Annotated in this window: 58 protein-coding genes and 1 pseudogene (2 of these 59 cut by a window edge); 40 read left to right on the top strand and 19 right to left on the bottom strand. The window is 63.7% G+C overall.

The genetic code is table 11. The features are described 5' to 3' along the window. The 6 genes from AC4CS3_RS07000 to AC4CS3_RS07025 form a co-directional block, all read left to right on the top strand. On the top strand, positions 1–421 hold the 3' portion of the coding sequence (locus AC4CS3_RS07000; RefSeq protein WP_441412881.1) for an Asp23/Gls24 family envelope stress response protein. 53 nt of this gene lie to the left of the window's left edge; only the last 421 of its 474 coding nucleotides appear in the window; its start codon lies beyond the left edge, outside the window; it ends in the stop codon at positions 419–421. After that, the gene (locus AC4CS3_RS07005) at positions 418–609 is read left to right on the top strand and encodes a DUF2273 domain-containing protein (RefSeq protein WP_059388473.1); all 192 of its coding nucleotides are present in this window, start codon (positions 418–420) and stop codon (positions 607–609) included. Before AC4CS3_RS07000 ends, AC4CS3_RS07005 begins: the two co-directional genes overlap by 4 nt. Continuing rightward, positions 606–989, top strand: a complete 384-nt coding sequence (locus AC4CS3_RS07010) for a hypothetical protein (RefSeq protein ID WP_490782800.1) — start codon at positions 606–608, stop codon at positions 987–989. The genes AC4CS3_RS07005 and AC4CS3_RS07010 overlap by 4 nt, the downstream gene beginning before the upstream one ends. Continuing rightward, complete coding sequence (locus AC4CS3_RS07015) at positions 986–1,681, top strand: hypothetical protein (protein ID WP_490782801.1); 696 nt, start codon at positions 986–988, stop codon at positions 1,679–1,681. The genes AC4CS3_RS07010 and AC4CS3_RS07015 overlap by 4 nt, the downstream gene beginning before the upstream one ends. Then, positions 1,678–2,289: a hypothetical protein gene (locus tag AC4CS3_RS07020; RefSeq protein ID WP_490782802.1), complete on the top strand. Its 612-nt coding sequence runs from the start codon at positions 1,678–1,680 to the stop codon at positions 2,287–2,289. The genes AC4CS3_RS07015 and AC4CS3_RS07020 overlap by 4 nt, the downstream gene beginning before the upstream one ends. Before the next feature lie 198 nt (positions 2,290–2,487). After that, on the top strand, positions 2,488–2,793 hold the full coding sequence (locus AC4CS3_RS07025) for a hypothetical protein (RefSeq protein ID WP_490782803.1): 306 nt from the start codon (positions 2,488–2,490) through the stop codon (positions 2,791–2,793). A gap of 28 nt (positions 2,794–2,821) precedes the next feature. On the opposite strand, the gene AC4CS3_RS07030 is transcribed toward AC4CS3_RS07025, so the two are convergent. Further along, complete coding sequence (locus AC4CS3_RS07030; protein ID WP_490782804.1) at positions 2,822–4,675, bottom strand: glycoside hydrolase family 13 protein; 1,854 nt, start codon at positions 4,673–4,675, stop codon at positions 2,822–2,824. A gap of 128 nt (positions 4,676–4,803) precedes the next feature. On the opposite strand from AC4CS3_RS07030, the gene AC4CS3_RS07035 reads away from it, so the two are divergent. The 5 genes from AC4CS3_RS07035 (at position 4,804) to AC4CS3_RS07055 (ending at position 9,510) form a co-directional block, all read left to right on the top strand. Then, positions 4,804–6,084 (top strand): ABC transporter substrate-binding protein, encoded by a 1,281-nt coding sequence (locus AC4CS3_RS07035; protein ID WP_490782805.1) that lies wholly within the window; start codon positions 4,804–4,806, stop codon positions 6,082–6,084. Between the two features lie 87 nt (positions 6,085–6,171). Next, positions 6,172–7,191 carry a carbohydrate ABC transporter permease gene (locus AC4CS3_RS07040; RefSeq protein WP_345449584.1) on the top strand — a complete coding sequence of 340 codons (1,020 nt, stop codon included), beginning with the start codon at positions 6,172–6,174 and terminating at the stop codon, positions 7,189–7,191. Continuing rightward, positions 7,188–8,063 (top strand): carbohydrate ABC transporter permease, encoded by an 876-nt coding sequence (locus AC4CS3_RS07045; protein WP_490782806.1) that lies wholly within the window; start codon positions 7,188–7,190, stop codon positions 8,061–8,063. Before AC4CS3_RS07040 ends, AC4CS3_RS07045 begins: the two co-directional genes overlap by 4 nt. Then, positions 8,060–8,332: a hypothetical protein gene (locus AC4CS3_RS07050; protein ID WP_490782807.1), complete on the top strand. Its 273-nt coding sequence runs from the start codon at positions 8,060–8,062 to the stop codon at positions 8,330–8,332. Before AC4CS3_RS07045 ends, AC4CS3_RS07050 begins: the two co-directional genes overlap by 4 nt. A gap of 119 nt (positions 8,333–8,451) precedes the next feature. After that, entirely contained in the window at positions 8,452–9,510 is a 1,059-nt protein-coding gene (locus AC4CS3_RS07055; protein ID WP_441412873.1) for a LacI family DNA-binding transcriptional regulator, read from the top strand. Positions 9,511–9,523: 13 nt separating this feature from the next. On the opposite strand, the gene AC4CS3_RS07060 is transcribed toward AC4CS3_RS07055, so the two are convergent. The 8 genes and pseudogenes from AC4CS3_RS07060 to AC4CS3_RS07095 form a co-directional block, all read right to left on the bottom strand. Continuing rightward, a complete protein-coding gene (locus AC4CS3_RS07060; RefSeq protein ID WP_490782808.1) occupies positions 9,524–10,393 on the bottom strand; it encodes a DUF8083 family protein in 870 nt (289 codons plus the stop codon). A 33-nt stretch (positions 10,394–10,426) separates the two neighbouring features. Further along, the gene (locus tag AC4CS3_RS07065; protein WP_490782809.1) at positions 10,427–11,233 is read right to left on the bottom strand and encodes an exodeoxyribonuclease III; all 807 of its coding nucleotides are present in this window, start codon (positions 11,231–11,233) and stop codon (positions 10,427–10,429) included. A gap of 63 nt (positions 11,234–11,296) precedes the next feature. Beyond that, positions 11,297–11,863 carry an HdeD family acid-resistance protein gene (locus AC4CS3_RS07070; RefSeq protein WP_490782810.1) on the bottom strand — a complete coding sequence of 189 codons (567 nt, stop codon included), beginning with the start codon at positions 11,861–11,863 and terminating at the stop codon, positions 11,297–11,299. A gap of 181 nt (positions 11,864–12,044) precedes the next feature. Continuing rightward, entirely contained in the window at positions 12,045–12,629 is a 585-nt protein-coding gene (locus AC4CS3_RS07075) for a dihydrofolate reductase family protein (protein ID WP_490782811.1), read from the bottom strand. 206 nt (positions 12,630–12,835) lie between these two features. Next, positions 12,836–13,248: pseudogene (locus AC4CS3_RS07080) on the bottom strand (response regulator); the annotation flags it as partial. A gap of 80 nt (positions 13,249–13,328) precedes the next feature. Further along, entirely contained in the window at positions 13,329–14,546 is a 1,218-nt protein-coding gene (locus AC4CS3_RS07085; RefSeq protein WP_490782812.1) for an acetyl-CoA acetyltransferase, read from the bottom strand. Further along, positions 14,543–15,229, bottom strand: a complete 687-nt coding sequence (locus AC4CS3_RS07090) for a CoA transferase subunit B (RefSeq protein ID WP_490782813.1) — start codon at positions 15,227–15,229, stop codon at positions 14,543–14,545. Before AC4CS3_RS07090 ends, AC4CS3_RS07085 begins: the two co-directional genes overlap by 4 nt. Positions 15,230–15,255: 26 nt before the next feature. After that, positions 15,256–15,972: a CoA transferase subunit A gene (locus AC4CS3_RS07095; protein ID WP_490783045.1), complete on the bottom strand. Its 717-nt coding sequence runs from the start codon at positions 15,970–15,972 to the stop codon at positions 15,256–15,258. Between the two features lie 208 nt (positions 15,973–16,180). Between AC4CS3_RS07095 and AC4CS3_RS07100 the strand changes: the two genes are divergently transcribed. The 7 genes from AC4CS3_RS07100 to AC4CS3_RS07130 all read left to right on the top strand — a co-directional run bounded on the left by AC4CS3_RS07100 (position 16,181) and on the right by AC4CS3_RS07130 (position 23,763). After that, a complete protein-coding gene (locus AC4CS3_RS07100) occupies positions 16,181–16,972 on the top strand; it encodes an IclR family transcriptional regulator (protein WP_490782814.1) in 792 nt (263 codons plus the stop codon). Between the two features lie 215 nt (positions 16,973–17,187). Then, positions 17,188–17,859, top strand: a complete 672-nt coding sequence (locus AC4CS3_RS07105) for a fasciclin domain-containing protein (protein ID WP_490782815.1) — start codon at positions 17,188–17,190, stop codon at positions 17,857–17,859. Positions 17,860–17,933: 74 nt separating this feature from the next. Further along, entirely contained in the window at positions 17,934–19,328 is a 1,395-nt protein-coding gene (locus AC4CS3_RS07110; RefSeq protein ID WP_490782816.1) for a cryptochrome/photolyase family protein, read from the top strand. Positions 19,329–19,474: 146 nt separating this feature from the next. Beyond that, the gene (locus AC4CS3_RS07115; RefSeq protein ID WP_234752725.1) at positions 19,475–20,974 is read left to right on the top strand and encodes a CoA-acylating methylmalonate-semialdehyde dehydrogenase; all 1,500 of its coding nucleotides are present in this window, start codon (positions 19,475–19,477) and stop codon (positions 20,972–20,974) included. After that, positions 20,974–22,020, top strand: a complete 1,047-nt coding sequence (locus AC4CS3_RS07120; protein ID WP_490782817.1) for an enoyl-CoA hydratase/isomerase family protein — start codon at positions 20,974–20,976, stop codon at positions 22,018–22,020. The genes AC4CS3_RS07115 and AC4CS3_RS07120 overlap by 1 nt, the downstream gene beginning before the upstream one ends. Further along, a complete protein-coding gene (gene mmsB / locus AC4CS3_RS07125) occupies positions 22,013–22,933 on the top strand; it encodes a 3-hydroxyisobutyrate dehydrogenase (protein WP_490782818.1) in 921 nt (306 codons plus the stop codon). Before AC4CS3_RS07120 ends, mmsB begins: the two co-directional genes overlap by 8 nt. A gap of 50 nt (positions 22,934–22,983) precedes the next feature. Beyond that, entirely contained in the window at positions 22,984–23,763 is a 780-nt protein-coding gene (locus AC4CS3_RS07130; protein ID WP_490782819.1) for an enoyl-CoA hydratase, read from the top strand. Positions 23,764–23,776: 13 nt separating this feature from the next. Here the strand turns inward: AC4CS3_RS07130 and AC4CS3_RS07135 are convergent, their stop codons facing one another. Continuing rightward, a complete protein-coding gene (locus AC4CS3_RS07135) occupies positions 23,777–24,604 on the bottom strand; it encodes a sulfurtransferase (RefSeq protein WP_490782820.1) in 828 nt (275 codons plus the stop codon). 134 nt (positions 24,605–24,738) lie between these two features. On the opposite strand from AC4CS3_RS07135, the gene AC4CS3_RS07140 reads away from it, so the two are divergent. Beyond that, complete coding sequence (locus AC4CS3_RS07140) at positions 24,739–25,314, top strand: dihydrofolate reductase family protein (protein ID WP_490782821.1); 576 nt, start codon at positions 24,739–24,741, stop codon at positions 25,312–25,314. Here AC4CS3_RS07140 and AC4CS3_RS07145 read toward each other — a convergent pair whose 3' ends face one another. From AC4CS3_RS07145 to AC4CS3_RS07160, 4 genes are all read right to left on the bottom strand, one after another. Beyond that, positions 25,315–25,821, bottom strand: coding sequence for a MarR family winged helix-turn-helix transcriptional regulator (locus tag AC4CS3_RS07145; protein WP_078106894.1), 507 nt, complete (start codon positions 25,819–25,821; stop codon positions 25,315–25,317). A gap of 26 nt (positions 25,822–25,847) precedes the next feature. Continuing rightward, on the bottom strand, positions 25,848–27,584 hold the full coding sequence (locus AC4CS3_RS07150) for an AMP-binding protein (RefSeq protein WP_490782822.1): 1,737 nt from the start codon (positions 27,582–27,584) through the stop codon (positions 25,848–25,850). A 244-nt stretch (positions 27,585–27,828) separates the two neighbouring features. After that, the gene (nadE, locus tag AC4CS3_RS07155; RefSeq protein WP_490782823.1) at positions 27,829–28,650 is read right to left on the bottom strand and encodes an NAD(+) synthase; all 822 of its coding nucleotides are present in this window, start codon (positions 28,648–28,650) and stop codon (positions 27,829–27,831) included. 161 nt (positions 28,651–28,811) lie between these two features. Further along, complete coding sequence (locus AC4CS3_RS07160) at positions 28,812–29,834, bottom strand: LacI family DNA-binding transcriptional regulator (RefSeq protein ID WP_439180888.1); 1,023 nt, start codon at positions 29,832–29,834, stop codon at positions 28,812–28,814. Between the two features lie 184 nt (positions 29,835–30,018). Here AC4CS3_RS07160 and AC4CS3_RS07165 point away from each other — a divergent pair, with 184 nt between their 5' ends. From AC4CS3_RS07165 to AC4CS3_RS07190, 6 genes are all read left to right on the top strand, one after another. Further along, complete coding sequence (locus AC4CS3_RS07165) at positions 30,019–31,374, top strand: ABC transporter substrate-binding protein (RefSeq protein WP_490782824.1); 1,356 nt, start codon at positions 30,019–30,021, stop codon at positions 31,372–31,374. 12 nt (positions 31,375–31,386) lie between these two features. Then, positions 31,387–32,382: a carbohydrate ABC transporter permease gene (locus AC4CS3_RS07170; RefSeq protein ID WP_490782825.1), complete on the top strand. Its 996-nt coding sequence runs from the start codon at positions 31,387–31,389 to the stop codon at positions 32,380–32,382. 83 nt (positions 32,383–32,465) lie between these two features. Beyond that, positions 32,466–33,299, top strand: a complete 834-nt coding sequence (locus AC4CS3_RS07175) for a carbohydrate ABC transporter permease (protein WP_490783046.1) — start codon at positions 32,466–32,468, stop codon at positions 33,297–33,299. Positions 33,300–33,301: 2 nt separating this feature from the next. Then, the gene (locus tag AC4CS3_RS07180) at positions 33,302–34,147 is read left to right on the top strand and encodes a sugar phosphate isomerase/epimerase family protein (RefSeq protein ID WP_490782826.1); all 846 of its coding nucleotides are present in this window, start codon (positions 33,302–33,304) and stop codon (positions 34,145–34,147) included. Continuing rightward, a complete protein-coding gene (locus tag AC4CS3_RS07185; RefSeq protein ID WP_490782827.1) occupies positions 34,144–35,364 on the top strand; it encodes a Gfo/Idh/MocA family protein in 1,221 nt (406 codons plus the stop codon). The genes AC4CS3_RS07180 and AC4CS3_RS07185 overlap by 4 nt, the downstream gene beginning before the upstream one ends. Then, complete coding sequence (locus AC4CS3_RS07190) at positions 35,361–36,275, top strand: sugar phosphate isomerase/epimerase family protein (protein WP_490782828.1); 915 nt, start codon at positions 35,361–35,363, stop codon at positions 36,273–36,275. Before AC4CS3_RS07185 ends, AC4CS3_RS07190 begins: the two co-directional genes overlap by 4 nt. A gap of 74 nt (positions 36,276–36,349) precedes the next feature. Here AC4CS3_RS07190 and AC4CS3_RS07195 read toward each other — a convergent pair whose 3' ends face one another. Next, the gene (locus tag AC4CS3_RS07195; RefSeq protein ID WP_490782829.1) at positions 36,350–36,991 is read right to left on the bottom strand and encodes an NADPH-dependent F420 reductase; all 642 of its coding nucleotides are present in this window, start codon (positions 36,989–36,991) and stop codon (positions 36,350–36,352) included. A gap of 127 nt (positions 36,992–37,118) precedes the next feature. On the opposite strand from AC4CS3_RS07195, the gene pyrE reads away from it, so the two are divergent. Both pyrE and AC4CS3_RS07205 read left to right on the top strand, forming a co-directional pair. Next, complete coding sequence (gene pyrE, locus AC4CS3_RS07200) at positions 37,119–37,703, top strand: orotate phosphoribosyltransferase (protein ID WP_236814503.1); 585 nt, start codon at positions 37,119–37,121, stop codon at positions 37,701–37,703. A gap of 68 nt (positions 37,704–37,771) precedes the next feature. Then, complete coding sequence (locus AC4CS3_RS07205) at positions 37,772–38,821, top strand: thioesterase domain-containing protein (protein ID WP_490782830.1); 1,050 nt, start codon at positions 37,772–37,774, stop codon at positions 38,819–38,821. 71 nt (positions 38,822–38,892) lie between these two features. Here the strand turns inward: AC4CS3_RS07205 and AC4CS3_RS07210 are convergent, their stop codons facing one another. Continuing rightward, positions 38,893–39,570, bottom strand: a complete 678-nt coding sequence (locus tag AC4CS3_RS07210; protein ID WP_490782831.1) for a tyrosine-protein phosphatase — start codon at positions 39,568–39,570, stop codon at positions 38,893–38,895. Positions 39,571–39,588: 18 nt separating this feature from the next. Further along, positions 39,589–40,419 (bottom strand): HAD-IIA family hydrolase, encoded by an 831-nt coding sequence (locus AC4CS3_RS07215; RefSeq protein WP_437772229.1) that lies wholly within the window; start codon positions 40,417–40,419, stop codon positions 39,589–39,591. Between the two features lie 187 nt (positions 40,420–40,606). On the opposite strand from AC4CS3_RS07215, the gene AC4CS3_RS07220 reads away from it, so the two are divergent. The 3 genes from AC4CS3_RS07220 (at position 40,607) to AC4CS3_RS07230 (ending at position 42,882) form a co-directional block, all read left to right on the top strand. Beyond that, the gene (locus AC4CS3_RS07220) at positions 40,607–41,254 is read left to right on the top strand and encodes a TrmH family RNA methyltransferase (protein ID WP_490783047.1); all 648 of its coding nucleotides are present in this window, start codon (positions 40,607–40,609) and stop codon (positions 41,252–41,254) included. 117 nt (positions 41,255–41,371) lie between these two features. Beyond that, on the top strand, positions 41,372–42,463 hold the full coding sequence (gene fbaA, locus AC4CS3_RS07225) for a class II fructose-bisphosphate aldolase (protein WP_441412843.1): 1,092 nt from the start codon (positions 41,372–41,374) through the stop codon (positions 42,461–42,463). Next, complete coding sequence (locus AC4CS3_RS07230) at positions 42,463–42,882, top strand: DUF3151 domain-containing protein (protein WP_345449553.1); 420 nt, start codon at positions 42,463–42,465, stop codon at positions 42,880–42,882. Before fbaA ends, AC4CS3_RS07230 begins: the two co-directional genes overlap by 1 nt. 147 nt (positions 42,883–43,029) lie before the next feature. On the opposite strand, the gene AC4CS3_RS07235 is transcribed toward AC4CS3_RS07230, so the two are convergent. Next, positions 43,030–43,662, bottom strand: a complete 633-nt coding sequence (locus AC4CS3_RS07235) for a uracil-DNA glycosylase family protein (protein ID WP_490782832.1) — start codon at positions 43,660–43,662, stop codon at positions 43,030–43,032. A gap of 254 nt (positions 43,663–43,916) precedes the next feature. Continuing rightward, the gene (locus tag AC4CS3_RS07240) at positions 43,917–45,608 is read right to left on the bottom strand and encodes a phospholipase C (RefSeq protein ID WP_490782833.1); all 1,692 of its coding nucleotides are present in this window, start codon (positions 45,606–45,608) and stop codon (positions 43,917–43,919) included. Between the two features lie 434 nt (positions 45,609–46,042). Between AC4CS3_RS07240 and AC4CS3_RS07245 the strand changes: the two genes are divergently transcribed. The 10 genes from AC4CS3_RS07245 to AC4CS3_RS07290 all read left to right on the top strand — a co-directional run. Next, complete coding sequence (locus tag AC4CS3_RS07245) at positions 46,043–47,332, top strand: adenylosuccinate synthase (protein ID WP_345449549.1); 1,290 nt, start codon at positions 46,043–46,045, stop codon at positions 47,330–47,332. 392 nt (positions 47,333–47,724) lie between these two features. Then, positions 47,725–48,279, top strand: a complete 555-nt coding sequence (locus tag AC4CS3_RS07250) for an RNA polymerase sigma factor (RefSeq protein ID WP_490782834.1) — start codon at positions 47,725–47,727, stop codon at positions 48,277–48,279. After that, positions 48,276–49,112, top strand: a complete 837-nt coding sequence (locus tag AC4CS3_RS07255) for a hypothetical protein (protein ID WP_490782835.1) — start codon at positions 48,276–48,278, stop codon at positions 49,110–49,112. The genes AC4CS3_RS07250 and AC4CS3_RS07255 overlap by 4 nt, the downstream gene beginning before the upstream one ends. A 12-nt stretch (positions 49,113–49,124) precedes the next feature. After that, the gene (locus AC4CS3_RS07260) at positions 49,125–49,550 is read left to right on the top strand and encodes a CoA-binding protein (protein ID WP_236814520.1); all 426 of its coding nucleotides are present in this window, start codon (positions 49,125–49,127) and stop codon (positions 49,548–49,550) included. Between the two features lie 71 nt (positions 49,551–49,621). Further along, positions 49,622–50,464: a polysaccharide deacetylase family protein gene (locus AC4CS3_RS07265; RefSeq protein WP_490782836.1), complete on the top strand. Its 843-nt coding sequence runs from the start codon at positions 49,622–49,624 to the stop codon at positions 50,462–50,464. A 43-nt stretch (positions 50,465–50,507) separates the two neighbouring features. Further along, complete coding sequence (locus AC4CS3_RS07270; RefSeq protein ID WP_490782837.1) at positions 50,508–50,909, top strand: MmcQ/YjbR family DNA-binding protein; 402 nt, start codon at positions 50,508–50,510, stop codon at positions 50,907–50,909. 82 nt (positions 50,910–50,991) lie between these two features. After that, a complete protein-coding gene (locus tag AC4CS3_RS07275) occupies positions 50,992–51,621 on the top strand; it encodes a hypothetical protein (protein WP_490782838.1) in 630 nt (209 codons plus the stop codon). A 209-nt stretch (positions 51,622–51,830) separates the two neighbouring features. After that, entirely contained in the window at positions 51,831–53,240 is a 1,410-nt protein-coding gene (gene ngcE / locus AC4CS3_RS07280) for an N-acetylglucosamine/diacetylchitobiose ABC transporter substrate-binding protein (RefSeq protein ID WP_490782839.1), read from the top strand. Then, complete coding sequence (locus tag AC4CS3_RS07285) at positions 53,237–54,262, top strand: carbohydrate ABC transporter permease (protein ID WP_490782840.1); 1,026 nt, start codon at positions 53,237–53,239, stop codon at positions 54,260–54,262. The genes ngcE and AC4CS3_RS07285 overlap by 4 nt, the downstream gene beginning before the upstream one ends. After that, on the top strand, positions 54,262–55,100 hold the 5' portion of the coding sequence (locus tag AC4CS3_RS07290; RefSeq protein WP_490782841.1) for a carbohydrate ABC transporter permease. It continues 55 nt past the right edge of the window; only the first 839 of its 894 coding nucleotides appear in the window; its start codon is at positions 54,262–54,264; its stop codon lies beyond the right edge, outside the window. The genes AC4CS3_RS07285 and AC4CS3_RS07290 overlap by 1 nt, the downstream gene beginning before the upstream one ends.

Here is a 55,100-nt window from a genome sequence, read left to right on the forward strand (position 1 = left end):
GGTATCCGAGGACCGGCAAACGGTGGCAGGAAGTGGCCGTACAGTGATCTCGGATTCCGCTGTCGCCAAGGTTGCCGGCATTGCCGCCAGGGCTGTTCCGGGCGTCTATTCCCTCGGCTCGGCTCCGTCGCGCGCCCTCGGAGCCATTCGCGATGCCGTCGGCAGCCAGGACCATGCTGCGGGTGTACGCGCCGAGGTCGGAGAAACCCAAGTGGCCGTGGACCTCAATCTGGTGGCCGTCTACGGATACCCTTTGCATGATGTCGCCAACCAGGTCCGCGCGGCCGTCTATCGCGCCGTCGAATCGTTGGTGGGCCTTGAAGTCATTGAGGTCAACGTTGAGATCAACGACGTGTACGTTGCTCCTCCAGCCAAAGCCGGAACAAGAGGCGCATTATCGGAAAGGGAGCCACTCCAGTGAACTTGACCGTTGTCGGAATCGGGATCGGCGCCTTCGTGGCGTTCATGGCCTTCCAATTCGGATTGTGGGGTTTCATCATCGCCCTTCTCTTCATGGGCATCGGTGCACTTCTGGGCCGCGCCGCGGACGGAAAGCTTGACCTGCGCAGCGTGCTGGATGCCCTCACCGGCCGCCGCTCGTCGTCATGAGTTCCACGGCTGAGGCTGTGCAGCCCGCCGTCTTCCTGGCTGGCCACAACCGAATCAGCACCCAGGCCCTCACCACTTTGGCCCAGGCGGCCGCCGCGGAAGCGCTCGGTGTCTCGGCGCAGGATGTTCGCGCCGAATGGTCGGACGACGACGGCCTCCTGGCACTCTCGATTGCCGCCCCGATCCGGGTGCCCTCGCTAACGGAAGTCCTCAGGGATCCTTCGCGGGTGGAAGGGTACGGCGGAACGGTTTGGGAGCGGGCGGTCGCTGCCAAGACCGCCATCCTTGAGCGTGTCACCCAGCTCAGTGGTTCCACCCTGAGCCGCGTGGACATCCGGATCAGCGGCGCACGCATCAGCGAAGGAGCCCGCGTCCAATGAGCCACGCCCAGACCCCGCACGCCCGGCGCAGCCACCCGGACACTGCCCCCGAGCAGTCGATCGACGGCGACACCCCGGGCGTCCAGACGCCAGGCGCCCAAAACGTCGGCGACCGGATCGACGTCGGGCTCCAGCGCATCCTCAAGCGCGAGACCCGTTCTTCGCGTGCGGGAATGGCCGGGCTGGCCGCGGCCCTTGTGATCGCGGCGTGTGTCTACGCTCTCCTCGAATCCGCCTTGCGCGCCATTGGCCAACCACCGTGGCTCATCGATCCGCAAACGGCTGCCGAACGGCTCACGGCGCTGCCCGCAGGTATTTCGCCCTTGCTGCTCGGTTCCCTCGGCGGTGTCGTGGCCATGGTGGGCCTGATTTTCTTCTTGAACGCGGTCCTGCCCGGCCGAAAGTCCCGCCACTTGCTTGAGGATCCCCGGGCCGGAGTAGTGGTGGACGACGAGGTCATCGCTTCGGCACTGGCCAGGGTAGCCCGGACCGCAGCGAACGTCACCCAGGAGCAAGTCATGGTGGTGGTTTCGCAGCGTCTGGTTGTGGTCAACGTCCGGCCCACCTCGGGCGTGCCCCTGCACCAGGAACGGGTCCTTGCCGCGGTCGAGGATGAACTTCGAAAAATGGCCCCTTCGCCCATGCCTTCTGTCCGTGTTAATGTCGCCACGTCCGGGGTGATCGGGGCATGAACGGCACTCCGCACGTCCTCAACCGCATCCTGATCGGCATCCTTGGCCTGAAGCTGCTGGCCATCGGCATTCTCCTGATGCTGCTCGCCACTGTTCCCGCCGTGGGAAGTTGGTGGCAAGGCTGGTCCACCGGGCTCTGGGAACACGCCAAGTACCTCTCAGAGCAGACCCGCATTCCAGGTCGGGAAGAAAGCTGGCTCTGGGTTGCCGCAGCGGCGGTGCTTGTGGTGCTGATCGTGCTCATGGTGGCCTGGGTGTCGCAGCAGGGCAAAGGCCGCGCCAACCCTATCGTATCGGAGTACGACGACGCCCGGACGCCTGGCGACGTCAACATCGGCGGGAACCTTGCCGAGCAGGCGCTCAAGGCGGCCCTCGCAGAACGTACGGATCTCGCGGGCGTGACGGTGGCAACCTACGAGGTCAACGGTCGTCCCGGGCTCCGGGTCAGGGTCCAGCCTCGTCAGGGCGTTTCCCCGCACCTGCTGGCCGCGGACCTCTCCCGGCTGGTGGAGGCGCTGGACGTGGTGGTGGGACGCAGGACTCCCGTTTTGATTCATATCGGGGCAGGCGCGCGGACCCGGTTCAGCAAGGCCGAGCGCGTTCGTTGAACTGATAGCAACCCGTGTTAATCCGATAGCTACGTTACCTCCCAGGCATTTTGCGTTGCAGAGGTGTCCGTGTGGGCCATAGTTTGAAGGGTAGGGGGAACTCTTCCCTTTGGTTGGGCTTGCCCGGCCGGCACCGGACGTAGGGTCCGAGTCAAGCCGATGGACCAAAAAACTTGGGCCAGGAACAAGGAGAAAACCATGAGCGAAGAAGTCAACAACATCAAGCAAACCGCCGAAGCCGCGGCTGAACAGGCCAAGAACGTCGCAGGCGATGCCGCGGAACACGTCAAGGAATTCGCCGGCGAAGCGGTCGGGAACGCGAAGGAATTGGCAGGCGATGCCGCTGAGCACGTCAAGGAGTTCCTCTCGGGTGACGTGGCTGAGAAAGCCAAGGACCTCTCGGGTGACGTGGCTGAGAAAGCCAAGGACCTCGCGGGCGATGTGGCCGAGAACGCCAAGGGCCTCGGCTCCAAGATCGCCGGTTTCTTCAAGGGCGGCAAGTAGGCTCCTCGCCATTACGGCGGGGAAGGCCCTACTCCGCCACGAGGTACGCCCCGCTGTTCGGGACAATCGAAACCCCGCCCGAGCCGCCGTCGCTGGAGAGTTCCACCCGGAACCCGGCCGGCACGGGGAGGTCAGTAGTACCCATGTTGACCACTACCAAAACGTCCCGGTTGTGGAAGGCCAGGATGCCGTTAGCGGGATCGTGCTCTTCAGCCCACTGGAACGTGCCTGAGCCGAGGCGGTGCGAGCGGCGGAATGCCAAGACGGAACGGTACAGCTCCAGGGTGGAGCCCCCGACGCCGGCCTGGACGTCCGCCGCCAGCTCGCCGAACGCTTCGGGCTGGGGCAGCCAGGGCGCTGCGGGTGCTATGCGAGCAGCACCGGCGCCGCCCGGACCAGCCGATGGGTCCGAGAATCCGAAGCCGGGCTCGGCGGATTTCCAGGGCAGCGGCACGCGGCACCCGTCGCGGCCGCGCTCCACGCCCTTGGTACGGAAGAATGATGGGTCTTGACGCGCTTCGGCCGGCAGGGAGGTGTGCTCCGGCAGGCCGAGTTCCTCACCCTGGTAAAGATAGGCCGAGCCGGGCAGGGCGAAGGACACCATGGAGGCGGCCCTTGCCCGCGCCAGTCCTAGAACGGCGTCGGGCTGTTCGTCTTCCGCTGCGATTCCCTTGGGGAAAGTGGTGGGATCTGCCAGCCCGAAGCGGCTGGGGTGCCGGACAGTGTCGTGGTTGCTCAGGACCCAGGTGGAGGGCGCCTCGACGGATCCCGCCGCGTCCAGCGAAGATTCGATTGCCTCCGCCATGCGCTCCGCGTCCCAGCCTGCCAAGAGGAAATCAAAGTTGAAGGCCTGTTGCATTTCATCCTTGCGGACGTACCGGGCCAGCCGCTCCGCAGGCTCCACCCACGCCTCGGCAACCAGCATGCGGTCGCCGTCGTATTCGGCGAGGACTCTGTTCCATTCGCGATAGATCTCGTGGACGCCGTCCTGGTCGAAGAAAGGCGACGGCGGGTCCAGGGGCGGCTTGACCTTGTGCTCGACGGCGGTCGCGACGGCTGCCGAGCTTCCGGCCGGAGGGACAACGTGAAGCCTGGCGGTGTGCGGTTCGACGGCTTCGCTGTGGGCGCCTGGCGCGGACAGACCACCTTCGACCATGGCGGCAGAGCCTTCCCAGTCCGGCAAGCCGGCTTCTTTGACCAGGCCGTGGGCAACATCCACCCGGAAGCCGTCAACGCCGCGGTCAAGCCAGAAGCGCAGCACCGAACGCATCTCTGCGTGGACTTCCGGGTTCTCCCAGTTGAGATCGGGCTGTTTCGTATCGAAAAGGTGCAGGTACCACTCTCCGGGAGTGCCGTCGTCGTTCATTAGCCGCGTCCACGCAGGGCCGCCGAAGATGGATTTCCAATTGTTCGGGGCCAAAGCCCCGTCCCCGGAGTCCGGTTTGGAGTCTTTGCCCGGGTGGAACATGTAGCGCTCTCGTTCGGGGGAGCCGGGGGCGGCTGCGAGGGCTTCGCGGAACCAGGCGTGCTCGTCCGAGGTGTGATTGGGCACGAGGTCGACGATCACCTTGATGCCCAGGCTGTGTGCCTTATCCAACATGGCGTCGAAGTCATCCAAGGTGCCGAAGAGGGTGTCCACGGCACGATAGTCCGCCACGTCGTATCCGGCATCAGCCTGGGGCGACTTGTAGAACGGAGAAAGCCACACGGCATCCACTCCCAACGCTTGCAGATAGGGCAGTTTCGCGGTGACCCCGGCAAGGTCGCCCATCCCGTCGCCGTTGGCATCGGCGAACGAGCGGGGATAGATCTGGTAGACGACGGCGCTTGCCCACCACGCGGAATTGCTGGAACCGGGGGTTGGGATCGGGGAGTGCGGCACTGGATTCCTCTCGATGACATATTTTTGTGTAAACGCTTGCATTACTACCCGGAAGCTTACTAATGTGAGGCTCACCACATCAACCGCACAGCGGAAATACCTGGTCCACTCACTGAGGAGTTCCCAGCATGAACACACGCAAGTACCTTTTGCCGGCCGCTATTGCCGGCGTGCTAGCCATGTCCCTGTCCGCCTGTGGTGGCGGCGGTGGCGGCAGCACAGCCTCAAGCGGCGGAGATGCCGCAGCGAACATCGACGGACGCGGTCCAATCACCTACGTCCAGGGCAAGGACAACAGCAACGTTGTCCGCCCGCTCGTCGATAAGTGGAATGCGGCGCACCCGGACCAGAAGGTCACTTTCAAGGAGCAATCCGACCAGGCGGACCAGCAGCACGATGACCTCGTGCAGCACTTCCAGTCAAAAGATGCCAACTACGACGTGGTTGACGTGGACGTCGTCTGGACAGCGGAGTTTGCCGCGAAGGGTTGGCTGCAACCGCTCTCGGACAAGATGAGCATCGATACCTCCAAGATGCTTCCGGCCACAGTCAAGACGGCAACGTACAACAACACCCTTTTCGCCGCACCGCAGACCTCGGACGGCGGCATTCTTTTCTACCGTAAGGACTTGGTGCCCACCCCGCCCAAGACCTGGGACGAGATGATGAGCATGTGCTCCATCGCGAAACAGAACGGCATCGACTGCTACGCGGGACAGTTCGCCAAGTACGAAGGCCTCACGGTGAACGCGGCTGAAGCCATCAACACGGCAGGCGGCACGATCGTTGGAGACGACGGCAAATCGAGTGTAAACTCCACGGCGGCCAAGACCGGCCTTAACAACCTGGTCACCGCCTACAAGAACGGAAACATCCCCACGCAGGGCGTCACGTACCAGGAAGAACAGGGCAGGCAGTCCTTCGAAGACGGCAAACTCCTCTTCCTGCGCAACTGGCCTTACGTCTACAACCTCGCGAAGACGGACGGCTCATCCAAGGTGAAGGACACCTTCGGCATGGCCCCGCTCCCGGGTAAGAGCGGCCCTGGCGCTTCATCCCTCGGCGGACACAACCTTGCCGTCAGCGTCTACTCGCAGCACAAGGCCACGGCCAAGGACTTCCTGACCTTCATGACCAGCGAAGAAACCGAGAAGTTCTACGCAACGCAGGGATCGCTGGCCCCGGTGCTGAGTTCCTTGTACGACGATCCGACGCTGGTCACGCAGCTGCCGTACCTTCCGGTGCTGAAGACCTCGATTTCGAATGCCGTGCCGCGCCCGGTCACACCGTTCTACCCGGCCGTCACCAAGGCCATCCAGGACAACGCCTACGCTGCCATCAAGGGCGACAAGTCCGTCGATCAGGCATTGAAGGATATGGACACGGCCATCAACTCGGCCAGCCAATAGCGACACCTCCAGTGAACCTCGGGCGGCCGGCGCATAAGGCGGACGGCCGCCCGGGGGGCACACTATCAATTTCCGGAAGGAGGGGAAATGTCCACCCTTGCGCAGCCTAAGCGGGCGCCAGAGACACCAAGCCCCAAAACCAAAAAAGTTCAAAAAGAAGTAGGACAGGACCGGGCAGCCACGTCCCAAGGCCGGTGGGCGTTCTGGTTGATTTCCCCCGCCTTGGTGCTGCTCGCCGTCGTGATCGTATACCCGGTGGTCAACGCCATTATCATGGCGTTCCAGAAGGACCAGGGCCTTGACCCGGCGACCAAGCTATTCGTTCAGGGTGGACCCGCGGGCTTCGATAACTTTGTCCACTGGTTGGCCCAGCAATGTGGCCCCGCTGCCTGTGCTCCCGGCACTCTCGGTTCCCAATTCTGGAGCGCCGTTGGGACGACGTTCTTCTTCACTGTGGTCACGGTAGTCTTGGAGACTGTCCTCGGGTTCTGGATGGCCATCATCATGGCGAGGACGTTCCGCGGCCGCAGCGCCCTTCGCGCTGCTGTCCTGGTTCCGTGGGCCATTCCAACGGCCGTTACCGCGAAGCTGTGGTTCTTCATCTTCGCCTTCGACGGCATCGCCAACAAGCTCTTTGGCACGGCGATCCTGTGGACCGGAAGCGAATGGCCGGCACGCTGGGCGATCATAATTTCCGACGTCTGGAAGACGACGCCGTTCATGGCCCTGCTGATTTTGGCTGGACTCCAGATCATCCCGGCGGAAGTGTACGAAGCCGCGAAGGTCGACGGCGCCTCGGCCTGGCAGCGTTTCACCCAGATCACTTTGCCGTTGGTGAAGCCTGCGCTCATGGTGGCTGTCCTGTTCCGTGTCCTTGACGCATTGCGCATGTATGACCTCCCGGCCATCATGACCCAGGGCTCGAACAACACCACAACGTTGTCCATCCTGGTGGTTGAACAGATCCGTCAGGGATTCAACTCAGCAGCGGCCCTGTCCACCATCACGTTCCTCATCATCTTCCTGGTCGCGTTCATCTTCGTTCGCTTCCTGGGAGCCAACGCGGTCGCCTCAGCCACACCCAAGACCAAGGGGCAGGAAAAATGACAGCCGTGAGCATTGACGCCGCGCCCAAGACAGCCGCCCGACGGCGGGAACGCTTGGCGAGCAGTCGCACGTACATCAGCGCAGCGCTCATCTTCATCTGGTGCCTGATTCCCTTCTACTGGATGATCGTGACCGCGTTCCGCGACGTTGGATATACCTTCGACTCGACTCCGTTCTTCACCCACGTCACCTGGGACAACTTCACGACGGTGTTCTCGGAGAACCTGGGCAACCACTTCGGCCGGAACCTCCTGAACTCGCTGTTGGTAGCAGGGGTAACCACTGTGGTCGCACTGCTTTTCGGGGTATTCGCGGCGTACGCCTTGTCCAGGCTTGAATTCCGCTTCAAGTTCCTGGTCCTCGGCTTTGTTCTCGGAGCATCGATGTTCCCGGGCGTGGCCTTGGTGACGCCGCTGTTCCAGCTGTTCACGAACATCGGCTGGTACGGCACATATCAGGCGCTGATCATTCCGAACATCTCGTTTGTGCTCCCTCTGACGGTTTACACCTTGACCTCCTTCTTCCGGGAAATGCCTTGGGAGCTGGAGGAATCGGCTCGAATTGATGGCTGCACGCAGGGCCAGGCATTCCGCAAGGTGATCATGCCGCTTGCTGCGCCGGCTGTTTTTACCACCGCAATCCTGGCGTTCATCGCTTCGTGGAACGAGTTCCTCATCGCGAGCCAGCTGTCCAATGAGCAAACCAAGACCGTTACGGTGGCCATAGCCTACTTTGCCGGTGCCCAGGCCCACCAGGAGCCGTACACCGCCGTCATGGCGGCCGGAACGGTTGTGACGATTCCGCTGGTGATCCTTGTTCTGATCTTCCAGCGCAAGATCGTTGCGGGCCTGACAGCCGGCGCTGTCAAATGACGCAAACTCCGGATTCGGCCGGGCCGTCCCTCGGCGGCCCGGCCAAGGAGCAGCACACGAGAGTGAAATCGGCGGAAGATTTCGACCTCGTGATTGGTTTCCTGGGCTTTTGGGCCTTGGTCCTGCTGGTCATCACCGTGGCCGCCGAGCTCACGGCCCAGCCCGCACTGGGCTGGGCTTTGGGCCTGCTGGCAGTGCTGCTGGCCCTGTGGGGGATGCTTCGGCTTCGCCGGCGGCTCCCCGCGCGGACATCCAGGCGCATCAGGTGAGCAGCGAGCCGAAATAAGTAGCGCGGAATCGGCGGAGGGCAACCAGGCGGAATACGCTGGTTATCTGCCGTCTGGGAAGGAACCCCCGGCTTCCGCACGGATTCTTTGAGGGGGCTTGAGTGGCAAAAACGAGTGAACGGTCCCAGCGTGGCGGCCACGCAGGCGCCAGCATTGAGGACGTCGCACAGGCCGCGGGCGTTTCCACCGCAACTGTTTCCCGCGCGGTGCGCGGCCTTCCCAGGGTGTCTCCGGCGACCCGGGAAAAGATCCTCCGGGTTGCCGGAGAACTTGGGTATGTGGCGTCGTCGTCCGCTTCGGGACTGGCCACGGGCCGCACCAGGACGATCGGTGTCCTGGCCCCCTACGTGGACCGGTGGTTCTTCTTCAAGGCGATAGAGGGCGTAGACCGCGAGCTCCACGCCCGCGGCTACAACCTGTCCCTGTTCAACCTGGGCGGGCAGCGCGGAGCGCGGGAACGGCTCTTCAGCAAGACGATGGTCTACAAGCAGATCGATGCGCTCCTGGTCCTTTGCATGTCCCTGACGCCCGAGGAAATCGCTGATCTCCAAAGGATCGAAATACCCTTGGTCATTGTCGGCGGTCCGGTGGAGGATTGCCCCAGCATCGGCATCGACGATTACGCCGCCTCGGTGGAAGCCACCATGCATCTGTTGAACCTCGGTCACCGGGAGATAGCCCTGCTGCATGGCCAGGACGATTCGGACCTGAACTTCACCGTCCCGCGATTGCGCGTTGATGGCTTCACGGATGCCATGACAAGCGCGGGCTTCTCCATGCCGCCGGAATGGGACATTTTCGGCAATTTCACGGTGGGCAGCGGCCAGGAAGCCTTCGACGAGCTCTGGAGCAAGCCGGGGCCTAAACCGACGGCGATCTTCTGCGCTTCAGATGAAATGGCTATGGGAGCCATGCTGCAGGCGCGGCGCCGTGGCGTCCGTGTACCAGAGGACTTGTCCATCATCGGCATTGACAACCATGAGTTCGCCGAGGCCATGGGCCTGACAACCGTGGCCCAAGACCCCGTTGAACAAGGCCAACTGGGCACGCGGATGCTGTTGGACGAATTGGCCGGGGCTACAGGTTCCGTGCGGTCCATGAAAGCACCCCACCGGCTGATCGTTCGCGAAACCACCGGTCCGCCTCGCCCCAGGGGCTAACTCGCCCCAGGAGCTAGGAAGCCCGGGCCAGCTGCCTGATGGGGATCCAGCGGGAAGCCAGCCTGCGATAAGCCGCGGCCGCTCCTGTCATGTCCCCCTCGGCCAGGCATTCGATGCCGAGCCTGACATCCATGGGCGACTCGTCCGGGTACACCTTGTCCGCCACGGCGCCATAGTCCAGCTCGACCATTGACTGCACATGGAACAATTCGAGCCACTCGGTGAGCTGGGTGAGGTCGTCCAACATGTCCAGGTCCGGGGCGGCGAGGGCAAGGTTGGCTACGGCGAACCGGGCCCGGTCCAAGGCGTCCGTCAGCGAGGCCCAGACCCTGACCGTCAGGATGCGTCCGCCGGATTCCACGACATCCTTACGGTCCGACTCCTGGAACAGCGAGAACCAGCTGAAGGGGATGCCCCAAGTCGAGGCCCGCGTGTGCACGCGTTTCGCGTCGTGGCTGGCGTTGATGCGGTCGATGCGTGCTTGGTGCCGGTCGCGCTGGTCCACGGGGATGAGCAGGTCCGCGAGGGGTCCGTGGATACCTTCCATGAGGGCATTGGCCGCCAATCCTGCCCGGATGACCAGTTGGCTGGGGCAGTAAAGCAGGCGGCCGGCGTCGGGGTCGTTCGGATCTCCGGAAGGAACCCGCGTAATGCGGACCAAATCGGTGCTGCCGGTGGGGAACGGGTCCCCGCCTTTACGGGTGACCCGTCCGAGGGAAGCGAGCAGCTCGGCAGTTTCGACGGCGGCCCGCGAACCGCTGCGGGTGCCGCTCGCCACGAGCTGCTGCCGCTGGTTCTCGGGGAATGCCTCGAGTGGTTCGTAGACGCGCAACGCTGAAGAGAAGGGCAGCCCTGCCTGGCTCCCGTATAGCTTTCCGCTCATCGCGGGCCCGCCTCCTCCGTCAATTGTTGCTGCTCAGTCCGTGAGCTCCACGATCACGGGAGCGTGGTCCGAGGCGCCCTTGCCCTTGCGTTCCTCGCGGTCGATCGAGGCCCCGGTGACACGGGCGGCCAGCGCGGGGGAGGCCATGACGAAGTCGATGCGCATGCCTTCCTTCTTGGGGAACCGCAGCTGCGTGTAGTCCCAGTAGGTGTAGACGCCGGGGCCCGGGGTGTAAGCTCGCGCGACGTCGGTGAAACCGGCCGCTTCGAACGCCCGGAAGGCCTCGCGCTCAGGTTCGCTGACGTGGGTGAGCGCGTTCGCCCGGAAGTAATCGATGTCCCAGACATCCTCGTCCAGCGGCGCGATGTTCCAGTCGCCCATGAGCGCCACCTGGGTCTCGGGGTTCTCCGTGATCCAGCCTGCGGCGTGGTCCTTCAGGGTGTCCAGCCACTTGAGCTTGTACGGCATGTGTTCGTCGTCCAGGGAACGGCCGTTGGGAACGTACAGGCTCCACACCCGGACCCCGCCACACGTTGCGGCAATCGCACGGGCTTCCTGGACAGGATCCTTGCCGGCTTTTCCGAAGGCGGGCTGGTCAACAAAGGTGCGCTCAACGTCGTCGAGCCCTACACGCGAGGCGATCGCCACGCCGTTCCATTGGCTCAGGCCGAAGTGGGCAACCTCGTAGCCCATGCGTTCGAAGAGCTCCCATGGGAAGTTGTCGTCCTTGCACTTGGTTTCCTGCATGGCGAGGACGTCGCAGTCACTGCGCTGCAGCCAGGCCTCGACGCGGTCAGCACGTGCGCGGAGCGAATTCACATTCCAGGTAGCTATCTTCACAGCCACTAACTTACCGAACTTGGGACCTGGCGCATCCCCTCGCAGCAGATTGCTGCCACAAGGCTAGTGGGCGAGCATCACCGAAGAAGAGGCACGCCTGCGTAGTTTGATGCCGGAGGCGATCAACAAAACGCCACTGACCGCGGCATATGTCGCGAGGAGAGCCACCACGCTCAGGAATCCCGCGCCCGGATTGACCAGCACAAAGAGCCCAAACAAAGTGGTGACCAACGCTGTCAACATCCAGATCCACCAAGCCCTGACCGTCGTCCTGGTGTCCATGGCAAGGATGATCTGCGAAATGCCGAGGACCAGGGCCCATGCTCCTATGATGACGCCCAGTGCCGCGGCGGTGATGCCTGGCCACGAAACGGCCACGATGCCGGTCGCGACGGAGATGAAGCCGCCGATCAGGCTCCAGCGGGAGTGGCGCGCCGGGTCGTAGAAGTAGTGGGCCATATTGGTGAGCCCGTCCGTCATGGCGAAGACGCCGAAGACGTAGACGAGCGCAAACACCGTGGCGACTGGCAGGGAAGCGACAAGGAAGGCCAACAGAAGGGCCAAGGCTCCCCGGAAGATGAGTGCCGTTCCTGAATGCTGGAACAACTTGCGTCCTGCGGTGTCGGACATAGAGTCAGTGTAGACCCGGCGCGGTAGCTGGTGAAGGGGCCGCTGGAACTCCCCACCTTTGGACTTGAAGCCCGTCGGCGGCCCGCGTCACTATGCGGGCCGCCGTCGACGTCGGGCGTTAAAAGCGGGGAGTTTCAGCGAGCTTCCCGCTCCACCGGGCACGCGTGAGGCCACCACTCCATTATCGGCGGGTGTAGTGGGCGATGATCACGCCTTTGGTGGTGGTGACGCAGTCGGTGAGCTCGAACTCGGTCAGCGGGGCTGGGCCTTCGAACAGCCGCGTCCCGGTACCCAGAGTGAGCGGATGGATCAGCAGTGTGAAGTTGTCGATGAGGCCGGCGGCGTGCAGGGAGCGGACCAGCGACGCACTGCCGATGATCGTCAGATCGTTGCCCGGCTCGGCTTTGAGCTTGGCCACCGTCTCGGCGGCCTCGCCCGACAGCAGGATGGAGTTCTGCCAGGCGTCGGCGTTCTCCAGCGTCCTTGACACAACGTACTTCGTCGCTGCGTTCATGTACACGGTGAAAGGGTTGTCGTCGGCGCGGGTGCCCCAGGCGGTGATGAAGTCGGTCCAGGTCCGGTGTCCGAACAGCATGTCCGTGCGTTTCGCCATGCCCTTGCCCATCTCACGACCCATGACCTCGTCGTTGTACCTGCCTCCCCACCCACCGTAGGTGAAGCCACCACGGGTGTCCTCGTCCGGACGGCCCAGGCCCTGGATGACTCCGTCGAGGGTAATGGACAACGTGGCATTGATTTGGCGCATGACATGCTCCCTTGCTTCTGCGGACCGCTCTCTGCGGCCCGGTCACCCCCTATACGAATGGCGACCGGCCAAATCGACACCTGCACCCGAATTTTTTCTTCGCCCGTCATCACGTGGCCGGGCGCCGGATGGAAACGAACCCCACCACGGCGGCCGACCTGTGCCGCTAGCGCATCCCCTCGCGGCGGATGGCCACGGCAATCGCCGAGGAGTTCGGCTTCCCGCGGGGTGAGGACCTCGTCCGGGTTGCGCAATTGCTGGAACAACTTGCTGGCCACGGGGGCGCTCATGACGCTCTTGCCCTGTACCGCGCCCCGGACCGCGGCGAAGATCTCCTCCGGCGCGGCGTCCTTGAGCACGTAACCCATGGCACCTGCGTCCACGGCCCTCACGATGTCGGCATCGGAATCATACGTGGTGAACACCAGTACCGCTGGCTGCTCGCTCACTTGGCGAAGGCGCTTGATCGCCTCGATTCCGTCCATGCCCTGGCCATCGCGAGGTCCATCATGACGACGTCGGCCGGGTGCTGTTGCGCTGCCGAGAGGGCTTCCTCGCCGGATGCCGCCTCGGCGACGACGGTGGTTCGAGGGAGCGCTGAAACTCCCCATCTTTGGACTTAGTGCACGACGGCGGTCCGCGCCACTAAGCGGCGCGGGGCCCGGCGTCGAGTGCCAAAAGCGGGGAGTTTCAGCGGGGCTAGATCGACTCCAAAACTGAGACGTAGTTCGCGATGCCTACGCCGCCCATGTTCTGCACCGCTCCGCGGCGGGCGTTGGGCAGTTGCATGGCTCCCGCGGTGCCCGTGAGCTGCATGGCAGCGATGACGTGCTGCGATACGCCTGTTGCGCCCACGGGGTGGCCCTTGGCCTTGAGGCCGCCGGACACGTTGACGGGCAGCCTGCCGTCCTTGTAGACCCAGCCTTCCTGAACCGCCCGGGAGCCTTCGCCACGCGGCGTCAGGCCCATGGCCTCGTACATGATGAGTTCGGCGATCGTGAAGCAATCGTGAACTTCGGCGAAGTCCAGTCCGTCGATCCCGACGCCGGCCATCCCCAGCGCGCGCTCCCAGGAGACCCGCGTGGCGGCGAACTCGGTGGGGTCGCGGCGCTCCGCCGGGAAGAAGTCGTTCGCGTGCCCGAAGCCCGCCAACCGCACGGGTTCAGTAGCAGCGCCCGACGCCGGGCCGAGGGTAAGCACGACGGCTGCGGCGCCGTCGGACACGGGGGAGCAGTCGGTGCGGCGGAGCGGTTCGGCAACCATGGGATTCTTCTCGGAAACCGTCCGGCAGAACTCTTCGCCGAAGTCCCTATGCATCTGCGCGTAGGGGTTGTCCATGCCGTTGCGGTGGTTCTTGGCGGCGATGGAGCCGAGGATGTCGCCTAGGCCGCCGGCAAATCCACGGCGCTCAAGGCCCGCTCCGTAGCGCTTTTCGTAGTGCTTGGCCACCTCGGCGAACAACCCCGTGAAACCGGTGGTGGAGGCCTTGCCCGCCATTTCGTAGGACGCTCCCAGAAGGGCTGCGCCTACGACGTCGGCTCCGGCGTCGGTCATTTTTTCAGCCCCGATCACCAGGACGTTCCGGGCAGTGCCGGCCAAGACAGACTTCACGCCTTGCTGGAACGCTGCAGAACCGGAAGCGCAGGCGTTCTCCGTCCTCGTAGCCGGCACGTTTGCCAGGTCCTCGGACAGTTGCAGCGCCAGCGAGGACGTGAAGCCAAGGGGCTGCATGCCTGAGTTGAACTGGCCGAGGTAGATTTCGTCGATGTCCCGCGGCTCAAAGCCGGAGTTCCGGATGGCCTCCGCGGACACCTGGACGATCAAGGACTCCAGCGTCTCGTCCGTGAGTTTGCCGAACTTGCTGTGTCCCCATCCGGTGAGGAGGACATCTTTGCCGAACTGCTCTTTCAGGCTCATGCCAGTGTTCCTTCCAATGCAGGAGTGGTTTCCAATGCGACGTCGAACGCTGCCTCGGTCTTTTCACGGAGTTCCTCTACGGTGACCCCTGTGGCGAGGCGGGTCAGCGTGAGCTGCCGCCCGCCGTCGTCGTCGTTCTTGAACAAATCGAACACCGCGAGGTCACTGACAATCCGGTCCACCACCCCCAGTCCGGTCAGCGGCAGGGTGCATTCCCGGACGATCTTGGCGGTCCCGTCCTTGGCATTGTGCTCGGTGAGGACCACGACGCGCGGGGTGCCGGCCACCAGGTCCATGGCGCCGCCCATGCCCTTGACCATCTTTCCGGGAATGGTCCAGTTGGCGAGGTCGCCATTGCCGGAAACCTGCATGGCGCCGAGGATGGCAACCTTGACGTGTCCGCCGCGGATCATCCCGAAAGACGTTGCCGAGTCGAAGATGCTGCCGCCGGGCAGGACCGTGACGGTCTGCTTGCCGGCGTTGATGAGGTCGGCGTCTTCCTCGCCCTCGTAGGGGAAAGGTCCCATGCCGAGGAGGCCATTCTCGCTTTGCAGGACAACCCGCACGCCGTCGGGCAGGTTGTTGGCAACGAGGGTGGGAATGCCGATGCCGAGGTTGACGTAATCGCCGTCGTTGAGCTCCTGGGCCGCAATGGCGGCCATTTCGTCGCGGGTCCATGCCATGGTGGTTCTCCTTGTCGGGTGGGTGCTTAGACGGCCAGGGCTTCAGTGCGGGGCCGGACGGTGCGCTGCTCGATGTCCTTCGTCCGGCCCCTCGCCTGGACCAGCCGCTGGACGTAGACGCCGGGCGTCACGATATGGTTCGGGTCCAATTCGCCGGGCTCCACGATCACTTCGGCCTCCGCGATAGTCACGATTCCCGCCGTCGCCACGACCGGGTTGAAGTTCCGTGCCGTGTAGCGGTAGATCAGGTTGCCGTCCGTGTCCGCGGTGTGCGCGTGGACCAGTGCGACGTCGGCGACGATCCCGCGCTCGCGGACGTAAGTGACGCCGTCGAACTCCCCGAGCGGCTTGCCTTCGGCAACGAGTGTGCCGACGCCGGTCCGCGTGTAGAAGGCGGGGATGCCGGCACCACCGGCGCGGAGCCGCTCGGCCAGGGTGCCCTGGGGAGCGAATTCGACCTCGAGCTGGCCGGAGAGGTACTGCTCGGCGAAGAGCTTGTTCTCGCCCACGTACGAGGCGATGACCTTGCGGACCTGTCCGGCTTCGATGAGGACGCCAAGCCCCTTGCCGTCAATGCCCATGTTATTGGAGACCACGGTCAGGTCCTTGACGCCCGAATCGCGGACGGCGTCGATCAGGTCCGCGGGGATGCCACTGAGCCCGAAACCGCCGACGGCGATCGTCTGGCCGTCGCGCAGGACGTCCCGAAGTGCAACGGCTGGGCTGGGCTGGAGTTTGGCCATGGCTTTGTCCTCGTCTTTGAGTAGGATCACTCAGCGGCTATCCACTTTGTGGACGCCGGGCTGAGTTAGCGGTCTGAGAAGGAGCTTAGGGCGGCTCTGCGCGGAGGGTCAACGGCGTCGCATGGCCAGTAGGGCTGAACTCGCATAGTGTGGACGCTAGTCTTAGAAGTGTCCACATTGTGGAGGAAATCTTTGGAGAGGGGTAGCGTTGCCAACTCAGCAGCCGCAAACCAAGCCGGTCCAGGGCGCCCAGGTCGTGGCTCGGGTCGCCGCGCTCCTCCGGCTCGTGGGGCGCAAGCCGGAGGGCATGTCCATCGCTGGCCTGGTCCGCGAGTCCGGACTAACCCGCCCTACGGTGCACCGCTTGCTCGCGTCCCTCGCCGCCGAAGGCCTGCTGGACCACGACCAGCGGACCGGCAACTGGATCCTGGGACCCGAGATCTTCCTGCTGGGGTCGGTGGCGGCTGCGCGGTTCCCGTTTGAGGACTTGGCCCGGCCCAGTCTGCGCCGCTTGGCCGAAGAGAGCGGGGAAAGCGCCTTCTATTCCATCCGTCGTGGCCACGAAACCGTGTGCGTGCTCCGCGAGGAAGGCAGCTTTCCGGTGCGTTCGTTCGTCTTGCACGAGGGCGTCAGGTTCCCGCTCGGCGTAGCGTCGGCCGGCACGGCAATCATGGCCTTCCTGCCGGACGAAGAACAGGAAATGATGCTGTCCGGCTGGGAACGGCATGCGGGGGACTTCGCCGCTGGCCACACCGAGAGTGTGGTGCGCCGGAACCTTGCGCAGACCCGAATGGCCGGGTACTCGGTGAATCCCGGTTTGGTCCTCGAGGGCAGTTGGGGAATGGCGGCCGCTGTCTTCGACCAGCTGGGCCGGCCAATCGGCGCTTTGTCCCTCACGGGCATTGAGCCACGGTTCCGTCCTGAACGCCAGGAATTCCTCGGCAAGTTGCTCATGGAAGAAGCGCACCGCATGAGCCCCGCAAGAACCGACCACCTTTGAGCCGGAACGTGGGGCACCCACGCCGCGATCCGGCATCGGGGGCTGTCAGAAGTGGTCGGTTCTTGAGGAGTTCCAAATTAAGTTTTGAAGATCTACCCATCCACCCGGCCCGCACCTCCGAATAGCTGGCATAAGGACTTAGCCCGCAAGGGTGAAGTGCTTTCACGCCGGAATCAACCGGCACCGAATGTCAGTCCGTTTGAAGGAGAAATGTCATGCTTGCTACAAAGCGCACGTCTTTTGCGATCGCCGGCCTCGCCGCTTCCGCCCTGCTGGGCCTCACTGCTTGTGGCGGGTCCGCTTCCACGGCCTCACCGTCGTCGGCCGCTCCGAGCTCGTCGTCCACCATGGCGGCGACCCCCTCCGCCTCGGCAAGTGCCGCGATGGACCCGACCAAAGACCTGGTTGGCCCGGGCTGTGCAGGTTACGCCTCCCAGGTTCCCAGTGGTGCAGGTTCGGTTGCCGGAATGGCTCTCGACCCCGTAGCCGTGGCCGCTTCCAACAACCCGTTGCTCAAGACCCTCACGGCCGCGGTGTCCGGCAAGCTGAACCCCAAGGTGAACCTTGTGGACACGCTTAACGGCAGCCAGTTCACCGTCTTCGCTCCTGTGGACAGCGCCTTCGCCAAGATCCCCGCCGCCACCATCGACACCCTCAAGACGGACGATGCTCTCCTAAGCAAGATCCTCACCTACCACGTCATCCCTGGCCAGCTGACCCCGGACCAGATCGTGGGCACCCACAAGACGGTGGAGGGCGACTCGGTGACCGTTACGGGAACCAAGGACGCGCTCAAGGTCGACGGAGGCTCTGCCGTGATCTGCGGTGGCGTCCACACCGCCAACGCCACGGTGTACCTGGTTGACTCCGTCCTGATGCCGAAGTAAATCTCAGTACCGGCCGTGCCCCTTAAGATTCGTCTTAGGGGGCATGACCTTTGCGCGAAATCCTAGGGGGATGAGTGAAGCCGTCGATCGTGTGGTTCCGGGACGACCTGCGGGCCGCGGACAACCCGGCACTGCGGGCGGCGGCCGACGACGGTTCCGCTGTCGCGCTCTACGTCCTCGATGAGGAATCACCTGGTATCAGGCCGCTCGGCGGCGCCTCCCGCTGGTGGCTGCATCATTCCCTGCTTGCCCTTCGCGATGACCTTGCCGCCCTGGGTGTTCCGCTTTTACTGCGCCGCGGACCGGCAACGGAGGTCGTCCGGGAAACCGCGACGGCGGTGGGTTCCCGGTCGCTGTACTGGAACCGCCGCTACGGCGAGCCGGAGCAAATGCTCGACGCCGGCATCAAGACCTGGGCGCGCGAATCCGGGATGCACGCGGAGAGTTTCCAGGCCTCCCTGCTGCACGAGCCGTGGGCCGTGACCACGAAGCAAGGCGGACCCTTCAAGGTCTTCACCCCTTTTTGGCGGACCGTGTCCGGCTTGGATTTCCGTGAACCGCTAGAGGCTCCGGAACCGGGCCGGGGATTCTCCGGCCGGCCCCCTGAGTCCGAGGAATTGGACACGTGGGGATTGCTGCCGCGGAACCCCGACTGGTCGGCCGGATTGTCCGAAAGCTGGCAGCCGGGTTCGGCTCAGGCGCATGAGCTTCTTGATGACTTCGTGGAGCACGGGCTCGCGGACTATTCCGAGAACCGGGACCGTCCTGACCTGCCGGGAAGCAGCCGGTTGTCGCCGTTCTTGCGCTGGGGGCAACTCAGCCCGTTCGAGGTGTGGCATGCCCAGCAGCGCCGGCGCCGGGAACTGGGCGACGGTGCGGCTGTCTTCGCCTCGGAACTCGGTTGGCGCGAATTCTGCTGGCACCAATACTTCCATCACCCGGACTTGGCAACGGCCAATTTGCGGCCCGGCTTCGACCACTATCCGTGGGCTTGTCCGGGTGGTCAGGGTGATGACTCCCATGAACCAGCCGCCCAGGAAGCCGCAAATCTCCTTCGCGCGTGGCAGCAGGGCCGCACCGGGTTCCCCATGGTGGACGCAGGTCAGCGGCAATTGTGGCACACAGGATGGATGCACAACCGGGTCCGCATGGTCTCAGCCAGCCTCTTGGTGAAGAACCTTGGTATCCACTGGCAAGTGGGCGAGCAATGGTTCTGGGACACCTTGGTGGATGCCGATCCTGCGTCCAATCCTGCGAACTGGCAGTGGGTAGCGGGTTCCGGCGCGGACGCCTCGCCCTTCTTCAGGATCTTCAATCCGGAAACCCAGGCCAAGAAATTCGATCCCCACGGCAGCTACGTCGGCCAGTGGATCCCGGAACTGTCCACGGCGGACTATCCGGAGCCGGTGGTGGATCTTAAAGCCTCGCGCCGGGAGGCTCTGGATGGCTACGGCAACCTGCCTCGCTGAGCGGGCTCACCTGAGCGCCAGCTGACGTGCTCTAGAAATTAGTAGGAAGTCCGAGTATATTCGGGATCAAAGACGTCCCGGAGCGCAGTCGGACATGTGCTTTCGAGGCCGATGGCGGGCATTCCCCCTATGCAAAGGAGCATTCCATGGTGCGCGAACTTTCCCACTACATTGACGGCCAAAGAGTCGACGGGACCTCCCCACGATTCAGCGACGTCTACAATCCCTGCACGGGCGAGGTTCAGGCACGGCTTCCCCTGGCCAGTGCTGACGAGGTCAGGAACGCCATTGCGAGCGCGGAGAAAGGCCAGCTCGAATGGGGCGCCATGAACCCGCAGCGCCGCGGCCGGATCCTGCTGAAGTTCGTGGACCTGGTCAACGAACACATGGACGAACTCGCTACGCTCCTTTCCTCCGAGCACGGCAAGACCTTCCCCGATGCCAAAGGTGACATCCAGCGTGGCATCGAGGTGGTGGAGTTCGCCGCCGGTGCCCCGCACCTGCTCAAGGGTGAATTCTCGGACAACGCCGGCACGGGCATCGATGTCCACTCACTGCGCCAGCCCCTTGGGGTGGTCGCGGGCATTACGCCTTTCAACTTCCCGGCCATGATTCCACTCTGGAAGTCCGGCCCCGCCCTGGCTGCCGGCAATGCCTTCATCCTCAAGCCTTCGGAGCGCGACCCGTCAGTGCCGCTGCGTCTGGCAGAACTCTTCACCGAGGCCGGATTGCCGGACGGCGTCTTCAACGTCATCAACGGCGACAAAGAAGCCGTGGATACCCTCCTTGAGGATCCGCGGGTGAAGGCCATCGGCTTCGTTGGAAGCACGCCGATTGCCCAGTACATTTACGCCACGGCCGCGGCCCACGGGAAGCGCGCCCAGTGCTTTGGCGGCGCCAAGAACCACATGGTGATCATGCCCGACGCCGATCTCGACATGGCCGCGGATGCCCTTATCGGTGCCGGCTTCGGCTCCGCCGGGGAGCGTTGCATGGCGATTTCGGTGGCTGTGCCTGTTGGCCAGGAGACAGCGGATCAGCTCGTCTCCAAGCTGCAGGACCGCATCAAGGGCCTGAAGGTGGGTCCCAGCTTGGCCGCGGATTCGGACTTCGGGCCTGTAGTGGCCGCCTCGGCGAAACATCGTATCGAGGGGTACATCCAAGCGGGCGTCGACCAAGGCGCCACGCTCGTCACCGATGGACGCGACCTGAAGGTGGACGGCTACGCCGGAGGCTTCTGGGTTGGCCCGACGCTCTTCGACAACGTCACGAAGGACATGTCCATCTATAAGGAGGAGATCTTCGGCCCGGTCCTGAGCGTCCTCCGTGCCGCCGACTACGAAGAAGCACTGCGGCTCTGTTCCGAGCACGAGTTCGGCAACGGCGTCGCGATCTTCACCCGCGACGGCGACGCCGCCCGCGACTTCGCGAGCCGCGTCGAAGTGGGCATGGTGGGCATCAACGTTCCCATTCCGGTCCCGATTGCCTACTACACCTTCGGCGGCTGGAAGGCCTCGGGCTTTGGCGACCTCAACCAGCACGGCGCGGACGCCTTCCGCTTCTACACCAAGACCAAGACGGTCACCACTCGTTGGCCCTCCGGGATCCGCCAGGGCGCCAGCTTCGTGATGCCGGCCGGCAGCTAATGGTCGAGGTCCTGTTCGAGAAGCGCGGCCACCTCGGTGTCATCACGCTGAACCGACCCAAGGCCGTCAACGCCCTCACCGCCGGGATGGTGCGCGCCATGCTGGATCAGCTCACCGCCTGGGCGGACGACGACGCCGTCAAGACGGTTTTGGTGCACGGCGCCGGGGACCGGGGACTGTGCGCGGGTGGAGACATCGTGGCGATCTACGACGATATCCTGCGCCACGGCGACCAGACCGCGGACTTCTGGGCCGCGGAGTACCGCTTGAACTCGCTCATTGCCCGGTACCCGAAGCCCTATGTGGCCTTCATGGACGGGCTGGTCCTCGGCGGCGGGGTCGGGATCTCAGCCCACGGCTCGGTCCGTGTGGTCACCGAGCGGACCCGTACCGGCATGCCGGAAACCACCATTGGCTTTGTGCCCGACGTCGGCGGGACCCTTCTGCTGTCCCGCTCACCGGGCGAGTCTGGCACCCACGCAGCCCTCACGGGTGCCCACCTGAGCGGGGCCGACGCCATGTTCCTGGGGCTCGCGGACCACTTCGTCCCGTCCGAAAGCCTGCCCGCGCTTGCGGAAGCGCTGGAAAGCTCGACGGCGGAGGCCGCCGTCGGGCGCTTCGTGCAGGAGCCGCCGGCCTCGGCACTGTCCGGCCAGCGCGATTGGATCGATGAGGCCTATGGGTCCGACGACGCCGAGGAAATCGTCGCAAGGCTGCGCGACGCCGGAGGGGAAGCCGCTGCAGCCGCGGACACCATCGAAGCGAAGTCGCCTACGGCCGTGAAAGTCACCCTGGAATCGTTGCGGCGCGTCCGGGAGCTATCCCTCGAGGAGGCGTTGGAGCAGGAATACCGCGTCGGCGTGCGCTGCCTGGCTGGCCCGGATTTCCGCGAGGGGATCCGCGCCCAAGTTGTGGACAAGGACCGCAACCCACAGTGGAAGCCAGCTTCCCTGGCGGAGGTGTCGCGGGCCGCCGTCGAAGGCTTCTTCGCGCCGCTCGGCGACCGTGAACTCAAACTTCATTCAAAGGAGTCCGACCATGTCTGACGCAGTTTCCGGCACCATCGCTTTCCTCGGCCTTGGCCACATGGGCGGCCCCATGGCCGTAAACCTTGTCAAAGCGGGTCATCAAGTAGTCGCGTACGATCCCGTGCCTGCAGCACTCGAGGCAGCCCGTGAACATGGCATTGCCACGGTGGATTCCGCTCCGGAGGCCGTCGCTGGCGCCTCCGTTGTCCTGACCATGCTGCCCAGCGGCAAGCACGTCCTTGACGCCTACCGGGGAGTGGACGGAGCACCGGGCCTGCTCTCGGTGGCTGGGCCGAACACGCTGTTTCTGGATTGCTCCACCATCAATGTCGACGAGGCCCGCGAGGCCGCGGCCATTGCCTTGGAGGCCGGCCACCGCTCCGTGGACGCGCCCGTTTCCGGAGGCGTGGTGGGTGCCGAAGCCGGAACCCTGACCTTCATGGTGGGGGCGCTGCCCGAGGACTTCGAAACGGTGAAGCCGATCCTGGAGCTCATGGGCCGGAGGATCGTGCACTGCGGTGACCACGGAGCCGGCCAGGCCGCCAAGGTCTGCAACAACATGATCCTGGGCGTTTCCATGATTGCCGTCAGCGAGGCATTCGTCCTGGGCGAGAAGCTGGGCCTCACGCACCAAGCGCTGTTCGACGTCGCCTCCAACGCCTCGGGGCAGTGCTGGGCGCTGACCACCAACTGTCCGGTTCCCGGCCCGGTCCCCACGAGCCCGGCCAACCGCGACTACCAACCCGGATTCGCCGGAGCGCTCATGGCGAAGGACCTCCGGCTCGCGGTCAACGCGCTTGAGAGCACCGGAGTCGACGGGCAAATGGGGCACCTGGCATCGCAGATTTACGACGCCTTCGCGGCCGAAGGCGGAGCCGGACGCGACTTCTCCGGCATCATCACGGACATCCGGGACAAGTCCGCCAAGTAGCCTTGGCGGGTACGTTATTCTTCCTGAGCAACAGACAAAAGGGGCACGGCTTGGCGCAGCAGTACGAAAACATCCTGGTGGAACTCCGTGGACGCGTGGGCCTGGTGACCCTGAACCGGCCCAAGGCGCTCAACGCGTTGAACCAGGCCACCATGAATGAGATCGTGGCGGCCGTGTCGGACATGGATGCGGATCCCGCCGTGGGTGCCGTGGTGATCACCGGTTCGGAGAAGGCCTTCGCCGCCGGCGCCGACATCAAGGAGATGGCATCCAAGGGGTACATGGAAATGTATGCCGCCGACTGGTTCCGCGCCTGGGAAAACCTCACGCGCCTGCGCATTCCCGTGATTGCCGCGGTGTCCGGCTTTGCCCTCGGTGGGGGCTGCGAACTTGCCATGATGTGCGATTTCATCATTTCCGGGGACAACGCCAAGTTCGGCCAACCTGAAATCAACCTCGGTGTCATTCCGGGCATGGGCGGCTCGCAACGGCTGACCCGCGCCGTGGGCAAGGCCAAGGCAATGGACATGATCCTCACTGGGCGGTTCATGGACGCCGAAGAAGCCGAGCGGGCGGGACTCGTTTCCCGCGTCGTGCCGGCCGATTCCGTGGTGGAGGAGGCGCTGAAGGCCGCCGAGGTGATCGCGTCCAAGTCGAAGCCGGTTGCCATGGTGGCCAAGGAGGCCGTCAACGCAGCCTTCGAAACCGGCCTGTCCCAGGGTGTTTTGTTCGAGCGTCGGATTTTCCACTCATTGTTCGCCACCGAGGACCAAAAAGAAGGCATGGCAGCGTTCACGGAGAAGCGCCAGCCGGAGTTCAAGCACGTTTGACCACCGGGCCCAGTTACGCGGCTCCCAACTCGACCGGGAGTTCGAGCGCGTGGCCGTATTGGGACCAACCGCCCGTGAAGAGTCTGCCGTGTCCAAGGCCAGCGTGTTCAAGGGCCAAAAGATTGTGGCAAGCCGTTACTCCGGACCCGCAATAGCTGATCACGTTCTCGGCCGATGTGATGCCAGCCGTGGCGAAGATCCGCAGCAACTCGGCCTTGCTGCGCAGCTTTCCGGCGGGGTCCAGGTTCTCCCTGCACGGGACGTTCCTGGCGCCGGGCACATGCCCGGGCCTTGGATCGATGGGGTCCTGCCTGCCCTCGAAGCGGTCGCGGTTGCGAGCGTCTACCGCGAGGTTTGCTTCGTTTGAGAGCTCGTGGATTTCCGCGAGGCGGTTCCTGGGCCACGGTCGCGCGGTGAAATCACCTGCGGGTCTTGAGCGATGTTCGGTGTCCAACGGCCCTTCATAACTGGCCAGCCCGCCATCCAGAAGGGCCGAACTGTGGCCCGTGGCGCGCAGCATCCAGACCAAGCGCGCGGCGATGACCCCGCCGGCGTCGTCGTACGCCACCACGATGTCGTCGTCGCTGATTCCCGCTTTCCGCATCCCAAGGGCAAAATCATCCGGCGCGGGCAGCGGGTTTCTTCCTTCGAGCGGCGATCCCTCAGCCGATAGCCATCGATCCAGGTCGACAAAAACGGCGCCGGGGATGTGCCCGCCGTCGTACGCCTCCCGGCCGGAGCGACCGTCGAGGTACCAGCGCACATCAGCCAGCACTACGCGGCGACGGTTTTGAGACAACCATTCAAGGTCGACAAACGGTTCTATCGCTGCACTCTTCATGGTCACAATACTAAAGCGTGTCTCATTATTTGATATGCGAATCTCACAATGTGGTCGCCCCGTGCAATCAGAGCCTTGTGGCCATCGCAAGCCCGGCGTAGAGTCCAGCTGCCAATCGATGCGAGGAGTGGACCATGGGGCAGCTGGTTGTTCAGGAATTCGTGACGGCGGACGGTTTTGCAGCCGATGCCAACAATGAGTTCAGAGCCTACGAATTGCTCGAAGGAGGGACCGCCGAGTTCGACCGCAACCAGCTGGAGTGGCTGGACTCGGTGGACGCCATGGTGCTTGGCGGCTCGACCTACCGTATGTTCGCGGAGTTCTGGCCGACACCGGCATCGGCAGGGGAAATCATCGCACCTGCACTGAACGGGCTGCGCCGATACGTGTTTTCAAAGACCCTTGAGAAGGCGCCATGGGGCGATTTTCCGGAGGCCACCATTGAAAGCGGTGACGCTGTGGAAGCGATCCGCAGGATCAAGCGCGAGACCGGCGGCGCCATTGTCCTCTGGGGCAGCCTCACCTTGAGTGAAGCCTTCTTCAAGGCCGGCGAAGTGGATGTCCTGCGCCTCGTGGTCATGCCTGTGGCCATCGGAGCAGGACGCGGCGTGTATCCCGCTGGCCAGGCCCCGGCGTTGCTGAGCCTAACGGGAGCGAAGACCTTCGATCAGGGGTTGATCGAACTCGAGTACAGGGTCCGCCCCAAATAATCAGTCGGTAAAGTCTCCCGCGGCCTTGCGGAAGTCTCCGAGCACACGAATCAGGTGCTCGACGTCGTCGTCCCCGAAGCCGGACTGGCCGAACACCTCGTTGTTGAGTGCCGTCGTCGCGCGCTTCGCGAGGGTGCGGCCCTCCGCGGTGAGCTCGATCAGCGTGGTGCGCCCGTCAGTGGGGTGCGGGGAGCGGACCACGAGGGCTGCCTTTTCGAGGCGGTCGACGGCGTTGGTCACCGACGTCGGATGCACCTGGAGCAGGGCGCTGGCTTTGTTCATGGGCAAGGCGCCGCTGCGGGCGAAGCTGAGCAGCGCCAAGAGCTCGTAACGCGCGAAGGTCAGGCCGTACGGCTTCAGCACGCCCTCGATCCGCGCCAGCAGGATCTGCTGCGTCCGCATGATCGCGGTGATGGCCGCCATGGGTGCGGCGACTTCGCCCCAGCCGTGGCGCTCCCAGTTTCGCTGGGCGTCGGCGATGGGGTCGCGGGGGAGCGGGCTGCCCACGGTTCCTCCTGACATTGCTTGGCTGCCTATTCTTTCAGACTCGGGAACTCGTCCTCGGTGTACTCGACACCCAGGCCGGCAGGCAGCGGGCCGTCGCCGTGGCGGGCCACCTCCGTGCCTCGAAGTTCGACACGCCGGATCTTGCCGGAAATCGTCTTGGGCAACTCGCCGAATTCGAGCCGACGGATGCGCTTGAACGGCGCCAGGTGCTGCCGGCAGTACCTGAGGATGTCCTCCGCCACGGCCGGACCTGGCTCGTAGCCGGCGGCGAGCACCACAAAGGCCTTGGGCACCGAAAGTTTGACCGGATCCGGAGACGGCACGACGGCGGCCTCCGCCACTGCGGGGTGTTCGATCAGCACGCTTTCGAGTTCGAAAGGGGACAAACGGTAGTCGGAGGACTTGAAGACATCGTCGCCGCGGCCCACGTAGGTGATAACGCCGTTCCCGTCCCGGCTGGCCATGTCGCCCGTGTGGTAATAACCGTCACGGAAAGCCTCGGCCGTCTTTTCCGGGTCGCCGAAGTAGGACTTCATGAGCCCCACCGGGCGAGGGTCCAAGCGCAAGCACAGCTCGCCGTCGTCGGCCTCTTCACCTGTGGTTGGGTCAACGAGTACGACGTCGTAGCCCGGCAGAGGCCGTCCCATCGAGCCGGTCTTGACCGGCTGCCCGGGAGTGTTGGCGACCTGGACGGTTGACTCCGTCTGGCCGAAGCCGTCGCGTATGGTCTGGCCCCAGGCCCTCTCCACTTGACCGATCACCTCGGCATTGAGGGGTTCGCCCGCCGAAACCACCTTCGTGGGCGGCGTTTTGAGCAGGGTCAGGTCCGCCTGGATGAGCATGCGCCATACGGTGGGCGGGGCGCAGAAGCTCGTGACGCCTTCGCGCCCCATTTGCTCCATGAGGGCCTTGGCATCGAAGCGATCGTAGTTGTAGACGAAGACGCAGGCCTCGGCGATCCATGGCGTGAAAACGTTGGACCACGCGTGCTTGGCCCAACCGGGGGAAGCCACATTGAGGTGGACGTCTCCGGGTTCCAGACCGATCCAGTACATCGTTGAGAGGTGCCCCACCGGGTATGAGGTGTGGGTGTGCTCCACCAGCTTGGCCCGCGACGTGGTGCCCGAAGTGAAGTAGAGGAGCATGGTTTCGTCGGCGGCGGTGGGGGCATCCGGGACGAACCCGGTCTCCGCGGAATCCGACTCGGCATATTGGAGGGCATTGGTGGTCTGGCCGCTCGCGGCGTTCTGGCCGCCGTCGCCCACTTCAATGAGGGTGTAATCGCCCGGCACCTCTGCGAACTTGGCTATGTTGGCGCTCCCGACGGCGGCCCAGCGGGCGCCGCCGCGCTCCACGCGATCCGTGATGTCGCGAGGACCCATGAGCGTGGTGGTGGGGATCAGGACCACGCCGAGTTTGATCCCGGCGAGCATGAGTTCCCACAGTTCAACTTGGTTGCCGAGCATGATGATCATGCGGTCGCCACGGCGGACGCCCTTGGCGCGGAGCCAGTTGGCAAGCTGCGAGGATCGTGCGGAGAGATCGGCGAAGCTGCGACGGGTGGAGCTGCCGTCCTGCTCGACGATGACCAGCGCAGGGTTGTTGGCCGTTGCGGGGTGGGCCGCGATCTGGTCGAACCAGTCGAGGGCGAAGTTGAACTCGTTGAAGCGGGGCCATTGGAAGTCGCTGTGTGCCTGGGAGTAGTCAGTGCGCAGCTCAAGGAGCCGGTCGCGGGCTGCACGGAAGTCGTCGGTGACTGTCATTGTCTGCCTTTCGCCCTGCGTGAATGGGGTCAGCGCGGACCGGAACCAGCTGGCCGTGTGATCCGCCTCACTGCAATATACTAGGACATCCAAGGGTTTGGAAGAGGCGGTGGGGGCTTCGTCCTGTCACGACGGGCAGGCTTTTGCGGAATCACGACGGCGGCGCCCCCGCCACGGCGCGGTAGACCGCCGTCGTGCGCTCAAAAAGTCGCTCAGCGTGACGGCGGCGCTCTGGCTTACGAGGCTACTTCCACCAAGTGTCGAAAATCGTGACCGGAACAGTCCGCTTGTGCCGAGTGCGCAGGTACTTCTGTTCGATGGTCTCTGCCACCTCGTCGGAGACCTCCCGGCCTTCGAGGTAGTCGTCGATCTGGTCGTACTTGATGCCGAGCTCGTCCTCGTCGGTCCGGCCGGGCTTGCCGTCCAGGAGGTCGGCCGTGGGGACCTTGTCCCAAATGCGGGACGGGGCGCCGAGCTCGGCGAGGAGTGCGCGGTTCTGCCGCTTGTTGAGGCCGAAGAGCGGCAGGATGTCCGCGCCGCCGTCGCCGAACTTGGTGAAGAATCCGGTGACGGATTCAGCTCCGTGGTCGGTGCCGATCACCAGATAGTTGTGCTCGCCGGCTAGCGCGTACTGGGCGGTCATACGGGCCCGGGCCTTCGTGTTGCCCTTGTGGAAATCCGAGATACGCGCGCCCGTGGTCTTCTCGAACTCATCCTCGAAACCGTCCACTGCGCGGGAGATGTTGAAAGTCCATTCCGTCTTGGCCTGGATAAAGTCGAGCGCGGCCTGGGCGTCGTCCTCATCGTGCTGGGTGCCATAGGGGAGCCGGACGGCCACGAAATTCGCCTCGACGCCCTCGGCCTCAAGCTCTTGGACGGCCAGTTGGGCAAGCCGGCCGGCGAGGGAAGAGTCCAGTCCGCCGGAAATGCCCAGAACAAAGCCCTTGGTATGTGTGGCCTTGAGGTATTCCTTCAGGAACGTGACGCGTTTGCGGACCTCCCCGGCGGGGTCGATCCGGGGCTGGACGCCCATTTCCGCAATGATCGTGGCCTGAAGTGTGCGCATGTCCCCAACACTAGTAACCAGTACTTGAAACACTCAACTGTGTCACCCCATGTGTTGTACCCCGGAGCGCCGCTACCCACCCAACTGACTCGCAGTACATGTCGTTATGAGGCTCCAAAACGACAACAACTGCGAGTCAGTTGGGCGCGCACGGAGCCCATTCAGCGCACCGGAGCCGTGCCCGTCGATGCCCGGACCGTGAGGTGCGTGGGCATGACGGCCAAGCGCCGGCTGGTGCCGCCGTATTGAGGATTCAGCCGGGACAGGAGCATGGAGACGGCCACGCGCCCGGCTTGTTCGATGGGCGACGCCATGGTGGTCAGCGGAGGGTTGCAGAAATCGGCTCCGAAGATGTCGTCGCAGCCCACAATGCTCATGTCGTCGGGCACCCGGATACCGCGTTCGCGCAGGCGCTGCAGCATCCCGATGGCCAGCAGGTCATTGAAGACGATGCACGCGGTGGCCCCCGTGTGTACTGCGGCGTCCGCTGCGGCCGCTCCGGATGTGGTCTTGGGCGCGAACGGCCCCACGCTGAATGTGGTCAGCTTCCGTTCGGTGGTTTCGTCCTGGAACGCTTGCCACCGCTTGGCATTGGACCAGGAAGTGGCCGGGCCTCCGACAAAGCAAATCCTTGTGTGCCCCAGCGAGACCAGGTGCTCCAGCGCTTGGATGATGGCCGACGGCGTATCGATCACCACGGTGGGTGCAATTGCCGGAGCCCGGTTGATGGTGACCAGGGGCTGCTGTGCCGCCGCCTCGGCCAGTTGTGCGTCGGTCAGGCGGGACGCGGCAAGGATGAATCCGTCTGCCGAGCGGCGCATTTTCTGCAAGGCATCTGCCTCCATCTCCGCTGATTCCTCGGTGTCTACGAGCAGCTGCGTGTAGCCGGCGGCCTTCAACTGGTGCTGCGCCCCACGAATGATGTCGAAGTAGAACGGATTGGTGATGTCCGGAACCAGGACGGCAACGGTCTGGGTGCGTCCGGAGCTGAGCCCGCGGGCCTGGGAACTTGGAATGTAATTCAATTGCGCGGCTGCTTCTTCGATCCGCTCGCGCGTCACGCGGTTCACCCTCCCGGGATTGCTCAGGGCCCTTGAGACCGTTGATGTTGCCACTCCCGCGAGCTCCGCGACATCGCGGATCGTGGGCTGCCTGCCCGGTGACTGGAGCTGGAGTTCTGCCATAGCCTAGGTGTTCCTCATCTGCCGCAGCCGCTCAACAACGAGTGACTTGTCCCACAATTGCAGCACCGATGACAATTTTTGGCAATCGCTTGTCATCGCTGTTTCGCGTGCCTAGACTCGGAGCAATCACCCGATGTGACGCGCACCACGCCAATGAGGCCATCGGGCTCCAGGGAGGAAAACAATGAAGTTTGCATCGTCCGCCAAATTTGCCGCTGTTGCCGTAACAGCCGCCCTAGCTTTGACCGCCTGTGGAGGCGGCAGCACCAGCTCCGGAGGGAGCACCGGGCCCGTCGACGGGAAGGGCAAGAAGCTGAGCGTCCTGGTCAACTCCAGCGCCGCCTATCCCGCCCAGCAAAAGCAGTGGTTCACTGACATTGCGGCCAAGTTCAAGGCACAGACCGGTGCCGACGTCCAATTTGAAACCTTCGCTTCGGCCAACGATGAACTGACCCGCATCCAGACGTCCGTCGTCTCCGGACAGGGACCTGACGTTTACAGCCTCGGTACCACCTTCACGCCCACCGCGTATGCAACCAAGGCCTTCGTGACGTTGTCCGACGACGACTGGAAGAAGGTAGGCGGCAAAGACAAGTTCAACCAGGCTGCCCTTGGAATTTCCGGCCCGGATGCCCAGCACCAAGCGGGCATTCCCTTTGTCAGCCGGCCGTTCGTGATGGCCTACAACAAGGACATCCTGAAAGCGGCCGGGATCGACAAGCCCGCCACCAGCTGGGACGAGCTAGCAACCCAGGCCAAGAAGATGACTGATCCGTCCACGGGCACCTTCGGTCTGGCCACCGGGTACAAGGACAGCTTTGACCCCTGGAAGTTCATCTGGGCCATGTCCGTCCAGGCAGGAAACCCGCTCGTGGACGGCAAGACGCTCAAGCTTGACGACCCGGCCGTCAAGAAAGCCTATGAAACCTACTTCGGATGGCTCACCAAAGACAAGATCGTCGATCCGGCTTCCATCGGGTGGAGCAACAGCAATGCCGTTGCCGCCTTTGCCTCGGGCAAGGCTGGATACCTCATGATGACGACATCGAGTTCCCTCCCGACTCTCGACAAGTCGGCTGTCGCGGGAAAGTACGCCTACACGGCCATGCCGACGACGGCCCCGGGCCAGTCATCTCCGCAGGGCGATGCCGCGAATGCGGCCAGCATCCTGTCCGGTGACAACGTGGTTGTTGCCGACTACTCGAAGCAGAAGGACCTTGCCTTCGCTTACGTCAACCTGATCACGTCCAAGGACGAGCAGTTGAACTACCAGAAGATCTTCGGAGACCTGCCGGCCAACGCCGAAGCCCTGAAGGCTTTGAACAACCCTGTCCTCCAACCGGTTGCCGATACCGCAGCGAAGTCCAAGGCCACGCCGTTCACCGGAGCTTGGGGCGACATCCAGCTCGCACTCCTCAACGTAGTGGTCCAGTCGATCCCCGATCTCTCCAAGGGTTCCGTGGACGACTCCAGCCTCCAGGCGCGCCTCAAGGACGCACAATCCAAGGGCCAGGCCTCACTTGACCGGGCATCGAAGTAAGTAGGAACTGACATGTCCACCGATTCATTGACTGCGGGGAAGTCCGCGCGCCGCAAATCGTCACGCGCTGCAAAGCCGGACCCGCAGTCGCCGGACAACACGCCCCGGCGCCGCAAGGGGCTGAGCGAACGTAACCGCCCCTTGTGGATGCTGATTCCAGGCGGCCTGCTGATGGTGATCATCATCGTGGTGCCGCTCCTGCTCGGCATATTCATGTCGGGGCTGGACCTGGACCAGTATTCGCTTCGCCAGTGGGTCAGCGCTCCGTTCATCGGAGTCCAGAACTTCGTCGAAGCGCTGACCGCATCGCCTTTGCTGCACGCCATCTGGCTCAGCGTCAGCTACTCCTTGCTCGCTATGGTGGTCACTATCCCGCTCGGCATCGCCGGCGCTGTCGCGACCCAGAACGCGTTCAAGGGCCGGGCCGTGATCCGTTCCATCTTCCTGATCCCCTACGTCCTTCCCTCCTTCGTGGTGGCGACGGTGTGGCGGACCATGTTCCAGCCGGGCAGCGTCATCGACTCCATGTTGCATTCGGTGGGCATCGACCCCGGACTGTGGCTCAACGGGCCCCAGTCATATTGGACGCTGATCCTCGTCCAGATCTGGGCATCGTGGCCGTTTGTCTACCTGCTGGCTTTGTCCGGGCTCCAGTCCGTGGACCACGAGGTCCACGAGGCCTCGGCCCTTGACGGTGCGCTGTGGTGGAACAAGCTCCGCTATGTGGTCTTCCCTTATCTCAAGGGTCCGCTCTCCTTGGCGTTCCTGATCGGCATGCTGCACCACATCAACAACTTCACCTTGCCGTTCGTCCTGTTCGGGGTGCCCGCTCCGTCCGACGTGGAGCTGCTCCCGATCCTCACCTACGTCACGAGCTTCCAGAGCTTCAGGTTCGGGCTCAGCGCGGCCATGGCCTTCATTTCGCTGATCTTGATCGCGATTCCCCTGTTCGTCTATCTGCGGGCCGTCAAACTCGACGACGCCGAAACTCCCGGAGGCAAAAAGTGAGCACCGCAACTACCGCCGTCGGACGCCAAACGAGCGAGAACTTCCGCCCGGGCTCCAAACGCCAGCACGAAGTCACCAGGCTCATGCCAGGACCTATGCTCGCCATCATCCTGACGGTGTTGTGTGCCCTGGTGCTCATTCCGGTGGCGTACATCTTCCTCGCGTCCGTGAACTCTGACATCGGCGTGGCCCGGGGTGAGTTCTTCCCGTCCAGCTTCTCCTTTGAGAACTACTCCACGATCTGGTCGAGTGTTGGACTGGCCACGGGCTTGGCCAACAGCGTCCTCGTGGCCGGTTCCACTGCCGTGGTCTCCGCGCTCATGTCGATCGCCACCGCCTACGTCCTGGTCCGCTACCAATTCCGTGGCCGCTTGACGATCCTTCGCGGGCTCCTCGGACTGCAGTCGGTTCCCGGTACCCTCATGGTGCTTCCGGTCTTCGTGCTGTTCTCCTCGTCCGCCAGCTACTTGGGCATCCAGATCATCGGCACGCAGTGGGGCTTGTTCGTGACATACCTGACGTTCGCGATGCCGTTCTCCACCTGGGTGATGGTCACCTATCTGCGCGGCCTGCCGCGCGAACTCGAAGAGGCGGCAAGGATCGACGGCGCCAGCAACCTGGGCGTGCTGGTGCGGATCATCCTCCCGCTGAGCTGGCCCGGCGTCGTCGTTTCCGGTATTTTCGCCTTCCTGCTCGGCTGGAACGATGTCCTGTTCGCCTCGGTCATGACGCGGCCCGAAAGCCAGACGGCCGCCGTCGCGCTCCAGGTCTTCGGCGCCTCGCAAGAAGGCGGCGCGATTCCCTACTACGGCCAAATGATGGCAGCCTCACTTGTGTGTGCTGCCCCGGTGGTCATCCTCTACCTCATTTTCCAGCGTTACCTAGTGGGCGGCCTGACCGCCGGAGGAGTCAAGTAACTATGAGCACGCCAGCTGTTGAATGGGAGCTCTCGGGCTTCGGTGACGAGATCGACGACGACCCGAAGATCCAGATTGCCGTGATGCAGGCCTTGGGAGCCAACCACATTGAGGTCCGCAGCGCCTGGGGCACCAACATCGTGGACCTGGATGACGCGCAGCTCCGTGAATTGAAGTCCTTGCTGGATGCCGCGGACATGAAGGTTTCCGCGGTCGCCTCGCCGATCGGGAAAGTGGACGTTTCCCTTCCCATCGAGCACGAGGTGGAACGGCTTCGCCGGGCCGTCAACGCCGCAAAGGTCCTGGAAGCCCGTTACATCCGGATCTTCTCCTTCTACTACGGCGAGGACGTAGCGGTGGAGAGCATCCGGGACGCGGTCATCGAACGCATGCGTGCCCTCGCGGACGTGGCGGAGGAGTCCGGCGTCGTGCTTCTGCACGAAAACGAGAAGGACATCTACGGCGACGTCCCCGAACGGGTCCTGGACATCATCGAATCCGTGGCCTCTCCCGCGCTCAAAGTGGCCTGGGATGCGGCGAATTTCGTCCAGGTAGGCGTCAAGCCATTCGACGACGCCTACGCCAAGCTTCGCCCGCACCTCGAGTACCTGCAGGTGAAGGATGCCTTGTTTTCGAACGCCACCGTGGTCCCGGCAGGCGAGGGCGACGGCGATGTCCTCCGTACCGTTGAGGCCTTGAAGGCCGACGGATACACCGGTTTCGCGAGCCTCGAGCCACACTTGGCCGGCGCCCATGGACTAGGCGGCTTCTCCGGCCCGACGGCGTTCGGCATCGCAGCGAGGGCGTTCGCGAAAGTCCTCAATGAAGCAGGAGTGGAGACGAAGTGAGCGAAACCCCAAATGCTCCGGGCGCTCCCGCGGAGATCCGGGCCGCAATCGTAGGGTGCGGAGTCATCGGCCGCACCCACTCGGCGGCAGTCCGCGAATTCCCGGAGGTCGTCATCACGGCGCTCGTGGATGTGGTTCCCGAGGCTTCCGAGGCGCTTGCCGCCAAGATCGAAGCCCAGGGGGACCCGAAGCCGGAAGTCTTCCTGACGCTGGCCGAGGCGCTCGCCGCCGCGCCCGTGGATCTGGTCATCATCTCGACGCCGAGCGGGCTGCACATCCAGCTGGCGCTGGAAGCGCTCGACGCCGGCAAGCACGTCGTGATCGAAAAGCCCCTTGACGTTGACTTGAGCAAGGCAGACGAGATCCTGGCTGCGGCCAAGGCTGCCGAGGCCAAGGGTTTGGTGGCCACGGTGATCAGCCAGCACCGCTTCGATCCGGCCAGCCGGGTGGTGGACGAGGCCCGCCGAGGCGGACGCTTCGGCACACTGACCTCCGCCGTCGCCTCCGTTAGCTGGTGGCGAAGCCAGGGTTACTACGATTCGGGCGCCTGGCGCGGAACCTGGGCCATGGACGGCGGTGGCGCCATCATGAACCAGGGCGTCCACACCGTGGATCTGCTTTTGTGGTTCCTCGGCCGCCCCGTTGAGATCAGCGCCAAAACCGCGCTTCTCGCCCACGAAGGCGTTGAGGTGGAGGACACGGCCGTAGCCACCGTTACCTTCGAATCCGGTGCCCTTGCCGTGTTGCACGCGACGACGGCGGCGTACCCCGGCTTGACCGTCCGCCTCCAGGTGATGGGCAGCAAGGGTTCCGCAGTGATCGACAACGACGACCTCGCGTACTTCCACGCGTCCGACGCTGCCGATCCTTCGGAGAGCAGTGCCATGGGCATCCTCGGCGGCGGGAACCAGGCCGCCGTCGAGCTCGCAAAATACCCGGACGAGACCGTCGAGGCACTGGATCCCACGGTGTACCCGGCTGGACATGTCCGGCAGTACCGCGACATCATCGCGGCGATCCGCGCAGGACGCCCCGCCGGCGTCACCGTCCGGGACGCCGTGACCGCCTTGGCTACCGTCCGTGCCCTGTATGTCTCGGCCACCTTGGGCCAGCCCGTGCTGATCGACGATGTCATAGCCGGCAAGTACAACAACGTGGAGGTCCGCACCGGCGGGGCTGCTTCCCACCCGGGCGCCCGCGAAGAGGTATCGGCATGAAGTTCTCCGTCTTCACCGCATCCACGCCCGAGTGGTCGCCGCAGGAAGCCGCCACGAAGCTTGCCGCCCAGGGGTGGGACGGCATCGAATGGCGCGTCACGGACCAGGCCGAGGCGGCAGAACCGGGCTTCTGGGCAGGAAACCGGGCCACCTGGCCCATGACGGGCCTGGAAGATTCGATCCCGGAGATTGCCCGGCTCACCGCTGACGCAGGGCTGGAATTCTCCGGCCTCGGCGGTTACGCCCGCTGCGACAACCACGACGACGTCGATCGCGTCCTCGCGGCGACCGCAGCCTTGGGTGCCAAACAGGTCCGCGTGAACGTGCTGCCGCTGGGCAACTCGAATATGGGCGGCCAGGAACCCACAGGCCTGTCCTACCCGGAACTCTTTGCCGCCACCCGGGAACACTACGAGTGGGTTGCTTCCCGCGCCGCACACCACGGCGTCAAAGCCCTCGTGGAACTGCACCATGGAACAGTGACGGCGTCGGCCTCGTCGGCCCGTCGATTGCTGGAAGGGCTGGATCCGCAGCATGTCGGCGTTATCCATGACCTCGGCAATCTGCTGATCGAGGGCTGGGAATCACCGTTGCCCGCACTCCAGCTCCTGGGCCCCTATTTGGCGCATGTCCATGTGAAGAACGCGCGCTGGGTCCGCACCGGGTCGAAGGACGAATCGGGTGCGGCTGTGTGGGTCAACGAATGGGCTCCCTTGGCCGAAGGCCAGGCAAGCGTCCTCGCCTACTTCCGCGCGCTCGCAGAAGTCGGCTACGACTCCTGGGTCACGCTGGAGGACTTTTCCACCGAGCTTCCATTGGAGGAACGGACGGCGTCGAACCTGGCGTACGTCCGCAAGGCAGCCGCTCTGGCGGGGCTCGCCGTCGTCGACGCTTCAGCCCCGGCATCATGACGGGTCCGCTCGTCGACGCTTAAACACAGCAGCCGCTTGCCGAGGCAAGCGGCTGCTGTGTTGTTTGGAGGTCCTCAGATGGTGCGCGTTGCCTTCGCCAAGTTGTCCTTGAGTTCGGCGGCGTTCTGTCGCACCACGTAGGCCGGGCGGTCACGCTCCACGCGCCAGCTCTCACCAAGCTGCCCGATGTTGACGGTGTCGAAGCCGAACTCGTCGTAGAGCTTCGCCACGAGTTCGGCGGCCTCGGGGTAGTCGCTGGCGGTGGCCAGCGCGCGGCGGTTCTCGGTGCCCGACGGGGTTCCGTCTGTGCCGATCTCCTTCGCCATGATGTGGTTGAAGCCCTTGGCCACCTTGGACGTGGGCAAGTGCTTCTGGAGCAGGCCGGACGTGGTGGCCTCTCCCTTGTCCAGCTCCGGGATGCGGCCGTCGCGCTCCCAGTAATAGTTGTTCGTGTCTATCACAATCTTCCCCGCGAGCGGCTCCACGGGGATGTCCTGGTAGCTCCTGAGGGGAACGGTCACGACGGCGAAATCGCCCGCCGCTGCTGCCTCGGCCGGTGTTGCGGCCCGGGCATGCGCGCCCAGCTCCGCCACCAGTTCCGCGAGCGTTTCCGGGCCCCGCGAGTTGCTGATCACTACGTCATAGCCAAGCTCAACTGCTTTGCGAGCGACTTGGCTGCCAATGTGTCCTGCACCGATGATTCCGATTGTTGTCATAGTCGCGGCAACACCGCCCCCGACGCAGATATTTCACAGGTTACGGCGAGTGACGTGCAGGCGTCGTGGACTTTCCATGACGCCGGCCATTCTTTTGCCTCCAACGGCTTTACGTAGAATGGGCACCATGACTGTCGCCTCTGATGCTGCCACCGCCACTGCCGCTGCCCGTGCCCGCCTCCTTGAATTGATCAAAGAACTGGCGGTCGTCCGCGGCAAGGTGATCCTTTCCAGCGGTGCCGAGGCGGACTACTACATCGACCTGAGGCGCATCACCCTCCACCACGAGGCTTCGAAGCTGGTTGGCCAGGTCATGCTCTCCATGATCGACGACGCCGGAATCGCCGTTGAGTGCGCCGGTGGCCTGACCATGGGCGCGGACCCGGTCGGAACCGCCGTGATGCACGCCGCCGCCGACGCCGGCCGTGCCGTCGACGCCTTCGTGGTCCGAAAGGCACAGAAGTCCTACGGCATGGGCCGCCAGGTGGAAGGTCCCTCGGTGGAGGGCCGCAACGTCGTGGTTCTCGAGGACACCTCCACCACCGGCGGCTCGGCACTGACCGCCGTCGAAGGCGTCCGCAAGGCCGGTGGCAACGTGGTGGCCGTGGCCGTCATTGTGGACCGCAGCACTGGCGCCAAGGAAAAGATCGAGGCCGAAACCGGCGTGCCGTACCTCTTCGCCTTCGGCAAGGACGAGCTGGGACTCGACTAACTCTCCCAAGCCTGAGCGGGTTTGACGGGGACCGTGTGCCCGTTGTCCGAAGCGCCTAAGCTGGCTGCGTGAACTATCGGGCCGGGAAATTTCCCCGGAATCAGCAGCGCTGGCAGGACCCGGGCTCCCTTGCCCGGGTTCTCCGCCAAGCCGCCGAGCTGAAGAGCTTTTCCCGCCGCTCCTTCCTGATCGGAGCGGGTGCTTCCACGGCCCTCGCAGCGGATATGCTGTTCACCCGCCAGGTCCAGGCGGAACGTCGCGCCACCAGGATCCTCCCGGTGGGGGATGATTTCGCGGAGTCGTACTACCCCAACTCCAGTTGGATTCTCTTTCCGGGTTACAAGACCAGTTGGGAAGAGGCCCAATGGATCCTCAACTCGCTCCGTGGTTCGCTCCGGCAGCGCGGCCAGATGGCCGCCGTCGGATACTCCAATCTGGGCTTGGAGGTCGCCGAGGTGGTGGACGCTGTGCTCGCATACGTCAATGAGCGGAAGCTGAACACCCTTTATTTCTACGGCCACAGTTTCGGCGGGATGTTGGCCACTGAAGTGGCCGTACGCCTGCGTGAACGGAACGTCGCCGTCAAGCTGATCCTGTTGGATTCTTCGCCGTTCAGCAAGTACGACATCCTCGACCAAAGCTGGTTCGACGGCGTGGTGTTCTTGTACGAGAGTGGCTTCCAGGTTCCGTCGGTCCTCCGCGGCGGCTACGAGCTGGGCGAGCGCGTGGTGAACAAGAACGAACGCACATGGGGGCAGATCTGGAACCAGACCGTGGAGCAGCTCTCGCCGATCGCGCCGTCGAGCGTCCTGATCCAGAGCGAATCGGACTACATCTACCACTTTGACGGCACAAGGTTTGTCGACGGGCTGGGAGATACCCGCATGGCCTTCATCGGAAACCCGAACGATGACACGGTGAACTACGGAACGGCCCGGGCTGCGTGGGCCAAGGGCTTCCCCCTCAACATCGCATCCACGGGCCGCAGGACCGACGGTGCCCGACCCGCTCACGCGAGCCCGCAGTGGAATCCCTTTATCTACAATCCGATCATCGAGGACCTGGAGAACGAGCTCTTCCCGCTGCCCCGCTCCGGCTCGCGGGTGGTGTTCTACTGACCGATCCCCGCCGCCCCCCTAACCTCGCTTCGCTCGGCCAGGGAACCCTGGCGGCGTGGGCCGGGCCCTGCCTAGGCGTGCCGCAGCCCGTCCAGCTCGGAACCACTCAGGCCGGCGTCTCGCAAGTAGTCCGCCGCGCTGCCGAACTCGTGCCCGAAACGGTCGAGGAAGTATTCCATCGCAGCTTCGGGGGATTGCAGCAGCATGAGTGAGGGACTGAATGCTCCCTCCGGAACCTCAGGGACAGCCAGCCGCCAGGCTGCCGACATGGTTTCCAGCATCGTGGGGAGGGCAGCGGTGCTTGCGGCGTAGTCCGCCACGACAGCGGCGCGGTCAGCGCCCGTCGCGAGGAGCGCCAGAGCGGATACGACGCCGGTGCGGTCCTTGCCGAGCGAGCAGTGGATGAGCGTGCGCTTGCCTTGGGCCGCGGGACGCAACGATTCGGCCACCCAGTCCGGGCGGGTGCGAACCCAGCCAAGGTACAGCTCGCCAAGATCTTCGGCCGTGTGGATCGACTGGAGCCCCGCGGAAGCGGTACGCGGATCGAGGGGGTTCTCCACGAGCTCCACCCCACCGTTGGCCAGTTGCCAGGGCACGATGGCGCGCTCGTACTCGCTCCGGAGGTCCACAACCGCGTGGATGCCATGAAGTTCCAGAAAGGCGGCCGTCGCAGCGGTATCCATGCCAAACGGCTGGCTGCCCCTCAGGATGCGGCCACCGGCCAGGGACCGGAGGTTCAGCACAGCCATGGCACCTGCCCCTTTTTCCTAGATTTGGTTCTTGAGGTCGGCTACCGAGTTCAGGACCTGGTTTGGCCGGAACGGGAAGGCCGCGATGTCCTCGCGTTGGGTGATGCCGCTGAGCACCAGGACGGTGTGCAGCCCGGCTTCCATGCCCGCGATGATGTCGGTGTCCATGCGGTCACCGATCATTGCCGTGGTCTCGGAGTGGGCGTCGATCTGGTTCATCGCGGAACGGAACATCATGGGGTTCGGCTTGCCCACAATGTAGGGCTCGCGGCCGGTCGCTTTGGAGATGAGCGCGGCGATGGCGCCCGTGGCGGGCATCGGTCCGTCCTTCGAGGGGCCGGTGGCATCCGGATTGGTGGCGATGAAGCGCGCCCCTGCGAGGATCAGCCGGATGGCCATGGTGATCGCTTCGAAGGAGTAGGTACGGGTCTCGCCAAGCACCACGAAGTCCGGGTTCTGGTCGGTGAGGATGAAGCCGGCCTCGTGCAACGCCGTCGTGAGCCCTGCCTCACCGATGGTGTAGGCGCGGTTCCCGGAGTCCGAGCCCTGCACCTGGTCCTTGAGGAACTGTGCCGTGGCCAGGGCCGATGTCCAGATGTTCTCTTCCGGGATTTCGAGGCCGGAGGAGCTCAGCCGGGCCGCCAAGTCCCGCGGGGTGAAGATCGAGTTGTTGGTGAGGACGAGGAATCGCTTGGACGTGTCCACCCAGCGCTGGATCAGTTCAGCCGCTCCGGGAACCGCTTGGTTTTCGTGGACCAGGACGCCGTCCATATCGGTGAGCCAGCATTCGATTTCGTGGCCGTTGCGGTAAATGGCTGAGCTTTTCGGGGCTTCGGTTGCGTTCTCCATGCTTTTCCTCCGCGTATTGGCTGTTTCTCGTCCCAAGTCTTTCATCTTTCGGTCTCCGAGACACCCGGGTGTCCTGCGTTACGGCACTGGGTTTCGGCGCCGCGGTCGGCACCGCCCGGGCTAGGGTTGAAGAGTGACTGACCGGCCCCAGAACCCTGCCCCTACCGACTCCGCTGCTGTCCCGTCCATCCTCTCCTCTACCGAGGGGGAGTCCGAAGCGAAACCGGAGGTCGGCGTCGGGCCCTGGGAAGGCGACTGGCCGGAAGGCGAGCATTGGGACCCGGACCTCCTGGCGGACGGCGACCGCCGCAACGTCGTGGACAAGTACCGCTATTGGAAGCACGAAGCGATCGTCGCTGACCTGGACGCCCATAGGCACGATTTCCACATTGCCATTGAGAACTGGCAGCATGACCTCAACATCGGCACTGTGGTTCGCACCGCCAATGCCTTCCTCGCCAAGGAGGTCCACATCATCGGACGACGCCGGTGGAACCGTCGCGGGGCCATGGTCACCGACCGTTACCAGCACGTCCGCCACCACCCCACCGTGGAGGATTTCGTGGAGTGGGCCCAGGGGGAAGGCTTGGCCATCATCGGCATCGACATCTTCCCCGATTCCGTGCCGCTGGAAACATACGAACTCCCGCGCAACTGCGTGCTCGTATTCGGACAGGAGGGCCCCGGCCTGACTCCCGAGGTGCACGACGCCGCCGTCGCCACCTTGTCGATCGAGCAGTACGGCTCCACACGCTCCATGAATGCGGCGTCGGCCGCGGCCATCGCGATGCACGCGTGGATCCGCCGGCACAACTTCGGCCAGCAGGTCTCCTAAACAGACCCCTCTCCTTGGAGGACCCCGGCTCCTAGCAGGACCCCTGGGACAAAAGATCCGCAAGTGTTACCCGCCTCCGTGACCGGAAACACGGTGCCGGATTCTTCAGTCGCTAGGATGGTGCCTAGCCGTATAGGTCTACTCCAGGGTCAACAAAACCCACAGACGAAAATCAGCATAGGAGTCAGCATGCCCATCGCAACCCCAGAGATTTACTCCGAGATGATCGACCGCGCGAAGGCCGGTGGATACGCGTTCCCGGCAGTGAACGTCACCTCGTCGCAGACCCTGAACGCCGCCATCCGCGGCTTTGCCGAGGCCGAGTCGGACGGCATCATCCAGGTCTCCACCGGTGGCGCGGCTTACTGGTCCGGCGCCTCCGTCAAGGACATGGTTGCCGGCTCCCTGGGCTTCGCGGCTTTCGCCCGCGAGGTCGCCAAGAACTACAACGTGAACATCGCCCTGCACACGGACCACTGCCCGCAGGACAAGCTGGCTGATTTCGTCCTCCCGCTGCTGGCTGCTTCCGAGGAAGCCGTCAAGGCCGGCAAGGACCCGATCTTCAACTCGCACATGTGGGACGGCTCGCACGAGACCCTGTCCGAGAACCTGCGGATCGGCCGCGAACTCCTGGGACGCGCAGCTGCGGCCAAGATCATCCTCGAGGTTGAAATCGGCACGGTCGGCGGCGAGGAAGACGGCGTCGAGAACGAGATCAACGAGAAGCTGTACACCACCACCGAAGACGCCCTCGCGACCATCGAGGCACTCGGCGCCGGCGAGAACGGCCGCTACCTGACTGCCCTGACCTTCGGCAACGTGCACGGCGTGTACAAGCCGGGCAACGTCAAGCTCCGCCCCGAACTGCTCAAGCAGATCCAGGCCGAGGTCGGCGCCAAGATCGGCAAGACCAACCCGTTCGACCTCGTTTTCCACGGCGGCTCCGGCTCCACCGAGCAGGAAATCGCGGATGCCGTTTCCTACGGTGTCATCAAGATGAACATCGACACCGACACCCAGTACGCGTTCACCCGCCCGGTTGCCGGACACATGTTCTCGAACTACGACGGCGTCCTGAAGGTCGACGGCGAGATGGGCAACAAGAAGACGTACGACCCCCGCGTCTGGGGAGCCTCCGCCGAAGCCGGCATGGCCGCCCGCATCGTGGAAGCCGCAAAGCAGCTCGGTTCGGTAGGCAAGACCTTCTAATGTCCGACGAATTCCGCAAGAACCTGATGGGCCCGGAGCCGACGCTCCTCCCTGCAGAGACCGAGATCTACCAGCACCTTGCCCTGGGGCAGGAAGCACTGGACCTCGTCGCCAAGTACCCCACGTCTTCGTTGCTGTGGGCGATCCTGGCCGAGGAAGCTTGGGCTGACGGCCGGACCATCGATTCCTACGCGTATTCCCGCGTGGGTTACCACCGTGGACTGGATTCGCTGCGCCGGAACGGTTGGCGCGGCGTCGGGCCCATCCCGTGGGAACACGAGCCCAACAGGGGATTCCTGCGCGCTCTGTACTCCCTCGGCCGGGCGTCCGCCGCCATCGGCGAAGCCGAGGAACCGGAGCGGATCGAGAAGTTCCTGAACGACTCCGATCCCGCCGCGAAGGCAGCGATCGAAGGCTAGGACAACGTAGTTAAACGCCGACGGCGGCCCCTCACCGGGAAGGTGGGGCGGCCGCCGTCGCGCTTCCCGGCCCAACTGACTCGCAGTTAATGCCGTTATGAGCCGTCAAAACGACAACAAATGCGAGGCAGTTGGGTCGGGCGGCTCTTAGGAGACCGGGGTGAGGCCGGTCCGGGCCATGGCCTCGGCGTAGGCGCCATGGATGAGGTCCAGGTACTCCTGCTGGCGCGTGGGGGAGCCGGCGAAGGAGCGTCCACCCAGCGAGCGGACCTTGAACGTCTTGAAGCCGCGGCGGTGGATGCTCTGCGGCGCGGCCTTCATGAGCTGGTCTGCCAAACGATGGGCTTCATTGCCGTGGGCTACCAGCACGGAGGTGCGCGGCACGATCGCCAGGAGACGCAGGAGCGGCTTGAGGCCTTCGGTGATGTTGGCGGGAGTCAGCTTGCCCGGCTCGCCGTCGGGCTCGATCCACGGATAAACGTTCCACGGCATCATGAGTTCCGGACGCAGGCCCAACTGCCACTGCATGCCCACCATGCGGGTAGCGGCGTCCGCGTCACCCGGGACGATGAAGCCCGAGCCCTCCGTGGTGCGGGTGTTGGAGAAAAGGCTGATGATGCGGCACTCGTCAACGCTGTGGACGGGGTCCACGTAGAGGACTTCGCTGCCCGGCTTCTGTTCTTTGAGGGAATCGCAAAGCCCCGTGACCTCGGCGATGTGGGGTTCGAAACGTCGGTTCCAGAGCTGCTCTTCGAGTGTTTCAGTCGCCAGGTCTTGCATATGGGCTTGGGTCTCCTACGTGTAGCGAGGCGCACTTATCCGGCCGGGAGCGGTTTGCCGCGACCGGTCAGATTGGGTGCAGTGTTGGGGGCTGGTTAACTCTACCGGAACGGCGGTGAGCTGTGGGGTGAATCGGGACTTCTGTGTTGGGTCTCTCGACGGCGGGAGCCGGATTCCGACATAAAGCGGCGGTGCGTTAACGGAAACGGCACCGTCCCGATGGGTTCGGGACGGTGCCGTTTCGGAAGCGTGTGCTACTGCTTGTTCTCGTTCTGGTCGTCGCTTTCCTTGGTCCGGGAAACCACGGTGCCGTTCGATTCGTTGAGGATGAGCTTCACGTCCCGCCCGTTGTCAAAGTTGAACATCGCGTTGATGGAGCCGGCCTTGGCGTCTGCCGACGAGTCGCCGATCTGGCCGGTGTGCCAGTTGTCCTCGATGAAGCGAAGGATGGATGACTGGTCCGTCTGGGTGTGGTCCACGAAGTTCTTCTTGGCGAAGGGGGAGATCACGACGAGCGGCTGGCGGGGGCCGGGGCCGCAACGGTCGGCATAGCCTCCGGCCATCGGCACACCCTTGTTGTAGGCGTTGAGGCACCACGCGGCGTCGTCGGTGGTGTTGGAGGAGTTCTTCACACCGGCCGCGACGTGGTCGTACCAGCCGTCAGAGTCATCGTAGGCGAGGACGATGGCAGTGTTTTCCCAGTTCTTCGAGTTCTGGATTGCGTTCACTTGCTGCGTGATGAACTTCTGCTCGTCCAGGGGATCGGAGTAGCCGGCGTGGCCGTCCTGATAGTTTCCCGCCTTCAGGAAGGAGACAGCAGGCATGTTGTCCGAGTTGACCACCTTGGCGAAGTCCGTGGTGTCGTACTGGTGGTTGGCCTGGCCGTTGTGTCCGATCTCGTCCACGCTTGCCGGAGCCAGGTGGTGCGGGTTGGACGTCGACTTGTAGTACTGGAACGGCTGGTGGTGCGGGTTGTAGTCAGTCACCGTGGCACCCGCGATGTTGGTGTGGGTGGTCATGCACGCAGCCGGGGTAGTGTCCGTGGCCGGCGTCGTCGGTGCAAAGCCGCCCTGGAACCAGCCCCAGCTGACGCCCTTGTCGTTGAGCAGGTCGCCGACGTTCTTGCCCTGCATGCCCGCAAGGTTGTTCTTGCTCGCGTGGCTCTTGTTGGAGCAGTCGTCGTAGACCGGATCCGGGTCTTCCGTCATGGTTCCGACGCCGTTGGCGTCAGGGAACTTGACGGTGTAATCGCTGCTTGCGGGTTTGACCGGCTGCCCGGCGGCAGTGAATTCGGTGACGCCGTGGGTCTGGCCGGACACGAGGTTGAGCGCGCCGGGGCTGGACGGGCCGAACACCGTGCTGAAGTGCGAGTCGCTCATGGCGAAGTTCTGGGCGTAGTTCCAGATCCCGGTCACGGTGTTGCCGTCGTAGTAGTCCATGGTGAGTCCGGGACGGCCGAACTGGCCACCCGAACAGGTATCCATGCTGGTGTTCTCGACGAACTTGTTCATCAGGCCACCGTTGTAGGCCTTCTGCTCCGCGGTATATTCGTGGTCCTGGTCGCACGTGATTGCCTGGCCCGGAGTCAGCCGCTGAGGCTGGACCGAGTTGGGGTTGTTAGGTGCCAACAGATTGTCGTGGGCGAGGGTGGCGATGTTCTTCGGCGTGTTCTTGGCCGCCGTGAACGCGGGAGCCGCTGCGCCGCTGCCTTGCTGGGTTTCGCCGGCCGTGTTGGCTGCCTGCGGATACGTCGCGAAGTAGTGGTCGAAGGAGACGTTCTCGCCGAAGATAACGACGACGTGCTTGATAGGCGTCGCCGTGCCATTGTGGTCGTCATTGGCCGAGGCCGGCGTCATGCCGAACCCGATCATGCCGGCAGCGATGGTGGATGCCGCGAGTGCGCTCACTCCCGCCGTTGACAGGAGACGCTTGTTGCGAAAATTCATGGATTTCCCTTCAGATTCACGGAAGTGCCCGCCCAACTGACTCGCATTTGTTGTCGTTTAGAGGGCTCATAACGACAACAAATGCGAGTCAGTTGGGGGTAAGGATTCACAAAGAATGTAGCCGCTCGCCTGGGGCGTGGCGGCCGTTTTGGGGGCTCAATGCGGACTGTTTGGGAAGAGTTCACATTCTGCTCACAGGGAACTTCGAGGGCGCCGTGCCTGTTTTCATGTCGCCCTCCGACCGTGTGACAACAGGTCCAAGAGCCGCATCGGCTAAACTTGGCTGGTAAGAGCCCCGGAACTCTTGCTGATCCCGCCGGTGAACTTTTGCGAAAGTCTGCGGGCAGGGCCGAAAGATTCGGGGCGTTCTCATGTACGGCGCTGAGCCTTGGTGATCCCGCCAGGACCGGCCCGAAAGAATGGGGGAGGATCCCATGCCAGCTATCGTGATCGTCGGAGCCCAGTGGGGCGACGAAGGCAAAGGCAAAGCAACCGACCTGCTCGGTGGCCGCGTTGACTACGTGGTCAAGCCCAACGGCGGCAACAACGCCGGGCACACCGTTGTAGTGGGCGGTGAGAAGTATGAGCTCAAACTCCTTCCTGCCGGTATTCTGAGCCCGAACGCGATTCCGATAATCGGCAACGGCTGCGTGGTGAACCTTGAGGCACTGTTCCAGGAGATCGATGGCCTGGAAGCCCGCGGCGCCGACACATCCCGTTTGCGCGTCTCGGCCAATGCCCACCTCGTAGCGCCGTACCATCAGGTGTTGGACAAGGTCACCGAGCGCTTCCTCGGCAGCCGCGCCATCGGCACCACGGGCCGCGGCATTGGCCCGGCCTACATGGACAAGGTGGCCCGCTTGGGTATCCGCGTCCAGGATGTCTTCGACGAGTCGATCCTGCGCCAGAAGGTGGAAGGCTCGCTGCGTCAGAAGAACGAACTCCTGGTCAAGGTCTACAACCGCCGCAACGTGGTGGTGGACGAGATCGTGGAGTACTTCCTGTCTTACGCAGAGCGCCTGCGGCCGCTGGTGATTGACAGCACCCTGGTCCTCAACAACGCACTGGACGAGGGCAAGGTGGTCCTCATGGAAGGCGGCCAGGCCACGTTCCTGGACGTCGACCACGGCACGTACCCGTTCGTGACGTCTTCCAACCCGACTGCCGGCGGTGCGTCTGTTGGCTCGGGCATCGGACCCACCCGCATCTCCCGCTCCATCGGCATCATCAAGGCCTACACCACCCGCGTCGGCGCAGGTCCGTTCCCCACGGAGCTCTTCGACGAGATGGGCATGTACCTGCAGAAGACAGGTGGCGAGTTCGGTGTCAACACCGGCCGCCCGCGCCGCTGCGGTTGGTACGACGCCGTCCTGGCCCGCCACGCATCCCGGGTCAACGGCTTCACGGACTACTTCGTCACCAAGCTGGACGTCCTGACCGGTATCGAACAGATCCCGGTCTGCGTGGCCTACGACGTCGACGGCGTTCGCCACGACGAAATGCCCATGACCCAGACCGAGTTCCACCACGCAGTGCCGATCTTCGAGTACTTCGACGGCTGGACCGAGGACATCACCGGCGCCAAGACGATCGAAGACCTCCCCGAGAACGCCCGCAGATACGTGCTGGCCCTCGAGAAGCTCTCCGGCACGCGCTTCTCCGCGATCGGCGTGGGCCCGGACCGGGACCAGACGATCGTGGTGCACGACCTCATCGAGGACTAGTCACCAAAGCCTAATTACGACGACGGCGGGTCGCCCTTTCGGGGCGGCCCGCCGTCGTGCATTCCGCACCGAACGAACCAAAAAACGCCCTCGAAAAAAACTTTTGGAATCCGCGTAACCCTTTGGTGTGCATCGACGATTACCTCTTTGAAAGGCCGAGCTGAAATTTGTCCCCCATCATGTTTCAGCTCGGCCCTTTTCATGTCTGAAGGGGTTTCGTGGATGTGCAAAAAGTCCGGGAGAGGCAAGCCCCCGGAACCGAAGGCTGGTCCTTGGGCATAGCGGGAGCAGCGGTTAAGCTAGGTGAGGTTGCCCGGCCCTGCCGCGCTTGGGCGCCACCGAGGATCTCGCATGGATCCGGACATTCGCTCCCCAACGAAAGCCACGCTTCAGTGACCGACGCCTTGACCGATGCAGCATTGCTGGCCCTTCGCGGCCGGGAAGCTGAACTGTTCAGCGCCGTCTACCAGGCCTTTGCGGGCCAAGTGCTCGGCTACCTGACGGCGAAAGGCGTTTCGGATCCCGAAGCTGTCACACAAGACGTTTTTCTTGCCGTCCTGCCTCGCGTCGAGACGATCACGGGCGGCGTCAGCGGTCTGCGGACGTTCGTGTTCTCGGTGGCCCATGCCCGGATGGTGGATGACCATCGCCGGCAAAGCAGGGCACCAGAGCACCACGAGTTTGAACCTGAACGTGACACGCGCCAGTCGAGTTCGGCGGAAGCTGAAGCGATGGACCGCGTGGCGCCCGGCGAAGTCATGGCGCTGCTGGACCTCCTTAGGGAAGATCAGAGGGAAGTCCTGACGCTTCGTATTGTTGCCGGTCTGACAGTGGACCAAGCAGCCGAAATCATGGGGAAAAGCCAAGGCGCAGTCAAGCAGCTGCAGCGCCGGGCGTTGAATGCACTCCGCGAGCACTCGGTAGTAAAGGAATACGTGGCACCATGATGCGTTGGGATTGCAAGGACATTGACCGTGACGCGGTCATCCTCGAGCTCATGCTTGAGGCTGGCCTCACGGACGCCCCGGAAGTCGCGGACTCGTTGAAAGCATTGGAATCGTTCGCCTCCATGCCGGCGCCGGTTCCCGGGCCCGCACTTGCGGCGATGCTGGCGGGCTCGACGCCGGGTGACGGCTCCGCCACGGCCGCCCATGACTCTGCAAACAATCTTCCCTCCGACGAGCTCGGCAAGCGGCGGCAGTTGCGCAAGCATCGCCCCGTCGTCATTGGTGCTGCCGTCTTGACCGCCATGGGCCTGGGTGTTGGTGGCGTTGCGGCCGCGAGCGGCGGATTCAGCAAGGGAACCCCGGAATTCATGCAGACGCTGATCTCCGGCTGGGCGCCCGCCTGGACCACGGCTCCGCCGTCGCTGGTACCTCCGGCCCCCGCCCAAGACTCCCCTAAGGTCACCACGCACCCGGCTCCCGTCGATCTGCCACCAGCGGGGCCCCCGGTGGCGCGCCTTTCGGCGGACCCGGTGGCGCCCGCACCGGCCAGTACTGGCGAGGCGGCACACGAGCCGGCAGCCCCGGCGGCCGTTCCCGCCCCTGCAAGCAGGCCAAGCGACGAGCAATCCGAAGCGCCGAAGGCAGCCCACACGGAGCCTAAGGACGACTCGCAGGGAATCCTTCCGCAGCCCAAAACTGCTATCCCATCCTCCCCGGCGGCGAAGGACCTCCAAAACGGGGTTCAGCAAGCAGTCGAGAACGCCCAGGACGACGTGTCCTTGAAGCCTGCCGGGGCGTCGCTGCGCTGGCTCCTTGGACTGCTTTCCCGCTAGTAGGCTGGAGCTATGACACACGTCAACGATCCGGCAGTCATTGACCGGCTTATGCGGACTAAGGGCCGCTGGGCAATCGTGGGACTCAGCACGAATGAGTGGCGCTCTGCGTTCGAGGTAGCTCTCTATGTTCGCGACACGATGGGCATGGAGATCATTCCGATCAACCAAAAAGGCGAAGACGTCCACGGTGAAACCGGCTACAAATTCCTTGCCGACGTGCCCTTCGAGAAGCAGCCCATCGACGTCGTCGACTGCTTTGTGAACTCCTCGCGCGTCGGCGCCGTAGTGGACGAAGCGATTGCCGTGGGAGCGAAAGCCGTGTGGCTCCAGCTCGGAGTAATTGACGAGGACGCAGCGGAACGAGCCAAAGCTGCGGGCCTGGACGTCGTCATGAACGCTTGTCCGGCACAGATGGGCTGGCGGAGCGGCATCTAGCCGTCGTTTTCCGTTAACCGGGCGCTGGTATGTTTTGGGCGCAATCACCCTTTCGAGATCAGGGAATTTCCATGTGTGACGACCACCCTTCCACCACCAGCCGACGCACCGCGCTCGGTTTCCTCGGGGCTACCCTGGTGGCCGGGCTGGGGGCATGCGCGGTCCCGGGAAACCCGTCTCCAGAAAGCCCGACGGCGACCCCCGGCGCTGCTGGCCCCTCGCCGTCGTCGTCCGCAAGCGCCGCGATGAATCCCACACCAAGCCCCGCCGGCCGCGGGCGGCTCCGGAACCCTTTCGTCCCCGACTTCACACTGCCGCCTATCCAAGGCGGACTGGCTCCCGTGATTACCAAAATCCCCACCAAACATCCCGTGGTGTTCCTCACGATCGACGACGGATTGGTCAAGTCCCCGGAAAGCGTCCGGCTCCTCGCGGAGAACGGCTACCCGGCCACACTGTTCCTCACGAGCAACACGGTCCGCGACAACCCTGCATTCTTCAAGGCGTTCATGGCGCAGGGGAGCCTCGTTGAAAACCATACGGTCAGCCACAACGTCAACATGACCACGCAATGGGGCTACCAGCGTCAGCTTGACGACATCGCAGGCATGCAGGATTTCGCCCTCCAGCAGTACGGCCGCAGGCCCACCCTGTTCAGGCCTCCCGGAGGTGCGTACTCAACCGCCATGCGCCAAGCCGTTGCCGCCGCCGGCTTGAAGGCGATCGTTACGTGGGAGGCCAAGGCCAATGCCGGGCGCATGGACTACCAGTACGGCAATTCCCTCCGACCCGGCGACATCGTCCTGATGCACTTCCGCCCCGAATTCGCGGCGGACTTCGAGGCATTCCGCTCGGCGCAAGTGGCTGCCGGACTGGAAGTGGTGCTCCTCGAGGACTTCCTGGACGTTGCGTGAGGCGGTCGGTCCGCTAGTCGTCGCACTCCGCTAGTCTCGCTACATGGACGCTGCCACCCTCCGCAAAATCTGCCTTGCCTTCCCCGGGACCTATGAAGACTTCCCGTTCGGCCCGGAAACCTCGGTTTTCAAAGTCCGGTCCGCTGTGTCCGGCGGATCCAAGCAGGAAGGCAAGATGTTCGCCGCATCTGCCATGGACGACCAGAACTTGGCAGTAAGCCTCAAATGCGATCCCGCCTTGGCTGCGCAACTTCGCTCGGCCCATCCGGAAATCACCGGCGCCTGGCACATGAACAAGACGCACTGGAATGGCGTCCGCTTGGACGGCGCCCTCCCTGACTCCATGGTCCGGGACATGGTGGAGGATTCCTATGACCTCGTGGTTTCCTCGTTGAACCGCAAGCAGCAGGAGCAGCTGGGCTGGGCCCGGCTCGCCAAGGACTGACACGCGGACCCCGTCTGCTGCTTCGGCTAGATTGTGACTGGACCGCACCTTCCATCGCCTCGAAGCAATCAGGAGGAGCCAGATGCTGGAACAAAAGACCCTCGATGAGCTATGGAATTTTGAGGACCCCGCGTTGTCGGAAGCCCGCTTCCGCGAAGCCATGGCGGATCCCGCCTACGATGCCTTTGAGCGGGCCGAGCTCGCTACCCAATTGGGCCGGGCAATCGGCCTGCAAGGCCGCTTCGAGGAGGCAGACGCCCTCCTGGACGGGATCGACGCCGAAGAAGAGCCCACCATTGCGGTGCGGGTCCTCCTGGAGCGCGGCCGCCTGCTCAACTCCGCTGGCCACCCGGCCATGGCCGTGCCGCTCTTCGAGCAGGCTGCGGAGATGGCAGACCTCCTGGGCGAAGATTTCCTCGCCGTGGACGCACTTCATATGCTGGCCATCGCGGACTCCGGCCACCAGGAATCATGGACGCGCAGCGCGCTTGAGTACGCCTCCGCCGTCGACGATTCCCGCACCAAACGGTGGATGGTTTCCCTACACAACAACCTCGGTTGGGCAATGTACGACGACGGTCGCCGCACCGAGGCGATGGTCGAGTTCCAGCTTGCTGAACAGTGGGCCGAACGCGTGGGAACCGAGCAACAGCAGCAATGGGCGCGCGAGGCTATCGCTCAGTGCGCAAAATCCTTGAATTTACGGGGCTAGAACACCCAAATGACCCCTCCGGACGGCAGTATCGTCAGATCACATTTTGACAAAAGTTGATCGAAACTGCCCTCAAATATTGCTTTTCAATCACTCGTGGTGAAGTATGTCACACGAAGGGCGCGTCGCAGCGGCGGTGCCCGGACCGATCGACTGCCGGCCAAGACGCCGTCAGAGTTCGGTACAACGAGTCTCTGGAGGGTTTTAGGATGAACGTTCAGCAGCAGTCCCTTGCACGCCGCGGTTTCCTTCGCGGCGCGCTGGCCGCGGCCGTGCTTGTGCCGTTGGCCGGTTCGATGGCCTCGTGCGCCGGGGGTGGCGGCGGAGGAACCACTGGTCCAACGGGGACCGTTTCGGATACCAATCCGTTCGGCATGGCAGACAAGTCCACCGTTGACGCCGTGATCTTCAAGGGCGGGTATGGAATCGACTACGTTGACTTCGCGGGCAAGGGCTTCGAAAGCGCACATTCAGGTTCCACCGCCAAGATTTCCCCGTCCACGGACATCGCGCAGGAACTCCAGCCGCGATTCGTCGGAGGCAACCCGCCTGACCTGATCGACAACTCCGGTGCCAAGGCCATCGGGTTCAGCACCATCCTGGCCCAGCTCGAAGACCTCACCAGTGTAGTCAACGCAAAGAACCTCGAGGGCAAGGTCATCAAGGACACCCTCTACGGCGGAGTCCTCGCTCCGGGTACCTTCGAAGGCAAACTGGCGGCCTTGAACTACGTCCTGACCGTCTACGCAATGTGGTACTCCGACGCCCTGCTCAAGGACAACGGCTGGTCCGTTCCCAAGACCTGGGATGAGATGTACGCACTCGGCGAGCAGGCCAAGGCCAAGGGCAAATACCTGTTCGTGTGGGGCAAGGAAGCCGCAACGTACTACCAGGAAATGGCGATCGCTTCCGCCATCAAGGAAGGCGGACACGACGTCCGCCTCGGATTGGAAAACCTCAAGGCAGATTGCTGGTCCCACCCTGCACTTCAGAGCGTCTTTACCGCCCTGAACAAGATCGTCAAGGCAGGCCACTTCAAGCCCGGCGGTTCAGGCACCCAGTTCACGGCAGCACAGGCGCAGTGGAGCAACGCCCAGGAAGCAGTGTTCTACCCGTCCGGTTCGTGGATCGAAAACGAGATGAAGGACCAGACGAAGTCCGGATTCAAGATGACCGGCGCGCCCGTCCCCTCCGTGACCACCAGCTCCAAGCTGCCGTACGCGTCCCTGCACAGCGCAGCAGGCGAGCCCTTCGTGGTTCCTTCGCAAGGCAAGAACGTGGCCGGTGGCAAGGAATTGCTCCGCGTCATGCTGTCCAAGGACGCTGCCACCAACTTCGCCAAGACCAAGCTGGCCCCCACCATCGTCAAGGACACCGTTCCCTCCGATGGCTTCGGCTCCACGGCACTCGTCTCCCAGACCAAGCTGCTCAGCGACGCCGGCGACAATATCTACACCTGGAACTTCATTGACCTTTACGGGACCAACAAGGACCAGCTGGTTGTGTGGAACACGTTCCTCGATGGAAAGTCCGACGTCGCCACGCTGACGTCGGACCTGCAGAAGATCACCGACAAGGTCCGTAACGACAGCTCGGTCAAGAAGATTGAAGTGAAGTGACTTCAGTGAAAGCAAAAACACTCCGGGTCGGCGACGGTGCGTCCGCCGTCGTCGTTCCGGATGCCGCACCACCCGTCTACAAGAGGCGGCGCAAGCCCCTGACGTTCGACAAGATCAGTTTCTTCGTGGTCTTCCTCGGCTTGCCCCTGGCCATCTACATCGTGTTCGTGATCTCGCCGTTCGTGCAGGCCTTCGGGTACTCCCTGACCGACTGGACAGGGTTCTCGCCGGACAGGAACTTCATCGGACTCGCGAACTACCAGAAGCTCTTCACGGATGACATCTTCATGAAGGCAATGGGGAACAACATCCTGTTGGTCATCTGCCTGCCAATCATCACCATCATCCTCAGCCTCGTGCTGGCAACGTTGGTGACTGTCGGCGGCAGCAGCAAGGGCCAGATCAAGGGCCTTCGCAATTCCAGCTTCTACCGGGTTGTCTCGTTCTTCCCCTACACGATTCCGGCGATTGCCATCGGCATTATGTGGGGCCAGATCTACGATCCCTCGGGTGGCCTCCTGAACGGCATCCTCACTTCCCTCGGCATGGACCAGTTCAAGTCCTACGCTTGGCTTGGGGATAAGAACACGGCCATGATCGCCACGATGTTCGTGATCGTGTGGGGCTTCATAGGCTTCTACATGGTGCTTTTCGTGGCTGGCATCAAAGGTATCCCTGCCGAGCTGTTTGAGGCGGCCCGGATTGACGGGGCGGGGCGTTTCCGCACTGCGGTGTCGATCACCATCCCGCTCATCCGGGACAACATCCAGACGGCCTACATCTACATGGGCATTTTGGCGCTGGATGCCTTCGTCTATATGGCCGCCCTGAACTCCGGCGGTGGCCCGGACAACTCCACCCTGGTGATGTCCCAGCAGCTCTTCTTCACCGCTTTCACCAAGGGCCAGTTCGGCCTGGCCAGCGCCATGGGCGTTGTGCTGGCCGTAGCCACCCTGATCTTCTCCGGCCTCGTGTTCCTGGTCAACAGGCTCACTGGTGGCGACAAGGATGTGTCCCTCTGATGACTTCCAAAATAGCCAGCCAGGAAATGAAGTCGCTTCACTTCAGCCCTCGTAAGCCGGCCATGACCACCGGTGACAAGGTAGTGGGCGCCGTTTCCCACACGGCCCTCACCATCTGGTCCCTCATTGTGATCCTGCCGTTGCTGTGGACCTTCATGTCCTCGTTCAAGACGTCCAGTGAGATCTTCGCCTCGCCGTTCGCCTTGCCCTCGCAGTGGCGCTTCGATAACTACATCCGGGCCTGGAGCGAAGCCGGAATCGGAAGCTACTTCCTGAACTCGGTGGTCGTGGTGGGTTCGGCGTTGGTGATCGTCATGGTCCTCGGTGCCATGTGTGCTTACGTCCTTGCGCGTTATACATTCCCGGGCAGCAAAGCCATCTACTACCTCATGCTGGCCGGCCTGACCTTCCCGATCTTCCTTGCCATGGTTCCTCTGTTCTTCATCATGCGGAACATCGGCATGCTGAACACCTTGCCCGGACTCATCCTGGTGTATGTCGGCTTCGCGCTGCCGTTCACCGTCTTCTTCCTGTTCTCCTTCTTCAAGTCGCTTCCCCACGAAATCACCGAGGCGGCTGCCTTGGATGGGGCCGGCGAGTGGCGGACGTTCTTCCAGGTCATGTTGCCGATGGCCAAGCCCGGACTCGCCTCCGTTGCCATCTTCAACTTCCTGGGCCTGTGGAACCAGTTCCTGATTCCGGTGGCCATCAACGCGGCCGGACCACGCGTGCTGTCCCAGGGCCTCGCAGCCTTCGCTGGCCAGATGGGCTATGCCGTGGACTTCGGCGCCCTGTTCGCCGCGGTCACGGTCACCGTCGTTCCCGTGCTGATCGTCTA

It is taken from the genome of Arthrobacter sp. SE2 (assembly GCF_058244265.1).

Coding starts and splice junctions, on each gene's coding strand:
- AC4CS3_RS07010 (WP_490782800.1), top strand. CDS start 606: ATGAGTTCCACGGCTGAGGCTGTGCAGCCCGCCGTCTTCCTGGCTGGC.
- AC4CS3_RS07015 (WP_490782801.1), top strand. CDS start 986: ATGAGCCACGCCCAGACCCCGCACGCCCGGCGCAGCCACCCGGACACT.
- AC4CS3_RS07020 (WP_490782802.1), top strand. CDS start 1,678: ATGAACGGCACTCCGCACGTCCTCAACCGCATCCTGATCGGCATCCTT.
- AC4CS3_RS07025 (WP_490782803.1), top strand. CDS start 2,488: ATGAGCGAAGAAGTCAACAACATCAAGCAAACCGCCGAAGCCGCGGCT.
- AC4CS3_RS07035 (WP_490782805.1), top strand. CDS start 4,804: ATGAACACACGCAAGTACCTTTTGCCGGCCGCTATTGCCGGCGTGCTA.
- AC4CS3_RS07040 (WP_345449584.1), top strand. CDS start 6,172: ATGTCCACCCTTGCGCAGCCTAAGCGGGCGCCAGAGACACCAAGCCCC.
- AC4CS3_RS07045 (WP_490782806.1), top strand. CDS start 7,188: ATGACAGCCGTGAGCATTGACGCCGCGCCCAAGACAGCCGCCCGACGG.
- AC4CS3_RS07050 (WP_490782807.1), top strand. CDS start 8,060: ATGACGCAAACTCCGGATTCGGCCGGGCCGTCCCTCGGCGGCCCGGCC.
- AC4CS3_RS07060 (WP_490782808.1), bottom strand. CDS start 10,393: ATGAGCGGAAAGCTATACGGGAGCCAGGCAGGGCTGCCCTTCTCTTCA.
- AC4CS3_RS07070 (WP_490782810.1), bottom strand. CDS start 11,863: ATGTCCGACACCGCAGGACGCAAGTTGTTCCAGCATTCAGGAACGGCA.
- AC4CS3_RS07075 (WP_490782811.1), bottom strand. CDS start 12,629: ATGCGCCAAATCAATGCCACGTTGTCCATTACCCTCGACGGAGTCATC.
- AC4CS3_RS07085 (WP_490782812.1), bottom strand. CDS start 14,546: ATGAGCCTGAAAGAGCAGTTCGGCAAAGATGTCCTCCTCACCGGATGG.
- AC4CS3_RS07090 (WP_490782813.1), bottom strand. CDS start 15,229: ATGGCATGGACCCGCGACGAAATGGCCGCCATTGCGGCCCAGGAGCTC.
- AC4CS3_RS07095 (WP_490783045.1), bottom strand. CDS start 15,972: ATGGCCAAACTCCAGCCCAGCCCAGCCGTTGCACTTCGGGACGTCCTG.
- AC4CS3_RS07105 (WP_490782815.1), top strand. CDS start 17,188: ATGCTTGCTACAAAGCGCACGTCTTTTGCGATCGCCGGCCTCGCCGCT.
- AC4CS3_RS07115 (WP_234752725.1), top strand. CDS start 19,475: ATGGTGCGCGAACTTTCCCACTACATTGACGGCCAAAGAGTCGACGGG.
- AC4CS3_RS07120 (WP_490782817.1), top strand. CDS start 20,974: ATGGTCGAGGTCCTGTTCGAGAAGCGCGGCCACCTCGGTGTCATCACG.
- mmsB (WP_490782818.1), top strand. CDS start 22,013: ATGTCTGACGCAGTTTCCGGCACCATCGCTTTCCTCGGCCTTGGCCAC.
- AC4CS3_RS07135 (WP_490782820.1), bottom strand. CDS start 24,604: ATGAAGAGTGCAGCGATAGAACCGTTTGTCGACCTTGAATGGTTGTCT.
- AC4CS3_RS07140 (WP_490782821.1), top strand. CDS start 24,739: ATGGGGCAGCTGGTTGTTCAGGAATTCGTGACGGCGGACGGTTTTGCA.
- AC4CS3_RS07150 (WP_490782822.1), bottom strand. CDS start 27,584: ATGACAGTCACCGACGACTTCCGTGCAGCCCGCGACCGGCTCCTTGAG.
- nadE (WP_490782823.1), bottom strand. CDS start 28,650: ATGCGCACACTTCAGGCCACGATCATTGCGGAAATGGGCGTCCAGCCC.
- AC4CS3_RS07160 (WP_439180888.1), bottom strand. CDS start 29,834: ATGGCAGAACTCCAGCTCCAGTCACCGGGCAGGCAGCCCACGATCCGC.
- AC4CS3_RS07165 (WP_490782824.1), top strand. CDS start 30,019: ATGAAGTTTGCATCGTCCGCCAAATTTGCCGCTGTTGCCGTAACAGCC.
- AC4CS3_RS07170 (WP_490782825.1), top strand. CDS start 31,387: ATGTCCACCGATTCATTGACTGCGGGGAAGTCCGCGCGCCGCAAATCG.
- AC4CS3_RS07175 (WP_490783046.1), top strand. CDS start 32,466: ATGCCAGGACCTATGCTCGCCATCATCCTGACGGTGTTGTGTGCCCTG.
- AC4CS3_RS07180 (WP_490782826.1), top strand. CDS start 33,302: ATGAGCACGCCAGCTGTTGAATGGGAGCTCTCGGGCTTCGGTGACGAG.
- AC4CS3_RS07190 (WP_490782828.1), top strand. CDS start 35,361: ATGAAGTTCTCCGTCTTCACCGCATCCACGCCCGAGTGGTCGCCGCAG.
- AC4CS3_RS07195 (WP_490782829.1), bottom strand. CDS start 36,991: ATGACAACAATCGGAATCATCGGTGCAGGACACATTGGCAGCCAAGTC.
- pyrE (WP_236814503.1), top strand. CDS start 37,119: ATGACTGTCGCCTCTGATGCTGCCACCGCCACTGCCGCTGCCCGTGCC.
- AC4CS3_RS07210 (WP_490782831.1), bottom strand. CDS start 39,570: ATGGCTGTGCTGAACCTCCGGTCCCTGGCCGGTGGCCGCATCCTGAGG.
- AC4CS3_RS07215 (WP_437772229.1), bottom strand. CDS start 40,419: ATGGAGAACGCAACCGAAGCCCCGAAAAGCTCAGCCATTTACCGCAAC.
- fbaA (WP_441412843.1), top strand. CDS start 41,372: ATGGTGCCTAGCCGTATAGGTCTACTCCAGGGTCAACAAAACCCACAG.
- AC4CS3_RS07230 (WP_345449553.1), top strand. CDS start 42,463: ATGTCCGACGAATTCCGCAAGAACCTGATGGGCCCGGAGCCGACGCTC.
- AC4CS3_RS07235 (WP_490782832.1), bottom strand. CDS start 43,662: ATGCAAGACCTGGCGACTGAAACACTCGAAGAGCAGCTCTGGAACCGA.
- AC4CS3_RS07240 (WP_490782833.1), bottom strand. CDS start 45,608: ATGAATTTTCGCAACAAGCGTCTCCTGTCAACGGCGGGAGTGAGCGCA.
- AC4CS3_RS07245 (WP_345449549.1), top strand. CDS start 46,043: ATGCCAGCTATCGTGATCGTCGGAGCCCAGTGGGGCGACGAAGGCAAA.
- AC4CS3_RS07255 (WP_490782835.1), top strand. CDS start 48,276: ATGATGCGTTGGGATTGCAAGGACATTGACCGTGACGCGGTCATCCTC.
- AC4CS3_RS07260 (WP_236814520.1), top strand. CDS start 49,125: ATGACACACGTCAACGATCCGGCAGTCATTGACCGGCTTATGCGGACT.
- AC4CS3_RS07265 (WP_490782836.1), top strand. CDS start 49,622: ATGTGTGACGACCACCCTTCCACCACCAGCCGACGCACCGCGCTCGGT.
- AC4CS3_RS07270 (WP_490782837.1), top strand. CDS start 50,508: ATGGACGCTGCCACCCTCCGCAAAATCTGCCTTGCCTTCCCCGGGACC.
- AC4CS3_RS07275 (WP_490782838.1), top strand. CDS start 50,992: ATGCTGGAACAAAAGACCCTCGATGAGCTATGGAATTTTGAGGACCCC.
- ngcE (WP_490782839.1), top strand. CDS start 51,831: ATGAACGTTCAGCAGCAGTCCCTTGCACGCCGCGGTTTCCTTCGCGGC.